Source organism: Gemmatimonas sp. (assembly GCF_031426495.1).
Classification (GTDB): domain Bacteria; phylum Gemmatimonadota; class Gemmatimonadetes; order Gemmatimonadales; family Gemmatimonadaceae; genus Gemmatimonas.
On record NZ_JANPLK010000037.1, the window covers coordinates 1 to 57671 of the forward strand.

The window sequence follows — 57671 nt, forward strand, 5'->3', positions numbered from 1 at the left end:
AACGCCAGCGTTCAACGACTCTGACCCCTTGAACGGACCCCTTGAACGACTTGAACGGCTTGACCCTTCGAAGGAATTCAGCGCCGCAGATTGATGCGCCAATCGTATTCCGTATCCACCCACGTGAAGCGTCCGCTGCGCACCAGCTCCTGTTCTGGACCCGCCGGGAGATACTTCGCCCAGAAGGCGCCGACCCCCTGCAGTGTTCCGCCAAAATCCTCGCGATACCACGTGAAGATCGGAGACCCGTATACGGTGCCGCTCTTCACGACCACGCGATTCTTGGCAGACTGCGCGAGAAACTGGCGCGCCTGATCGTCGAGCTGCGCATCCAGACGCGCCGCCTCGTACGCTTCACTGCGCAGCGGCGGACACCCCATGGCCGCGCACACCAGCGCCACGTGAATGCGTGGATCCTTGAACTGCTTGCGGATGATCTCATGCTCCACGTCGTCGAGTGTGAGCGTGCGTCGGTCGGCTTTCACGATTGGCTCGGCCCACGGGCTCCTGAGCGTGACGCCCAATACCTTGTTGATGTCGCGGATCGAGGTGCGTTCTTTCCGGCTGTTCAGCAACTGGATGGTGTTCGCATTGTACACGTTGATCCAATACGCGAGTTGCTCGTCTCGCGGAAGCGTTGCCACTGATGCCCGACCAAGCTGCGCCAGGTAGGCCGTGAACCGCGCGTCGCGCTGAAAGGCGTTGTAGTCCACCATGCCGTTCGTTACGTAGTCGGCAAGCATGGCGTTCCACGCGCGATGATCGACGACGGACGCCGGTGCACTCGTGACGGCGGCAACCGCCTGCGCGGGTAACACGCGCGGTACGGTGGCGGTGACCAGTGAGAGCAACAATACGCTGATCCATCCGGCGCGCTTCGCCAGCGCCGGCGCATACGACAACGCGAGCAGCAACACGCCGGCGATGGCGACGCGAATGAAGGCCGTCTGACGCGCGCCGTCAGTGCCGGCGAGGAGTGAATCGGCGAAATACGTATACACACTCGTTCCGGGAAGAATGCCGATGGCCGTCGCGGCGACATAGTGCGTGAGGCGCACTCCAGCGAGGCCGGCACCGAAGTTGAGGGCGTTGAACGGGACGACGGGAATCAGTCGCAAGCGCAGCATCGTCAGGAACGCCCCATCACCCAGGATGCGATCAAGTGTGCCGGCGCGAGCGCCAAGCAGCCGCCGTAGCGCATCGCCACCCAAGGCGCGCGCGAGCAGGAAGGCGCCGGTGGCACCGAGTGTCGCCCCAAGCCAGGTCAGAGCGATACCAGCCGCCACGCCGAAGATGGCGCCGCCGGCGAGCGTGAGCGGTAAGGCGGGAAGTCCGATCGTGGTGACCACCACGTAGGCCGCCACGAAGATCGCTGCTGCGAAGGGCACCGCACGCGCATCGCGAATCGTCGTCCCGATCCGCTCCGGACTGATGTAGGAATCGAATCCAAGCGCGCGCGCCAGGTACCACAGTGCAACGAGGATGACACCGAACATCACCAGCCGAATCCATGCCCCGGCTCTCGGGGCAGCTCGTACATCACTCATTGCTCCGCACCGGTCGACGTCAATAGCGACGTGATGATACCCGTCGCAAAAATCAGGGGGATACCATACATCGCCCACGGCCAGGTGTAGCCGCCCGCTTCACCGACCACGAGATAGCAGCCCGTGCCCCACACGACGCCAACCAGCATGCTCGCCCATGCACCAGCGGTGGTGGCCCGCTTCCAATGAAAGCCGGCGAGGAGCGCAAACGACAGTGCTGCTACCGGGATGTTGGCGAGAATAAGCCGGTCGAGAATCTGGTCGACGAGAAAGGTCGCGCCGAGCCAGCTGCTGACGGCGAAGCCGATCAGCAGAAGGCGCTGCGACGACACCGTGGCGAGCTGCGGGCCGCCGAAGTCGGCGGCGATCATGGTGGCCATGGCACTCCATACACCGGCCAGCGTCGTAAGCGCCGCGCCGAACAGCACCGCGTAGGCGAAGCCGCGCAGCCCCACCGGCAACCACACGAGCACCATCGTCGGTACGGCGAGTTGGGCGTCGGCCAACAGCGGTTGCGACGCGCGCAGATGTGCCGCCGCCAGCACGACGGCGCCATACAGCAGGAACACCAGCACGGCGCTGATGCCGACCGCGCGAAATGCCACCGACGTACTGCGTGCCGCGAAGATCTTCTGCCCGTACCACGGCGCGGCGATGTAGGTGAAGCAGGTGATAACCATCAGCGTGGAGACGAACCGCATCGGCAGCGCGGCATTGTTCCACTGCGCTACCGGGTTCAACGACAACTGGCTCGACGGGAACACCGATGAGAGTCCACCAGAGAGGGCGCTCTGCTTCATGCCCAACACCAACAACAAGGGCAACAGGATGATCGTGGCCACAAACGCCACGACATCGGCCCGCACAATCGAAACCAGTCCGCCCGGGAGCACCGCCACCAGCACAACCATGGAAAGCACCGCCGACAAAGCCGGTACCGGCAACCACGCTGGCGCGAGGGGCGTAAAAAGCAGTGTGAGCGACTTGACGTAGGTGGCGGTGAAGCCGGTCATCGCGAGCAACAGCAGCAGCGATGCGGTGCGCCCGACGCCCTTCGAGTAGCGGACGGCGAACAGCTCGGCAACCGACAGGCGGTCGAACCGCTTCCAGGCGCGCGCCACGGTGATGGTATAGAACAGCAACCCCACGAGAAACACCGCGGGCAGGGCGAGCGCCATCGGGCCCGCCCCGTAGCCAGCCGCCGCGAAGGCGAGCAGAGTACTGGTGTTGAACTCGGTCATCACCAGGGTGGCCACCAGCGGGAATAGTGCCAGATCCCGGGAGGCCACCGTGAAGGACGTGGCCGACACAGACCGGCGCCATCCGGCGCCAGCCAGCAGGAGGAGCAAGGCCACAAACGTCGCGATATCGAGCGGACTGACGGCCATTCGTGTTGGTTGGAGAGCAGGAAAGCGGAACGCAGCAGGAGGAATCTGACTTAGTACGCCAGTCGTAACAGGTCAGACCTGAACGCCACCCATGGGAGTTGTGATGAACGGATTATCAGTCGTCGCGCGGACGCGACGGTGGTTGTCGGCCGTGCTGTACTTCACCGTCGTGATGATCGCCCCCCGCACGGCGTGGGGACAGGCGTCCACCGCGACGATCGAGGGGACGGTGCGCAGTCAGCCGGGAGCGCCGCTGGCCGGCGCGGAGGCGACCGGGCAGGGTATTCGCGCCGTCACCGACGCCGAAGGCCGGTTTCGCCTCGTGGTTGTGGGCGGATCACCGATCGTACTGACGGTGGTGGCCCGCGGCTACTCGCCGACGCGTGTCCCGGTAGGACCACTCGTCGCCGGCAGCGTGAAGTCGGTGTCGGTGGTGCTCACGTCGCTCGCGACACTGGATGCCGTGTCGGTCGTGGCCCCCCGTGTGCGGCCGCTCCTGAACACTGGCAATGCCGTCACGGGTGGGTCGATCGAATCGCGCGAACTGACGTCGCTGCCCACCGATGCGCGCGACCCCATCGCGCTGCTGTACAACATTCCCGGTATCGCCCAGGCGACGGGGTTCTTCGGCGACGCACCACGGCTGTCGTTCAATGGTGGCAACTCGCTGTACTCGCAGAACCTGCTCGATGGGCTCGACAACAATGAAGGCTTCCTCGGCGGTCCTCGGGTGGAGGTGCCGCTCGGCGCCATCGCGCGCATCGACGCCTTGGTCAACACCTACTCTACGCCACTCGGTCGCAGTCCTGACGGGATCGTCGACATCACCTCGGCGGCCGGTCGCGCCACGTTGGCCGGCGATCTGTTCCTGTATCAGCGGCCAGGTCGCCCGCTCGACGCCCGCGTCCCGGTCACGTTTGGTGCCGAACCGAATGCGCTGGCCCGCCGGCAAGAGGGCTTTCAGCGCGTGCAGGCTGGTGGATCGTTGCGTGGCGCGATCAACCCGGCGCGCACCTTCTTTGCCACCGCCGCCGAGTATACGCGCGAGCAGGAAGATCGCATCGGGTCCACCGCGCAGGCGCAATTTCTGGGCACGGAAACACGGCAGACGTGGAAGGGATATGGCCGGCTCGATCATGGCTGGTCGCCTACGCAGACCACCACCCTGCGTCTCGCGGCGAGCGCGGTGGATCGCGCTGGTGACGGCAGCGGTGTGCTCACGCCGGAAGCGGATATCACCACGCGCCGCATCGGCTCGTTGTCGGCGCTGATTCACCGTAGTGCGCTGCGCGACGGCCGTGCGTCGAATACGGCGAGTGTGCAGTTCGGTACCTTTCGGTGGTATTTCCCACCGGCACGCAGCGACTTTTCACGACCACAGGTCACCGTGCTCGCGCCCGATCTTTCCACGCAAGCGATTGTCGGCTCCAGCAACTTTGTATTCGATGAGACGGAACGGCAGTGGCAGGTGCGCGACGTCTTCGAGGCCGAGGTCGGCGAAGGTCATACACTGCGCGTGGGTGGTGATGTCATCGCGGGCGCGTTCCGCCTCGCGGCCGCCAGCACGAACCCCAACGGGTCGTATGTCGTGTTCAACGACGGCAACATTTCGCCGCAGGCGGGACGTCCGCTCTCGATCTCCGATATTCCGGCCAATGCGCGCGTGCAGTCGTACACGATCGATGCGCGCCCACAGCAGGTGAACCTGTCGCAGGCACTGTACAGCGCCTTCGTGGAAGACACGTGGCGCCCGACGCCGTCACTCACCGTGGTGGGCGGCCTTCGCTGGGACTACGATGATCTCACGTCGCGCGGCGAAAGCGATCCCGATCTCGACAACGTGCAGCCGCGCGTCTCGTTCAACTGGTCGCGGACGGGGCACGATGTGATTCGCGGTGGCGTGGGTCGCTACGCCGGCAAGCTGCCGTATGCGATCTATTCCGATGCCATACAGCTCGGGGCCTCCGGCAACGCCGTGCTGACGTTCAGTGGGGCGAGTGCGCCCGCGTTCGGTGCCGGCCCGCTGCCAGCGAACATTCCCAACGCGAATGTGCAGTCGGTGCCGCGCGAAATCTTCCGCACCTTTGCCCTCGGTCTCGAACAGCCGATGAGTTGGCAGACCACGCTGGGCTACCAGCGCCAGTTCGGCCGCGCGTGGGCCCTGAGTGCGGATCTGGTGTGGAGCGAGACGCAGAACCTGCCATGGATGGCCGATCTCAATCCGCTGGCGCGTCGACTCACCGTTGCCGACTCCGTACCGCGCACCTGCACGAGCGCGTTCTCGTGTCCCGGTGACGCGTCGCGGCCAAACAACCCGGCGACGTCCGGCTACCGGCGCGTGTCTACCGCGCAAAGTGGTGGATCGGCGCGCTACGTGGCGATGTACGTCGCGGCCCGTCGCGCTTTGACCGAGCACTGGCAACTCGATGCCAACTGGGTCTGGTCACGCGCGCAGAACAACACCGAGGACATCAACTTCTCTGCCACACAGGGCAACTGTTTCGACACGGATCGCATCGATGCCGTGACCGGTGCCGCGTGCACCAGTGATGAATGGGCCGATGCCAACAATGACCGTCGACATCGCGTGACGGTACGTTCCGTGTACGAGTCACCGCGCGGGTTCACAGTGAGCATGATCGGCGACGCGCAAACCGGTGTGCCGCTCAACCGCTTGGCCGGCGCGGTGAGCAGTGGCGGACTCGCACGGTACGACCTGTTGGGCTCGGGGCCGATTCGCGGAAACGGCTTCATTGGCAATGCCGACCGCTTCTTCGGCGTGGCGCGCAATGCCGAACGGTTGCCGGGCTTCGTGACCATCGGTGCCAGCGCCGCCTATCGCCCGCGCCTCAAGGCGTTGCGCGGCGTCGAGCTGCGGGCCGACGTGTTCAACCTGCTCAATACGTTGGCATGGGGCGGGTATGCGAATGGCATCGGTGGCGGCGGAAGTCGCACGCAGTTCGGCCGACCGGGCGACCCGGTGTACCTGTTCTCCGCCGCGCCGCCGCGTCAGTTCCAGTTTTCGGCCCGCTACCTCTTCGGCGATCGTGGCGCGCTCTGACCGACCCGCCGCGTGGCGCGTTAGCTTCGTGGCATGATCGACGAACCGTTTCGGCAATGGCTGGCGCGTCGCTGGAGTGCGCCGGCGGTGGCGCTGCATCGGGCAGGCATCACGGCCAACCAAGTCAGCGTGGTGGCGGCGGTCCTTGGTCTTACCGCCGCAGCGCTGGTGGCCGTGCAGTTGCCGGTGTTCGGCATCGTGCTCTGGCTCGTGAGCCGATTGCTGGACGGCTACGACGGCATGCTCGCGCGACTTGCGGCGAGCGCGTCGCTGTACGGGGGCTATCTCGATATTACGCTCGATATGCTTGCGTATTCCGCGATGGCGATCGCCTTCGCCATCGCGATGCCAGCCGACGTCGTGCTGTGGATGGTGGTGCTATTGGGCTACGTGCTGGCCATTACCACCACGCTCGCGCTGTCATCGCTCGCCGAGCGCGCCAACCGGACGCTCGAGGGAAACCGATCAATCCAATTCACGCGTGCGCTGGCCGAGGGCGGCGAAACCACCGCGGTGTACGTGGTGATTGCACTCGCCCCGTCGGTCAGTCGATACGTGTTGGTAGTCTGGATCGCGTTGCTTTCCATCACGGCCATTCAGCGCACGGCGCTCGCCCGACGGCTGTTGTCGTAGGGCGTCGGCTTCACGCAGCGCGCTCGGGCTACACCCTCAGGCTGCGCCCTCAGGGTGCGCCGTCAGCCTGCTCGCGGAAGTCATTGGCTTCATGGCCGGCCGTGCGGCCGGTGTTCGAGGAACCGGGGCGCGTGAACGGCGTGCCGGTGGCATCCTGCGAGGGCTGGTGCGCGGCATTGGCGCGGGACTGCGGCTGACGGTCGAATCGCATGAACATCGGGTGCTCCTGAAACGACGAAGGCCCCTCCGTGGGAAGGGCCTTGGCAGTGCTGACCAGGTCGCCCATCCCGTGAGAACTCGGGAGGGGCGGCGGTTGCGTCACATGGCGGCGACGACGAGGCCTCTCTCCCGGGTGCGTACAACTAGCACCGACGTAACGAGAATCGTTACGTCGGCGGGAATAAGGCTGATAAGTCGCGAAACTGCCGTGTGGGGCGCGGTCATGTTTGTCAGTATCGGCTCGGCGTGCGAAAACCGCAAGCTATTTCTTCTTGGTCGTCACCTTGATGACACCATTGACTCCGGCGTCGCCATAGAGCGACTTCGCGGCCTCGCCCTTCATGACCTCGACAGTCTCGATCGATTCGGGTGACAGCGAATTGAGCACCGAGGATTCCACCGTTTTGCCGTCTACGATGAGGAGACCGGCGAACGGCTTTTTGGGCGTTGCCGCCATCTCAACCACCCTCGCCGGTGCGCCGTTGACGACGGCCGACGGCAACGCGCCCTTCGTGCTGATGCGGATCTCTTGGGCCGTGCCTCCGCGGACGTTCACGGTCGCGATCTTCTCGGCTGAAAGCGCATTGGCTTCGGCGCGGCTGACCTGCTTGCCGTCCACGACATAGACCACGCTCAAGGTGTCGAGCTTCGTCAATTGCGAGATGCGGCGCTCAACAAGCTTTACGTCCATGTTTTGCATCTCGGCGGCTGTGGGCAGCTGTGATTCACAGGCGGCAAGAAGTGCGACGGTGGCGAGCAGGCCGCTGACGAGGCGACGGGAGCGAATGAACTGCGACGGTCGTGAGGTCATGGTGATCAGTCTCCGTTCGAGATGTGATGCGTGGTAGGAAAAGGCGGGGCTGGTGAGCGCCAGCGGGGAGCGGGCGATGCCGCCGTGCATGAACTGTGGGATGTGCGAAGAGAGTTCGATCAGGAGCTGGCCGTACTGCCGCGGTGAGGCGCCGGTGCCGAGTACGCGACGATCACAATCGAGTTCGATGGCGAGGCGAAGCCGGGCGAGGGCGAACCACGCGACTGGATTCCACGGCATGAGGGCGATGGCACCGCAGGCCGCGAGCAGCAGCGCCGGATCACCGGCGGCGATATGCGACTGCTCATGCGCCACCACCAGCCGCTGCTCGTGTGGCGTGCGTGCGAGCAGCCACGCGGGAACCGCGATACGAGGCGACCGCACACCGATCACGGCGGGACCGAGCGCTTCAGTCACGCTCACGACCACGCCGTCGATGTGGTGCAACGTGGCGCGCTGCAGTTCCGCACGATGACGACGGTAGCTCACACCGAACGCGACGAGCACGAGCGCCGAAGAGAGCGGCCACGCGTACGTGACGGCCTGTTGTGCGGCGGCGGGTGCACGATCGACGGCGCCGCCGATGCTGGTGGTGGCCCACGACACGGGAGCGGAAACCACCTGACTGACGCGACGGGTCATCGCGGCGACGACGGCGCGCGCATCAATGCCATTGGACGCACTGGCCCGGGGCGTCGGCGTTCCGACGGCGGCGAGCGTGCGCGTCTCAGGTGTCGCGCGCGGCATCGTTCGCAACGGGGCCACGAGCACGAGCAACGATGAGGCGAACAAGGCGCCGCCCCAGATCATGCGCACCGGCAACGCGCGACCGGCGAGCCGCTGCAACACCAGCGCCGCCGCGGCGAGGAGCGTGCTGACCACAATCGCCTGCGTCATCCAGCCGATGATCAGCGATGGCGTCATGCGTCGTCTCCGAGGCGCTCATCGAGCAGCGCCCGCATGCGCTCGAGCTCTTCGCGGCCGAGCTGCTTGTCCGACACGAGCTGGGTAAACATGCGCTCGGCCGACCCCTGGAAGATGGCGTCCTTGATGCGGGTCAGGGCACTCCGACCGGCCCGTTCAGCGGCGACCGCCGGGAAGTAGCGGTAGGCGCGCCCCTCGGGCTCGTGGCGCACGTAGCCTTTGTCCTCGAGAGTCTGGAGGGCCGAGAGGACGGAGGTATACGCGAGGTCCTCCTCCATGGCGTCGCGGACATCAGCCACGGTCGCGGAGCCGAGTCGCCAAAGGACACTCATGACGGCAAGCTCGCGAGGGGGGAAATGGACGTCAGTCATTGCGGAGGGGGGCTGCGGGGAAATCAGTACTGGTTAGGCAGTAGTATGAGGAGGGGAGGGGGGATTGTCAACTGGTTTCTCCGTAGGTGGGGCATTGGGGCGGGGGCCGTGGGCTTTGGGATATGGGCTGTGGGCTGTGGGCTGTGGGCTATCGGCTTTGGGCTTTGGGCTATGGGCTATGGGCTGTGGGCTATGGCTATGGGCTATGGGCGGTGAGAAGAGAACGCGCGCGTCGTTCTGGTCACGCGCATTTCTCGGGATGTGCTACACTCGGCGGCATGCAAGACTTCAGAAACCTTCGAGTGTGGCACGAGGCAATCGCCTTCGCCGTCGCGATTGACCGCGCTATCGCCAAAGCGGCGAGAGGGCGCGCGAACCTTAAGCATCAACTCCAGTCGTCGGCGGAGTCGATCCATGCGAACATCGCCGAAGGGTCGGGGCAGAGAACCGATCCGCAGTTCGCGCGGTATCTCTCCGTTGCATTAGGCTCGACGACCGAAGCGACAAGTCATCTGATGCTCGCCCGCGAAATACACGTGATCGCGAGTAGCACGGCCGACGAGCTACTCGCGCAAACCGGACGCATCCGCGGCATGCTGATCAATCTCATCAAACGCTTGGACACCTGAAATCTGACTTTTGCAGAAGCCCACAGCCCACAGCCCACAGCCCACCGCCCACCGCCCACCGCCCACCGCCCAAAGCCCAAAGCCCACCGCCCAAAGCTCAAAGCTCAAAGCCCAAAGCCCAAAGCCCAAAGCCCAAAGCCCATAGCCCATAGCCCCCCATCACACCGTACAAACCTCCACTGCCTCCCGTAACGACTTCATCCCCTCCCGCTTCGGCAAGAACTCATGCGCGAGTACCCCTTCGTATCCCGTGCCCGCAATGAACTCCGCGATCCCGCGATAGTTCAGCTCTTGTCCACCATCAATCTCATTTCTGCCCGGCACCCCTGCCGTGTGGAAATGCGCAATCCAGGGCAGGTTCGCCTTGATCGTGGCGATCACGTCGCCTTCCATCACCTGCATGTGGTAGATGTCGTACAGCAGGCGGAAGCTCAGTGAGTTCACCCCTTTTGCCACTTCGACGGCCCATGCCGTGTGATCGGCATGATAGTCCTTGTGATCGACCTTGCTGTTCAGCATCTCCATGCACAGCACGACCCCATGTTGCTCGGCGGTCGGCATGAGGCGCTTGAGACCCGTGATGCAGTTCGCGATGCCTTCGCCGTCGGACAGGCCGCCGCGGTTACCGCTGAACACCACGATCTTCCGGACCCCTGCCGCCGCGGCCTTCGGGATCATCGCCTCCCCGTCCGCCACCAGCTTGTCGTGCTGATTCAGCCGGTTGAAGCCCACCGGAATCGCGCCGAAGCTGTTGCCCATCGTACACTGCAAGCCGTACTGCTTCGGCACCGCCCACTCGGTATCGCCGAGGAGATCGACGCCCATCAGGCCCATGTTCTTCGCTGACGCGCACAGATCATTGATGGGCGTGCGCGCGAAGCACCAGCGCGCCACGGATTGATTGAGACGACCGGCCCGCACAGCAACGGCGTCCATCCGCCCCGCAGTCGAGACAGGTGATGCGGCACCGAGCGGCGAGGTGGAGACGGTCACGGCGGCGGCGCCGAGGGCCAGCAGGGCGTCGCGGCGCGAGAGATCGGACGGCGTCGGCATTACAGGCTTCTCCGCTTCAGTTCACCGACGGCATGCGCGACGGCGCGCGCCGTGAGCGCCATGTACGTGATCGACGGATTCTGACAGGCGCTGCTCGACATCGCGGCGCCATCGGTGATGAAGAGGTTGGGCACGTCCCACGCCTGATTCCAGCCATTCAGCACGCCCTCCTTGGCGGTCGTGGACATCCGCGCGCCGCCCATCTCATGAATGCAATGGCCGGGTGGATGCATCGTGCGATTCGGGCGCACGTTGATCGCGCCGGCGGCCTCGAGAATCTCGACCGCGCTCGCCGAGACGTCCTTGTTCATGGCGATCTCATTCTCGCGCCAGCGCACGTCGATGCGGGCGGCGGGAATGCCCCACTTGTCCTTCGTGGTCCCGTCGAGCGTGATGCGATTATCGGCGTGCGGCAGGGTTTCGCCCCAACCGCCGATGTTGATGCCCCACGGTCCGAGGTCGTCGATCAGCGACTGCTTGAACGCCGCGCCGTAGCCGGCCATGCCGCTGCCGCGTCCCCATCCGGAACGACTCGAGCCGCCCTGCATGCCGTAGCCGCGCAGGAAGTCCGCACTCTTCGTGTTCACGTTGCGGAAGCGCGCGACGTAGATGCCGTTCGGGCGACGGCCGATCGTGCGCTTGTCGAGATAGCCGGGCATCGTGCCCGCGGCGCCGGAGCCGTAGTGATGATCCATCACGTAGCGTCCGAGCGTGCCGCTGGAGTTGGCCAGACCATCAGGCCAGCGCGTGCTGGTGGAGTTCAGCAACAGTCGCACCGATTCGATGGTGGACGCACAGAGGAACACCACCTTCGCCTCGTACACGGTTTCCTGATTGGTACGCGCATCGATCACGCGCACGCCGCGTGCGCGACCACGCTTGGCGTCGTACAGGACTTCGGCCACGACGCTGTGCGGGCGCAGCGTGAGACGCCCCGTCTTCTGGGCGGCGGGCAACGTGCTACCGATGCTGTTGAAGTACGAGTGCGTCACGCAGCCGCGCTCGCACGGTCCGCAGTAGTGACACGCCGCGCGGCCGTTGTGATTCTGCGTGAGAATCGCCGCGCGACCGATGGTCATGACGCGCTCGCCGTTGAACGCTTTCAAAATGCGTTCACGCGCAACCTGTTCGACGACGGTCATCTGCATCGGCGGCAGGAACTCGCCGTCGGGCAGATGGGCCAATCCTTCCTTGGCGCCCGTCACGCCAATGAAGCGCTCTACGTGCGAGTACCAGGGCGCGATGTCCTTGTAGCGAATGGGCCAGTCGGTACCGTGTCCGTCCTTTGCATTCGCCTCGAAGTCGAGGTCACTCCAGCGATACACCTGACGGCCCCACATGATCGAACGACCACCCACCTGACGTCCGCGGAACCACTTGAACGGCGCATCGTCTGGCGCAACGTACGGATTGTCGTGGTCGTTCACGAAGAACTTGCGGCCCGTCTCGTCGCAGGCGTAGCACTGCCGCTGCACCGGCTGCTCCTTCTCCAGCGCCGTGCGATCGCCCCATCCGCGATACTTCATCGCATACGGCTGGATATGCTCCACGAAGTCCTTGCCGCCGAAGTCCACCGGGCCGCCCGCTTCCAGCACGAGGGTGGCGAGTCCGCGTTCGGTCAGTTCTTTGGCCGCCCATCCGCCGCTGATCCCCGAGCCCACCACGATGGCGTCGAAGACGCGACGCTGCGGTTGGGCATCCATGGTCAGGTCTTCACTCATCACGGCCTCCGTTGCGGGCGGGCATATCCGCGGCACCGTCGAAGCGACCCGGCATGATTTCGGTTTTCAGTACGTCGCGCTGCACGCGCTCGCTCGTGAAATAGCCGTGAATCACCAGCCCCTTCACGCGCGAGTAGCCGCGCGCTGCGGGGGCGTTGCGGTCGTATGGCGTGTCGAGGGCATTCATCACCAGGGTGAGCGTGTCGCCCGTGATCGCGGCAAATGGCTGGCCGGCAATCGCCCGTGCCTGCGCATCGATCGCGTCGAGTCCCGTCGTCAACGCGCGGCGGTCGGCGTCGGTGTAGTAGTCCGCTGCAATGACGACGATCCATGCCATCACACCCACATCGGTCGCACTCGGCGTCTCGGTGCGGGGAATGATCGCGTCGGCGAGCGCGGAAAGGGTGGCTCGCTGCGCGGTGCTGAACAGCGCCGGCTGAGCGGCGGACGGCATGGCCGCCGGTGCCGCGTCGGCGAGGGCTTTGGCCCAGGCCGCGAGGGCCTCGCGGGGCAGCAGCGTGAGGGCGGCCGCAGTCGCGGCGGCTTTCAGGAGTTCACGGCGTTGCATGCGTGATCACAATGACAGTCAGGGAGGCGATCAACCTCCCCGACTGCAGTCCGGCGGCCGCGGGAGGTGCTACTGCACTTGGATGTACAGCGGCGCAGGCCACAGGCGCAAGATGGCTTCGCGCGTCGTCGGCGGTTTGTCGTTCTTCGCCTTCGTAAACTGTTTCCAGCCGGTGAACTGAACCGGCTCACGCTTGATGTCGCGATAGTAGGTGTCGCGCTTCAGCCACGGAGCACCAAAGCCGTCCATGTGCATCACGACCTGCACCTTCGGGTCGAGCTTGACGTTCCGCGCGTTGGTCACGCCCTTCGGCGTGAAGCGATGCACCACCAGAATCTTGGGCGGCAACTTGTGCTTGTCCACCAGGTTCGCGAGAAATCGAATGGCGTAGTTGATGTCGGCCGCGTCGTAAGTGCCGATGCGACGACCCGGCACCGCGCCACTCGCCTTCATCGAAAACTCGGGATCGATGCCGAGGTGCACGTCGGGGCGCATCAAGAACTTCTCGATCCACGGCAGTTCCTGCTGCAGCGTGCTCTGGCCGACCTGCAGATCGACGAACAGCAGCGCGTTCTTCGACTTCGCCCAGCCGTACACCTTCTCGATCAGTGCGCTGTCCATACGCGTGCGATACTTGCCGCTGGGGCCCGGGTCGGGATTGGCGACCATGGCGATGAGGTGCAACGCGGGTTGCACCGGATGCGCCGGATCGAGCCGTGTCCATTCCGCTGCATCCGCCACGAGCTTGGCCAACATCTCGTTGGTTTCGAACTCCCCGAGAATGCCCATGCGCTTCGATAGCGGGTTGCCGTAGTACGCCAGCACGCGCTTGGCCGGCATGATCGATCCCGGCAGCGGGGCCGCTGTTTTTACGGGCCACAGTGAGTCGGCGTCACTGCCGTTGCCCTTGAAGGCAAGGTGACGATCGCCCGACTGCGGACCGAGCGCCCCCTGTGCTTTGGGTTTCGGCTTGGGCGTCGGCTTGGGCGTCGGCGTCGCGGCAGGCTTCGCCACCGTCTGCGCCATCGCCAGGACTGGCGTCAGCGAGCTACCAATGGCGATGGCGGCGACCAGTACGCGCGAGAACGATTGACGGGAGAACATGAATATTGAGCGAGTCGGCACGGAGGCGTGATGATTGGGCACAGGTGGCGTCAAGAGCGGCCACGAGCGCAGTGTAACGGCGATTTCGCAACGAACCAAGGGTACACTCGTCGCGTGCGACACTCAGCGCGACGCGCTGATCTTCTTCTTGACCTTGATGGGACGGTCGACCGCCAGCGCCAGCGTACCGGCGGCTTCGGCCCGCACCACGAGCCAGCGCGGATGGACCAGCACGTCCAGCAGCCTGCCCGTACGCACGGTGCCGGACAACTCGACGCCGCTGGTTAGATCACGATTCAACGCACCCTCCACCTTGGTTCGCGTCTCCTCGAGAATGGTGTCGAGCGGGAAGCGGGCCTGTTTGCGCAGCTGCGCCACCATGTCACCCTTGCGGAGCCACGCGAGGCCCTGCACGAGCGCGTTGCTGGTGGAGACGTCGAAGTCCAGATCGGGAACGATCAGCGCGCGTGTGGCCTGATCGAGTTGCGGCGTGCCAACCAGGTACGCCGTACCGTCAATGTCCCCGCTCACGCGCACCGCGAGCACGACCCGGCCGTCGTCGAGCGGGGAGACCGCAATCGAGTCGAGGCGGACCGAGCGGCCGAAGCGGCGGAACTTCCGGCCGATCAGCTCGCGCGACAACGTCGACGACGCCACGTCGTATGGGAGAAGGCCCTCGATGCGTATGCGGGCGCTGTCGCCGACCTCCTTGAGCGCGGGCGACAACGGCGGCAACGGCGACGTGGGCTCGATCGGCTGAGGACCGGCCACCAGACGCGGATGCGCATAGAGACGGATCGTGGCCACCAGCGCGCTATCCTGCAGCGAGAATTCGCCGAGTCGGAGTTGCTCCGGCGACAATTCGAGCCAGAGGCTGTCGCGCACACGAATGGGCCGTTGCAGCATACCGTACCATTTCTCGACGCGCTTGCGCACGTCGAACGCGGCGATCTTGCGATCGAGGGCGGGCAGCTTCGACGCCAATAGCGGTCGAACGGCGCGAATGACTTGATCAGTGACATCGATCTTGAGGAACGTCACCAGGCATGCGTCGCGCACATCGCTCGACGACGCACGCAGCGACGCGACACGTGAGCGCGACTCGAGGATCCACTCCGGATTGAGTCCGATGTCGGTGGATAGCACGACGTTGAGTCGTGGAGGAGAGCCGTCGGTGCCACACGATGCGCTGAGCGTGGGCCCGATCACGGGTTTGTACCACCCACGGCCAGTGTACGAGACCGTGGTGGTCAACGTGAGCTTCTGGCCGTCGAACTTCACGGCGAACGGCGTGCGCGTGGCCGCGAAGGCCACCTGCTGTCGCTTATTGCCCGGAATTTGCACGCGCTTGTCCAGATCGCCGAAGCGCGTCGGCACCGCTTGCTCGAGCGCCGTGAGTGCGGGCTCGAGTGCGTAGCTGATCGGCGCATCGACAATCGACACCGGCATCGATGGCAATTCCGGAATGTTGCGCATTCCCGGTCGAGAGGTGGGGGCGGATGGCGTGAGTGATTCGCTGCGGCACGCGCTGAGGGCGCACGTCGAGAGCAGGGCCACTCCCCACAGGAGATCAGTTTGCTTCATGTACGAAAGGTACAGGCATGTTTCCTCTTGCACGGCAGAGGCCGCACGATAGTTTGGCGCGCATGCATATCGATCTGACACAGCGTATCGCGGTAGTGACCGGCGGCGCAAACGGCATTGGACGCGCCACGGCGCGCCGTCTCGCACAAAGTGGCGCGCACGTCGCCATCTGGGATCGCGTCGCCGCCGTGGGTGAGGCGGCTGCAGCTGAGCTTGCCGATGAGGGACTGAATATCGTGTTCGTCGAGGCGGACGTGACGCGGCGTGTCAGCGTCGATGCGGCGGTCGCGGCGACGGTGGCACACTTCGGCGGGATTGACATCTTGATCAACAACGCCGGCGTCACGCGCGACGCCCAGTTGGTAAAGATCAAGGACGGTGCCGTGACCGGAGGCATGACGGACGACGAGTTCGATGCCGTCATCGCCGTGAATCTCAAGGGCGTATACACGTGCACGCAGGCCGTGGTCCCCGAACTGCTGAAACGTGGCGGGGGCCGCATTGTGAACGCGTCGTCCGTGGTGGCGCTCAATGGCAACTTCGGGCAGACGAACTACGTCGCGACGAAGGCGGGCGTGATCGGGATGACGCAGGTCTGGGCCCGCGAGCTCGGGAAACGGAACATCACCGTCAACGCGATCGCGCCGGGGTTCATCGCCACCGAGATGACGGCTAGAATGCCGTCGTCGTCGCTCGAGGCCATGCAGGCCCACACGCCAGCGGGTCGCCTCGGCTCACCCGAGGACGTTGCCAACGCCTACTGTTTCCTGGCGTCCGATTTCGCCGCGTTCATCAATGGTGCGGTGCTGACCGTGGATGGCGGACTGGTGATCGGCACCTGACGGTGGATCACGCCCGTCGGGATCAAGCCCGTCGGTTTAGGCCTTACGACGTTTTCTCGCCGGTGCGGGCGGTTCGGTCTTCGGCGCGGCGTACTGCATGCGTACCAGAATCGTGGCCGCGCGCCGGGTAGCGATCGATCCCTTCGGCGACCAGCGCCGCGGGGCCGGGAGGATTGCCGCCAAGCGTGCAGCCTCATCCCGCGTCAGCGAGGCTGCACTTTTGTTGAAATGCAGCCTCGCGGCTGCTTCGGCGCCGAAGGCATTGGGGCCCCATTCGGCGAGATTGAGATACAAATCGAGAATGCGCTCTTTCGACAACAGCAGTTCGAGCAGCAGCGCGACGTAGGCCTCGATGCCTTTGCGCACGAACGAACGTCCGTTCCACAGAAAGAGGTTTTTGGCCACCTGCTGGGTGAGCGTGGAGGCGCCGCGTAGCTTTCCGCCACGGCGTCGACGCTCGAGCGCGTTGTTGAGCTCCACCGTATCGATGCCGAAGTGGAGATAGAAGCGATCATCTTCGGACGCCAGCACCGCCCTCCGGAGATACGGCGAAAGACCGGCGCGCGACACGGTGGTGTGCGCCGGCCAGATCGGCCGCTCACCGCTGGCCGTGCGCGCGACCACGCGCTGCAGCATGACCGACGTCGCCGGTGGTTGCACGACGGCGAACAGCAGAATGAACGGAATCGGGAGCGCCATCAGAACGAGCGCGATCAACGCCAGGCGCCTTACGATGGCACGCCAGCCGGTGACGCGCTTCGCGGCCCTGGGGCGCTTCACCTTCTTGGCGGGGCTCACGGACGACAGCTCACATTCCGGCTCACTGATGACGGCTCATGGCTCGCGTAGATGCGGCGGCGTATCGGGCGGCTGACGACGCCAGCGCCGATGCTGCCAGAAGTATTGCTCGGGGTACTCGCGGACGAGGCGCTCGAGGATCTGCGTATAGCGCAGCACGATCGCATCGATATCGACCTCGCGATCACCCGTGCGTTCGACCTCCACCGGCTCGATGAGGATCGCGTAGCGCCCGCTGGGCTGACGAACGACACCCACGAATACCGTGGGGACATCGAAGCGCAACGAGAACACAGCGGGGCCGCGCGGGGTCTTGGCCGGGCGCCCGAAAAACGGCACGAAGGTGCTCGCCAGCCCCAGGGCATCATGATCGCTCACGAAAGCGATCGCGCGGTTCTCCCGCAGCGATCGCGGCGTGCGGCGCACGGCGTCCTTGTCGTGAATCACTTCCATGCCGATCTCGCGCCGCGTGCGGGTGAGATAGGCATCGAAGATCGGGTTGGCCATGCCGCGGGCCACGACGTCGATGGGAATGCCTCGAGCCGCGAAGTACGCGCCGCCGAACTCCCAGTTCCCCAGATGGCCGGTGACGATGAGCAGCCCTTTCCCTTTCGCCATGGCTGCTTCCACCAGCTCCCATCCCTCGACCCGTTCTACGCGGTCGAGGACGTGTTGCGACGAGGTCCCCGGCAGCACCGCCGTTTCGATGGACGTTCGGCCAAGGCTGTCATAGGAGCGACGGGAGACCTCCAGCACGCGTTCCCGCGAAAACTCCGGAAAAGCGGCGGCGATCTGGCGCTCCACGACGCCGGCCCTGATGCCGATCGGGCTGTAGACGAAGCGTCCGATCAGGCCTCCCACCCAACTCGCGCCGCGCCAGCCGAGGAGCCGGAGCCCGAATACGGCAACTCGCGTCCCGACGTACTCCAGCCGGTGCGACAGCGTAGCCGCTTTCGCGGCCGGCTTGGCGGCCGGCGTCGGCGTTGGAGCAGAGGCGGATGGGGTATGCATGCGTCACACAATCTAACGGAACGACAGTCGAACGCCGCGTCGATCCGAAGATCGACGCGGCGTTCGCGGTACCGGAGAACCAAGGACGCGCCTTAGTTGGTCAGCATCACCAGCACGCGGCGGTTCGTCGCACGGCCGTTGTCGGTCGTGTTCGGAGCAACCGGGTCCTTCTCGCCCTGCGTACGCGCCACCACGCGCGATTCCGCCACGCCCTTCGAGACGAGGTAAGCCTTCGCCTGATCGGCACGGGCCTGGCCCAGCGTTTCGTTGTAGCGCTCCGAGCCGATCGCGTCGGTGTTACCCGTGACGGTGATCGTGCGCGAAGAGTTCGTCGGTTCGACCAACGACGCCGCAATGATGTCGAGGATCGTCTTCGCTTCGTTCGAGATATCGCTCTTGTTGAACGCGAAGTTGATCGCGCCGATCACGATCGGACGGGCCGCCGGCCCGGCGATGCGAACAGTGTCGATGCGATTCACGTACACCGTGTCGCGCTGTGATACGCGAACGGTGTCATACTGCACACGCGGCTTCGGATCGCGCGTGAAGAACGACAGGCTCAGACCAGCCTGAGCGCCGAGGTTGAACGCGGCAGCGCGAGCCACCGGCTTGGCGTCGTCGTCGGCCGGCAGCACGTACGTGCCGGTACCTTCAAAGCGAGCCGAGAGGCGATCGTTGATGATGTACCGCAGGCCAAGCAGACCCTGCGGGCCACCGCCACGCGGTGCCACGATACGCACACGTCCGTACGAGTCGTACGCATAGCCAGCACCCGCCAACAGCTTGACGCGATCGGAGAGCGGGTGGTTGTACGTCAGACGGTAGGCCCACAACGCGTGGGACACCTTGTTGAGCGTGTCGCGAGACACGTCGCCGCTGCGCGGCAGGTTCACGTCCACGTCTGCGTAGCTGAGCTCCATTTCAAGGAGCCAGTTCTTGAACGCGTAGATACCGGCGCGGCCGCCTAGGCCTAGGCCCGTGTCGAGCTTCAGCGTGTCGGCGAACTTCGTAACACGGCCGAACGCGCCGAGTTCGATGGCGCCCTGACGCTGCGCGAAAGCGGACGCCGGAAGTGCCACGCTAAGAGTGGCACCGATGATGAACTTGTGTAGGGTACGCATATCCCTCCCGAATAGGTGAGCCTTGATGAGCGCGGTCACTAACTTCCACCAACGAATTGGGACGAAAGGAGTTAGAACTGTAGTTGCGCTCACCGTTCAGTAACTTACGCCGCGACAGACTCCCGGCAACAGTGACTACATCACACAAATGATGCCACGAGCGTCACAGGGACGACTTCGTTGGGATAGACGACCAAGTATGGTCATCCATCACAGTTTCCCTCTACTTTGTTCTGTATAGATGAGCCCGGAACACCCGTCCCGTCCCCCCGTCCCTCAGTCCCAGCGCCTCGCGCAGCTCGGACTGGTGATCAATGCGGGGTTGGCGGTGATCAAGTTGGTGGCCGGGCTGGTTGGGAACTCCTACGCGCTAGTCGCTGACGCGGTAGAGAGTTCGACCGACATGGTCGGCTCACTCGTGGTCTGGAGTGGGCTCCGGATCGCCAGTCGGGATCCTGACGAGCTGTATCCGTTCGGCTACGGGCGTGCCGAGGCACTCGCAGCGGCCACCGTGTCGGCCATTATGCTCGGCGCCGCGGCGGGCATCGCCATCGAGGCGATTGCGGAGATTCGCACGCCGCACCACGCGCCCGCCTGGTGGACGTTGCTCGTGCTGGCGATGGTGATCGTGGTCAAGGAGTTGCTCGCCAAACGGGTGATGGCGGTCAGCGCCGTGTCGGGCAGTGTCGTCGTGGCGGCCGACGCGTGGCATCATCGCGCTGACGCGATCACGTCGGGTGCGGCCTTCATCGGCATCTCCATGGCGCTGATCGGTGGACCCGGGTGGGAGCCGGCGGATGATTGGGCGGCGCTGGTGGCGGCCGGTGTCATCGTGATCAACGGCAGCCTGCTGCTGCGCACGGCGCTGCGCGACTTGATGGATCGGGCGCCGGAGCCGGCGGTGCTGGCCACCGTGTCCGATGCCGCGCAGAGCACGCCCGGCGTGCTTGCCATCGAGAAGCTCAAAATCCGGAAATCCGGCACCGCATTCTACGTGGACATTCACGTGCAGGCCGACCCTGCGCTTTCGCTCCACGACGCGCACATTCTCTCTGGTATGGTGAAAACCGCGATCCGGCAGCGGGTACCGGCGGCCATGGGAGTGCTCATTCACATGGAGCCGTTCGAGCCGACGGAGGAAGCATGACCAGGCCGCCTGACTTTCACGTACTCGATCGATCGGAATGCGAGGCGCTGCTCACGTCGCAGCACGTCGGCCGTCTCGCCTTCAGTTTTCGCGATCGGGTCGACATCGAGCCGATGCATTACGTGTTCTCGCATGGACACATCTACGGTCGGACGCAGTACGGCACGAAGGTGAACGTGCTTGCGCATCATCCGTGGATCGCCTTCGAAGTGGATGAGATCAAAGCGCTGTTCCAGTGGCGCAGCGTGGTCGTGCACGGACGTATCGAATTCCCCGATCCTGAAGGGTCACCGCAGGACGTCGAACGGTTTGCTCAGGCGGTGGAGCGGTTCCGCACACTCATACCGACCGCCTTTGACGCCGACGATCCCACGCCGGCCCGAGAGCTGGCCTTCGTGATTGCCGTGCAGGAAATGACGGGTCGTGCAGCCACGATCGGCGGGACTGAGTGATGGTCAATGCGCTGACGTCGCTGCAGCTGTTGCCGGTCGATCTCGACGAGAAGATCAAGCTCGGGAGCAAGGCGGCGCGTCTCGAGACGCCGGTCGACAAAGCGGCGCTCGAGGCGGCCACGCAGTCGCTGCTCGCGCGGCTCTCCGACCTGCAGGAGGCGTTCCATGCCGACGGTCGGCACGCGTTGTTGTTGGTCCTCCAGGGCCGCGATGCCTCGGGGAAGGACGGTGTGATCAAGACGGTATACGGCGCCTTCAATCCCACCGGAGTGCACGTGGCGGCCTTCGGTCCGCCGACCCCACTCGAATTGCGTCACGACTTCCTCTGGCGCGCGCATCAGGTCGTGCCGCCACGCGGGATGATCGGCGTCTTCAACCGGTCGCACTACGAAGACGTCCTCGCCGTGCGCGTCCGCGAACTGGTTCCCGAGCCCGTGTGGCGCGCCCGGTACGATCACATCAACACCTTCGAGCGTATGCTCACCGACAGTGGTGTCCTCATTCGGAAGTGCATGCTCCACGTGTCTCGTGAAGAACAGCACGATCGCTTGACGGCGCGACTCGAAGATCCAACCAAGAACTGGAAGTTTCGGCTCGACGATCTGAAAGACCGCGAGCGCTGGGACGACTACACCGACGCGTATCGCGAGATGCTCGAACGTTGCAGCACACCGTGGGCTCCGTGGTATGTGGTGCCCTCAGACGACAAGGCGGTGCGCAACCACCTGATCGCGCGGATGCTGGTGGAGACGCTTGAGTCCACGAAGTCGGCGTACCCGGCGATGGACGAGACCGTGCGCGCCGCGGCCACGGGCTTCGCGTGAACCGTGGCGCCATCGGACCTGCCAAGTCGCTGCTGTTCGCGCTCGCGATGGCGGGGGTAACGCCGAACGCCCGTGCACAGCCATCGCCATCGTTCGCCGCCGTGATTCCGGCCGCCGCCGAGTTGCGCATGATCGCCGAGCGTCGGTTCGATCGCAGCTCGGGTCTGCGTAGTTCGACGGTGTACGCCATGGACGTCGACACCCGTGGCCAACCGTGGCTTGGGGCCGAGGACGGTGTGTACGCGTATGCTGGCGGCACGTGGCGGCGCGAACCCCTGCCACCGGAGTTCGCCGACCAGCAAGTGCGGTCATTGCTCTTCAGTTCCGATCACTCCCGGTGGATGGGAACGCGCCGCGGGATCCTGCGGTCGCGCAGTGGTGTGCCGCTGCAGCGATTCTCTGAAGCCGACGGGCTTCCCGGACCGGTGATCTACAGTCTGGCCGAGACGCGCGCGATTGACGGAACGTCCCGTGTCGTCGCTGGCACGTCGAACGGCGTCGCGTACTTCGACGGGGTGAAGTTCGTCCGCCTGACGCTTCCTGCCGGCATCGCTCCGCTCGGCCTGATGGTGACGGCGACAACCGGCGCGGATAGCATACCCGAACTCTGGGTGGCGTCGTCGCTCGGCGGTGTGGCGCGATACCGCGCCGGCGTATGGACCGCGTTCACGGCGCGCGAAGGTCTCGACAGCCCCGATGCGCAGTACCTGACCGCCGCGCCAGGTGCGCCCGGAGCGCGCGTGTTCGTGGCGGGCGTCGGCGGTGTGTACGCGCTCGACGTAACGGAGCAACGTTTCGTACGACTTGCCGGCTCTCCCAATCGTGCCAATCGCGTCGAAGCAGTGCCCTCGGCGTCTGGTGGGCTGACGCTGTGGGCTGGCACCACCGACGGTCAGCTGTACGAGAGGCGCGGTGACGCCGAGTGGCGCGCGATCCCGTCGAGCATCTCCGAGCGCCGCGGAACGGTCACCCTGCTGCGCGCGGTCCCGCGCCACGCCGGTGGTGCTGCCGTGTACATCTCGGCGCGTGGCGGTCATCTCTCCCGACTGTCCATCGGCGTGGCTGGCACCGTCGATCTGCAAGCCGGTGGCTACGAAGAACAGCTGGTGTCGGTGTTGGCCGTGCCAGGCGCGGGTGGCCGCGATGATGTTTGGATGGGATCGTCGCGCTCGGGCTTGATGCACGTGACATCAAACGGTCGGATCGAGCGGCTGCTGCGACCGAATGGCACCTCGTACGGCACGGTGCGCGAGATTGGGTTCTCGAGCCTCGAACCGGCGCTGCCGCGCGGGGCGACGCCGTCGTTGGTAGCGGAGCGCCTGATCTTCGTGGCCGACGGTCGCGTATTTGCACGGCGCGATCGATCGATTGCAGCTATAGGAGACGGGCTGGACGATCGAATCGTGCATCGCGTGCGACGGCTGACGCTTCCTGATGGTCGCAACGCTCTTGTGGCGGGTACCGACCGGGGACTCTTCGAGTGGAACGGGACGCGCTGGACGCCGTCATCGCTTCCGGTAGTCGGCTCGGTGACTGGACTGGCATCAGGCGACGTGAAGGGGATGCCCGTGGTCTACGCCGGCGGTGCACACGTCGTGTACCGCCTCACGACGTCTGGCCGCGTGGTCGAGCGTATTCCTGATGTCGGTGCGCGCGCGCTCGGCACCGGCGTGGTCAGCGAGATCTGTCGGCTCCCGGTGGGCGCGTCGTCGCATCTGTTCGCCCTCGACAGCGAGCGCGGCGTCTTCTGGCGGCACGAGGACGCAGGCGGGGTGTGGTCACTCTTGCCGTCGCGACTCTTGTCGCTCACCAACTCCCTCGGTCCGACCTCGATGCGTTGCGGTCAGAACGGTCTCCTGCTGATCTCGACGCTCACCGGTTTGATCACGCTCGAGGTGACGAAGCCGGATACGGCGCTGTGGCGCGTTGCCACGCAGGTCTCCGAGTCGGATGGGCTTCCCTCGAGCGAAGTGTCCTCCGTGTCGATCGGTGGGTCGCCCAATGTGGCCTGGGTCGGCACATCCGCCGGACTGGGTGTCGTGGATCTGACGGCGGCGCGCCGGCAGCTTCCTGCCCGACTCGAGTTGCGCGCGACGGCCGGAGCGACCGGACGTGAGCTCTCGGATGACCTCGACCTCGATCCCGACGAGAACGACCTGCACGTCGAGCCGATGCTCTTCACGTATCACCGTGAGGAAGAAACGCGATATCGCGTGCGGCTGCATCGGCGCAGCGCTTTCTTCGGCGCTGGTGGTGACGTTGACGGCGGCGGCGGTGACTCGATCGGCATCGCCGAGAGCGTTGCCGATGCACGGCGCTCGGTGTGGCTCGATGCGCCGAACCGGTACTATCTGGATCTCGAGTCCGGTGACTACGTCCTCGAAGCATGGGCGTACGACTGGGCCGGTCGCGAGTACGGACCCGTGCGGCGCTCGTTCTCCGTGCGTGCGCCGGTCTGGCGGACATGGTACGCAATCGGACTGTACGCCGCGTTGGCCGTCTTGCTAGTGATTGCCGCCTTCCGCTGGCGGGTGAATGTCATCCGCAGCAACGGGTTGCGGCTGCTGGAGAGCGAACGCCGGCTGCGCGACAGCGAGCGGAAGTTTCGCACGATCTTCGATCGAGCGATGGATGCGCAGTTGCTGGTGGATGACGGTCGCGTGGTCACCGGAAATGGCATGGCGGCCACGCTGTTCGGCGTGTCGATGCCGGAGCAGCTGCAGAACCGGCCGCTGGACGAACTGCTGTCGCTGCCGCCGAGCAAAGAGGTGGGTACGCCCCCGCCGCAGGAATTCACGGTGCGGCGCGGCGATGCCGACGTTCCGGTGCAGTGCACCGTCACCGCGGTACCGAACGAAGGCGGCCTGCTGCGCCACCTTGTGATCCGCGATCTCAGCCTGGTGCGTCAGGCCGAAGCGGAAAAGGCCTGGTTCGAGGCGCAGATCCGCGAAGCGCAGAAGCTCGAATCCCTCGGTACGCTCGCCGGCGGCGTCGCGCACGACTTCAATAATCTGCTCGGGGTTATCCGTGGCAACGCCGAACTCGCCAAAAGCGCCTTGCGAAAGGGGCGTAGCAACGAGGAGAATCTCGGGGCGATTCTGGATGCCAGCGATCGCGCGCGCGACGTCGTCCGGCAGATCCTCACCTTCAGCCGACGGTCCACGCCGACGCGCGAATACGTGAATCTGTCGCGACTGGTCCTCGATCTGCAGCCGCTGTTGCGTCGCATGATTCCGCGCACGGTGACGCTGGTGATCGAAGGCGCGGAACACTCGCAGTTGATGATGGGCGATCCCACACAGCTACAGCAGCTGCTGCTCAATCTGGTGTCGAATGCCGAGTACGCGATGCGCGACAAGACCGATGGCGTGCTCACGATTACGCTGTCGTCGCGTATCGTGCCCGAGTCGTCACCAGCGCCACACGGATCGGTCGTGGTGCTGCAGGTTCGCGACACAGGCGACGGCATGTCGGCCGACGTGCGACACCGCATCTTCGAGCCCTTCTTCACCACGAAGCCGACCGGCGAAGGCACCGGGCTGGGCATGGCAGTGCTGCACGGCATCGTGGTGTCACACCTGGGTCGTGCCGATGTAATGAGCGAGATCGGCCAGGGCACCACGTTCGAGCTCCTGTTTCCGCGTGCGATCATCGAGGGGCTGTGGGACGAAGAAGTCGATGAAGCCGAGATGATTACGGAGTTCGACGCCGAGGACGAGATGTCGACGGAGGCATACGGGAGCGCCATGGAAGCGGACGAGAACGATGTGCTCGAACAGAGTCCCTACGCCGGCGCCTGCCTGGTCGTGGTGGATGACGAGCCCGGCGTATCGCGCGTGGTGGAGCGCGCGCTGCAGCACTATGGACATGTCGTGCACGTGTTTTCGCAGCCCGAGGCGGCGCTCACATTCATTCAGGGGCAGCCATCAGCGGTAGACCTGCTGATCACCGATCAGACGATGCCGGTCATGACGGGCGATATGCTGGCCGAGGCCGTGCACACGCTGCGCCCGGACATGCCAGTGTTGATCCTCACGGGCTTCAGCCATCGGCTCACACCGGAGCGGATTGCGGCGTCTCGCGCGCATGCGGTGTTGCTCAAACCCGTGGCACTCGATGACCTGCGGAAGTCGGTGGACGACGCGCTGGCGAGTGTGCGAGGTTAGTTCGCGGGTTAGTTCGCGGGCTAGTTCGCGGGCTAGTTCGCGGGCGGCCACTTCCGCTTGATCAGCTTGTTGATGCCGGTGTTGATGCCGTTCTTGGCCTTTTCCTTCGAACTCTGCGCCGCCCGCTTCTTGATCTCGTCGGCGGTGATTTTTACGAAGGTGCTGTTGGGATACTTCGCGACGACCGGCGCGATCTTGAGCGTGGCCCCGCCGTAATCACCGGCGTCGGCCATGCTCATCGCGTTCGACAGCTTCACGACGGCGTCGAGATCGTCCACGCGATTGGATTCCTGTCGCGCATCGAGCCTGGCCTCATCTTCCGGTGTGAGGGCAATGTCGAGATCCTTCACCAGTTGTCGCGCCAGTTTCTTCTGCAGCTCGAAGAACTTCTCTTCCTTGCCAGTCACATTCGCGGTCTTCACGATGGCGCCGGTTTCCACGCGAATGATGCGCGTGTCAATGCGCAACTGCGGATTCACGGCGGCGATCGAACCGATCACGATGTATTGCGCGCCCGACAGTCGTCCCACTTTCACGGCCGTGGTCGAATCGAAATAGCGCGAGCGCTGCTGATCGATCTCCTTGGTGACGTCGGCGAGACGCTCCCGCTCCAACAGCTGAATGTCATTCACCGCCGCGAGATCGGTCGTCATCATGGCTGCCATGCCCTTGCCAAGGTGATCGTAATCCGACTTGCCGGTGTTGTTGTCGAACGTGAGCACCGCAACGGTCTTGCGGGCAGCCGCAGGCGATGTCGGTATTGACGACGTCGTGCCGGGAGCGAGAGACAGCGGAGCCAGGCCGAAGGCCAACAGCAGGACGCGCAGGGCAGTAGGCATACGTGAAAGGTGCGGTCGGCGGTCTGGATGTCAATTCACGTGGCGTACGAGGGGGCTGTCACGCGTGACTTTTGCACAGAGAGAGCAGCCTCAGCGGCGTCCCCCGAGACGGACGGGAAGCCAGTAGCTGACTTTGACGGCCAGGAAGTTGTCCCCGCTGGCGCGGGTGGTGCGGAACAGATCGCGCGCTCGGGCGGGGTCGCCAAACGCCTCGGCGGTCCGTCGGTTCTGCTGCCAGACCAGAAAGAAGGTGCTGCCCGGCGTCCATTCCCAGCGCATCACCATGTTGGAGCGGAATGACAGAATGTTGAAGTCGCGATTGCCGACGGTGAAGGACTGTGTGCCATCGGTGATCGTGCGTGTTCCCGCGGAGTCCGTAGTTATGGTAGTTCCATCGGTGCCGTACTCGCGGAGCATGCGGCTACGAGGTGCCGACAGTTCGCCCATACGGGAGTAGCGCCCAGTCGCCACGAACGGTTCAGCGTAGGCCTCGAGTGACAGGTTGGGTGAAAACGCGTAGTTGGCGCGCAGTTTCGTGGAGATCGTGGTACGATCGATGAAGGCAAACACATAGCGATTGCCGAACGTGCGCGTACCACCCGCAATGCGCGTGACGTACTGCCGAGGTTCGGTTCCCGATTGCACCGTAGGTTCCATGGACACCGACACTCGCGGCGACGGCCGTAGCGTGACTTGCCCCGACACGTTGCGGCGCCACGCGCCGAATTCGTCGACGCCATAGCCACCGTTCACGCGCCATCCGGTGCGGGCGCCGAACGGGTTGTTGATCCGGAACTCCTGCCGGAACTCACGGGGCAGTCCCATGTAGGGCCCGCCGCGCGTGATCGCGTCGTCGACGGTGGCGAGGGCGATGGTGGAGCGTACGTTGAGATTCCAGAAGTTCTTGAGCGTGGCACTGCTGTTCTGCGACCACGTATTCAGCTGGTGTGTGCGCTCGAAGTTCCACGCGCCTCGCGTTTCGAAGCCGAGTCGCCAGTTCTGCAAGAACCGTCCGGGTGTGGTTTCGCGGATCTGCACGTCGGCGTTGTACTCGATATCATCGGTCGATTGCAGACGACCCAGATCGTTGATCTCGAAGCCGGGCGACTCGATCTTGACTTCGGCGCCTGCCAGAATGTGCTGGCCCGCATCCTTGTCGGCGCGCAGTTGCGCCGAGTATCCCGACAGAGAGGTCTTGAGCGCGTCGTACACGGTCGTGCGGCGATCGGGGCGCTGAAAGAGGCGCGAGTTCGCGACCTGGAGCCGTCGGATTGACGCCGTGTCACCGGCGACATGCGAGCCCGCCACAAACCCGCTGATGGCGTACTTGCCTTGTTGGAAACGGATGCGCCAGTCGGCGCCGCCGAAGTAGCTCTCGCGCGCCAACAGTGCCGCCAGTGCCGACTGACCGCCGACGGAGCGTTGCACGGTGCTGAAGGACGCACCGATCGTCGAGGCCTGCGATCCGATCTCCTGCTGCAGGCGAAGCACGCCGTAGGCTGACCGTGGCTCGACTTGCACGGCATTCGTGACGCCGGAGTCGGCACGGAACACGCGGGCCTGCTCGGCGGCGGTCACGGCCGTCACCGCGCCAATCGACAGACGGCTCGGCAATCGCCCGGTGAGCTTCGCGGCGCCAAGGATGGTGCTGCTGCGGGGCACGTCGACAAAGTCACCGGTCGCGGAGCCATGCGGCGCTGCGCCGATACGTCTCGGATAGAAGTACTGCGCGCCGTTGCCGCGGACCATCTCGCTGCCTTCGGTAAAAAACGGACGGCGTTCGTCAAAGAAGGTCTCGAAGGCGCTGAGGTTCACCTCGGCCGGGTCGGCTTCCACTTGCCCGAAGTCCGGATTGACGGTCGCATCAAGGGTGAGACTGGAGCCCAACGCCGTCTTGGCGTCCAGTCCCATCCGACCAGCGAAGGGCCGATTGAGCGGATTCTCGGTACTCGTGGTCGCGCGCCGCGTGGCGTCGCCGGCCACATACGGCATGAACTCCACGGGGCGCGTCGGCGATACGCCATCAAGGCCTTCGAGCGTACCGAAGCGCGAGACGTAGCCTGTCTCTCTCGGCGAGACCATCGCCCACTGGACGTCTTCATTCTTGTCAGGCATCCAGCGATCGATCTGCATCCCCCATCGCTGCCGCTCGGCCTTGGGGAACCGGAGCTGCGAGAAGGGGATGCGCATTTCCGCGGTCCACCCACTGGCGTCCTCCCGCGTCGCTGCCGTCCAGACCGGGTCGTATTGGCTCTCGCGCCCGCGCATGTCATCGTCCTGCGTGTGCCGGAAGTCCGAGCGGACGCCCGCCACCGACACGCCGAAGCCGACGGCGGTGCGGCGGTCCATCTGCGGATCGAAGGTAATGGTGAACTTTTCCGCGTTGCCGAACCCGTCGCGTCGCGTGACCGCTCGGGCCAAGTCCTTGGGGTCGCGGCGGCGCATGCGCGCACCGACGTACAGTGCTTCGGCGTCGTAGGCGATGAAGACTTCGGTGGCTTCGGTCGGCGCTTGGCCTTCGGCGGGTTGTCGCTGCAGGAAATCGGTGATGGGCTCAATGCGGGACCATGCGGCGTCGTCGAGGCGACCGTCTATCCGTGGGGCCCGTGCGAGGCGCACGGCACGGGCGACTTTGGGCGAAGGCTGGGCGCCGAGGCTGTTGATACACAGGCCGCCGAGCGCTGCGAGGACGACCGCGAGCGTGCGGGGGGAACGGAGACGGGCAGCAACACGGGCCAGACAGATCACTCGGTACTCAGCAGAGGCGGGCAGGTGAACGACACGGAGAGACTACGCAGGCGGGTCGCCGGGCGTTCGGAGAATCGGAAATCGGCCAGCAGGCACTGGCTTGAGGAGGGGGAGGGGATTACGTTCTTCAGTCTGTCCGCGGGCTGGTTGACCGCGACGGGATGTGGCGCAGCCCGGTAGCGCACCTGAATGGGGTTCAGGGGGTCGCAGGTTCGAATCCTGTCATCCCGATGTTTGGAAAGCACAGCCCTGCAACGTCTTACACGTTGTGGGGCTTTTGCTTTGTCGCCTTCGTGGCGACCGCAAGCGCACCGGGCGAGAAAGACGCAGCGACGACTGGTCCCGCTGAACTCTGTTCCGCCGGCGGCGTTTGACGCGCAGTTTTACTTCGCCGCGTACGCCCACACGTCCTTGGGTGCGCGACACTGATCCGGACTTCTGGAGTCCCGGTGCGGTTCACGTCACTTCTGGCAATGAGATGTCTATGATGCAACGAAGCCTCATGTGGCTCCAGCGGCACGTGTGGAATGGCCTCGGCGCAGCGCTTCTCGTGTGTGCAACGGTCGGAACTACCGCGTCCGCTCAACTGTCGCCCGTCCGCGTGCGATTACCGGGGTACAATCAGCCGATTTCGCTCGACTCGGCGGCCACGACGGCGGAAGTGGTTGCGGCGTCCCACGACGCCACGCGTGCGGCAACGGTGGCAGTGTTGGAAGAACTCAAGGTTCCCGTCACGACGAATGATCCCGCGGGGTTGATCGGGAATGGCGGCATGACGCTGCTCCGCCGGTTAGGTAATGAGCGCTTGTCCAAGTACCTGAACTGCGGTGTAGGGTTAAGCGGACCGCAAGCGGATACGTGGCGCGTTACCATGGCGCTGATGGTCTGGATCGAACCTGCGGGAAGTTCGGAAAGTCGCGTGCGCATGGCGCTCGTGGCGGGCGCTCAGGATCTCGACGCTGGAGCACGACGATCTGCCGGGTGTGGCTCAACGGGGGCACTCGAATCGTTGATCGTAGACCGTGTACGCCGGCGCGTCGTTCCGAACTAGCGACAGGCCGCGAGCGCGGCAATGAACGACGACGTGAAGCGTTTACTCAGCCGGAGAGGAATATGAAGACGCGTGCGTGGCACGATCGCTATCTGAACACGCTCGCATCAATGCGCAGGGCCGCTTCACCGTGAAGATTGATTTGCCATTCCCCCCGCCGAGCGAGCAGGTGCTCTGTGCGTTCGGCGCCGCGGGCCAGTCATTCGGTGGCGCGCGAGCGTCGGTGGCGTTTGCAACGCAAGCCGCGAATCGACCAGTGACGGCGGTGTTGCTGCAGGAGGGCGCGTGAAGGCGACGCGCCGAATGCACAGGTCGCGAATTTCCGCGGCCGGCCTCGCGTTGCTGCTGGCCGGCTGTGACATGGCAGATTGCGTCGCGATGCCGTGTCCGTTGCCGACGGCCGTGGAAGCGGTGGTCACGAATGCCGCCGGCGGTCCGCTTCCGGGGCTGTTCGTCGACGTGGTCGCGCCGTTCACGACGCGCGTGTCGTGCGATGCAACGACGGGGCGCTGCGTCGTGCCCGGGAACGGCGGGAACTACACCCTGCGATTCGGTGCCACGGGCCATCAAACGGTTGAGCGCCGCGTGAGTGTCGCGCGGATTCGCGCCACGATGGACTGCGGATGTGACGCCGTGACGACGCAGCAGGTTTCACTGTCTTTGCTGCCACTCTAAAGGGTTCTTCTGCCAACCGGAGCGTCATGTGAACATTCGTGCGAGTCGTCGCCTCCTCGCGTTCGCTGCGCTGTGCGCGGGCTGTCATGCAAACGATGCGACGGCGCCGCGTGCTGGACAGGTCAGTATTCTCGTCCGCTCGGTCAGCGGGCCGACCTCGGCCACCAGTCTCCAACTCGAAATCATCAACGCGAGTGAGGCCGCCGTAGGCTACAATCTCTGCACCAACGGACGTCTCGATCGACTCCTCGCCGGACAATGGGAGCTGGTCGACATGAGTGGAAGGGCCTGCACGCTGGAGCTGAGGGTGCTTGCCGGAAATGCGCGCGCGGATGAGGGATACCGTTTGCCGTCCACGATTGACGCCGGCACATATCGCCTCGTGGTGCGCTTTTCGGTCGAGAGCACGGGCGGCGGCCGCGTCAGTGCATCGACGGATCCGTTTGTGGTGCCGTAGCGGCCAGCAAGCGGTTCTGAGAGCCGGTCACGTCGTGGTCGCTGGCGCGGACTTCGACAGACTGCGCATCGTCAGCGGCAGCCAGTGGTCATTGACGGCGGCCGGAGTGGCTGGGATCGGCGTCGCCGTCCACATCGTACGGTTACGCACGCCGTCGCTAGCCCGTCTCCCCAAGGAACACTCGAGCCGTCCCCGGCCACTCGGTGCAAGAATTGGCCACAGCTGCCGATACTCGCGAGGAGTCGGTAACCGGCCGACGGATTTACAGAACCGCGGCTCGTCCGCTCGGAGGCGCGTCGGTGGTCCTCAGTTCAACCAGTCTCGACTCCATCGCTTCGGCGGGTACCTCGTGCCTCCATGCCGAGGTTCCGCCGGTGAACCCGCTCGATCGGTTTGTGCGCCTCAGCGCCCGGTTCCTTGCGGCGCCAATCTCGCTGGTAACGCTGGTCGAGCCGGATCGGCAGCGGTTTCTTGCGGCCGTCGGGTTGGCCGAGCCCTGGGCGACCCGGGCTGAGACGCCGCTGTCGCACTCGTTCTGCCAGCATGTGGTCAACAGCGGCAAGGCACTGATCGTCGACGATGCCCGAGTACATCCGGTGCTCTTCGACAACCCGTCGATCGTCGAGCTGGGGGTGGTCAGCTACCTCGGCGTGCCCCTCCGCGAACGAGGAGGGACGGTTATCGGCTCCTTCTGCGTGATCGACCACGTTCCTCGTGAGTGGACGCCGGATGACCGGGCGCTGCTGGAGGATCTGGCGCAGGCGGTCGTCGCCGAGCTCGATAGTCGGCGATCGTACCTCGAGCTCGAGTTGGCCACGACCAGTTACCGGGAGCTTCTGGACACCACAACGGAACTCGTCTGCGCGGCAGATGGCAACGGAGTCATCACGTACGTCAACAGCGCCTGGTGCCAGGCGTTCGGCTTCTCCGCTGCTGAGGCCATCGGCCTGCGCGCGGTCGATCTCGTCTCTTCGGAACACAAGGGCCGGTTCGTCGAGACCGCCCGCCAGTTGCTTGACGGAACGCACGTCGAGACGCTTGAGGTCGTGGCACTTGGCGCCGGCGGCCGTCGCGTGGTCTGTCGTGGCAGCGCTACGACGCAGCACGTCACGACCGCCGCGGGCGAGTCTCGGTGCATCGGCACCCGCGCGGTCTATCGCGATGTGACCAACGAGCGGCGACTCGAGGCCGCCCGTGCCCGGCTCGTGGCGACGCTCGAAGCTACGAGCGACTTCGTCGGTATTGCCGCGATGGACGGCACCGTTGACTACATCAACACGTCGGGCCGCAGACTCGTCGGACTCTCGGACAATCTCAATCTCGCGTTGATTTCGGCCAATCATTTTCATCCGGCATCGACGCTGCACTTGCTCGCCCACGAGGCGTTTCCGACGGCACTCCGCGACGGTCTCTGGAGGGGCAACGCCGAGTTGCTGCACCGCGACGGCACGCTCATTCCGGTGTCCATCGTCATGACGGCGCATCCGTCGCTGTCGCCGGAGGAACCGGGCTTCTTCTCCGCGATCATGCGTGATCAGCGAGAGCAGGTGGCCGCGGCAGCCGCGCTGAGTGCCAGTGAGTCTCAGTTGCGGGCGATGTTCGCGAACGCCGCGGTCGGCGTGACGGTCGTCGCGGCGGATGGCACGATCGTGCAAACCAATGCGGCGTTCGATCGTACCCTTGGCTACGCGGCCGGCAGCCTTGTCGGGCGCTATGCGCCGGACCTGTCTCCCGCCGAAGACGCACATATCACGCGTGACGCCGTGCGGTCGTTGCGGGACGGAGAGCTCGACGGCGTGTGCGTTGAGAAGCGGTACTGGACAGCGGATGGACAAAGTCGCGTGCTGTCGCTGTCGCTGTCGCTCGTTCCTGATGCCAACGGTAGCGGCGCCGTGCTCGGTCTCACGACCGATGTGACCGCTCGCGTTCGGGCGGAGGAGCAACTCGTGTCGGAGCGGGCGTTTCTCCAGGCGACGTTGGAAAGTCTCTCTGACGGTGTCGTCGCCTGTGACGCCGCCGGCAAGTTGGTGCTGTTCAACAGTGCCACGCGCATCCTGCACGGCGCCGTGCATCAGCCGCTCGGTCCCGAGCACTGGGCCGATACCTACGACCTGTATCGTGCTGACGGTACGACACCACTGCCAATTTGTGAGATTCCGCTCTTCCGGTCTTTGCAGGGCGAAGAGGTGCGAAACGCCGAGATGGTGATCGCACCGCGGGACGAGCTTCCGCGCACCGTGCTGGCGAGTGGTAAGGCGTTGCGCGCTGCGGACGGTAGCATTCAGGGTGCAGTCGTCGCCATGCGCGACGTGACGGCGGAGCGAAAGGCGGACCTTGCGCTTCGAGAGAGCGAAGATCGGTATCGACGACTACTCGAGCTGTTACCAGATGGCGTGGTGAAGCACGTGTCCGGTCGAATCGAGTTCGCGAACGCCGCGATGGCGCGTCTTGTCGGCGTGCACGATCCTGCCGAGCTGGTAGGACAACCGATTCACACGTTGTTGCACGTGACTGACATTCAGGTAGCGGTTGCGCGCGCAGAAGCCGCGTTGGCGGCGTCGGTGAATGGCGTGTCGATACGCGAGGAGCAGGTACGTCGTTACGATGGCAGCGCGGTCGCGTGCGAAATTGTCGGCACCCGCGTTGACGATCGTGGAGTACCCGGCGTGTTGTCCGTGGTGCGCGATGTGTCCGAGCGCCATCGCCACGAGGCGGCGTTGCGCGAACGCGAGGAGCGTCTCGCTCTCGTGTTTAATCACGTGTCGGATCTCATGTTCCTGATGCGGGTGGAACGAGACGACAAGGGCGCCGTGGCGGCCTACCGATGCGAATCGGTGAACGAGCCGCTGCTCGCCACCACGGGGAAGCCGTTGGACGCATTCGTTGGACGACTGCTGCAAGACATTGTCGATCCCGCACAGCTGAATTCGTTTCGACCGCGCTATGATGACGCGGTCCGCTCCGGTCAGAAGCAGCAATTCGAGGTCAGGTCAGTTGGCGCAAACGGCCCGCTGGTCTTCGAAACCACCCTCACGCCAGTGCGCGATGTGCATGGGCGCTGTACGCACATTCTCGGTGCCAACCGGGACGTCACGGCGCGTCGAATTGCGGAGGCAGGACTGCAAGAAAGTGAGGCCGCGTTCCGGACCATGTTGCAGACCGTGCGCGCGGTCGCGGTAACCCTGGACGAGACCGGTCGGGTCACCTTCGCCAATGAAGCGCTCCTGGCGCTCACCGGTTGGAAACTCGAAGAGGTGGCCAATGCTGATTGGTTTCAGCGATTCACTGTCGATGCCGCCGGAATGCGTCGTCTGTTCGACGGGATGATGGCTGGACGTGACTTTGTGCCGCACTACGAGAGCGAATTGCTCACTCGCACGAAACGCCGTCGGCTGATCGTCTGGGACAACACCGTGCTGCGCGACGGCGATGGCCGGATTATCGGGACGGCGAGTATTGGACAGGATGTGACCGATCAGCGTGCACTCGAGGCGCGACTGGCGGAGCTCTCTGAACACGATGAACTGACTGGCTTGTTGAACCGCCGAGGGTTCGTCGATCGCGTTGAGCAAGGGATGCGTCAGGCTCGGCGTAGCAAGCGCAATGACGCGCTCCTCTATCTTGATCTGGACCGCTTCAAGCCGATCAACGATACGTATGGGCACGCCGCTGGCGATGCCGCGCTGAGGGCCATCAGTGACCTCTTGAAGGCGACCATCCGCGAGACGGACTTTGCGGGCCGCCTGGGAGGAGATGAGTTCGCGATTTACGCCACGGGTCTCGAGTCGGCAGGCGATGAAGCGCTACTCGTGCAACGGTTGCAGACCGCCTTGTCGAAGCACAATGCGAATGCCACCGCCGCGGGCAGACCCTACACGCTGGGGTTCAGCGTCGGCGTTTCCGTGGTACGATCGGACGACAAGCGTGATGCACTGTTTGCGCGCGCCGACGCGGCGCTGTACGAGGTGAAGCACACGCGACGCGCAACGGACCAACGTCTGGAGGGGGGCACTACCGCCGGCTGATCGCCCCGATCCAGCGGCTTGTATTGCCGCGTCCGTCCACCCAGGACACGATCAGCTTGCACTCGGTCGGCCCCGGCGACTGCGCAATGTCGAGGCACACCTCTTTGCCCGGGCCCAACACCCGCGGTCGCGTGCCCTCCAGCCAATCGGTCCGGTCTTCCTTCTCGGCCATCAGCTGAATGCCAAGCTCCAGCGCGACCTCGTCACCGACATTGCGGATGGTGACCTGGCGGGTACGGCCACGTCCGTGGGGCACTGCGGTGAGAATGGCCGAACGCTGCATGCGGTTCCGGAAGTTGAGTGAACCGAAGCCTACTCGGCGGCCGCCGTTGCCGACAAGACCGCCGAGTGGGCTGGCGGGTTCAGGATCGTAGGCCGGCGATGGCCGTCGTCAGATCACTTTCGGTGCTGGTTCCGATCACGGTGCCGCCGCCTTCCGTAAGTAGATCAGAGGCCCGCGCGACATCCGCGTCCGCGACCAGCAACACGAGCATCGAGCTGTCGGGCGCGAGTCCCTCCCCCATCTGCTTGAGCAGGGCGTCGGGGAATCCGCGGTCAATGAAATACGCCGCCAAGGCTCCGCCGGCGGCCAACGTGATCGTGCCGACGCCGGGCAACAAGAGGCCTGCGATAGCGCCCACGAGTGCGCTCTTCCCCATGCCCCAGTCCTGTGATTCCGTAAACGCGACCTCGCCACTGTCGTCGCGGGTCACGACGGCCGTATTGCCGAGTCCGACGGCGGCACCCTTGAGGACGTCGAGCGTGTTCTCGGCGCCTTTGGGCGTGGCGAAACTGGCAATGACAATGCGACGGGCTACTGGTTCGGCCATACGGAACTCCTGCGGGTACGTGAGAGTGGTGCCCGTCGGATTCGACGGCGCGTTGCCGCCTCGTACCCCGCAAATGCCTTGCCGACTCGCCATTCGGCGCCTTCCGGCCGATACTCGTCCCAATGCGCACCCAATTCCTCATCGCCTCGACCGGGCTCCTGCTGATCGTGGCTGCAGCCTCCGCCGTCTGGCCCCCGGCCTGGCTGTCTCTGTTCATCATCTTGCCGCTGATTGGTCGCGGCGTGGCCGACATGCTGCAAACCAAACAGGCCATCAAGCGCAACTTCCCGCTCATCGGACACGCGCGCTATCTGCTGGAGATGATCCGACCCGAGATCAATCAGTATTTCATCGAGTCGAACAGCGACGGCAGGCCGTACAGCCGCAATGACCGCTCCCTCATCTATCAGCGCGCGAAGGGTGAGCTGGATACGCTGCCGTTCGGCACACAGAAGGACGTGTATGCCACCGGCTACGAGTGGATCAACCATTCGCTCGCGCCAGCGCACCCCGATGAGGCGTTCGCGCGTGTTACGGTGGGTGGTCCCGACTGTACCCAGCCGTACTCGGCGTCGGTGTTCAATGTGTCGGGCATGAGCTACGGCTCACTCAGCAAGAATGCGGTGCTCGCGCTCAACACCGGTGCGAAGATGGGAAACTTCGCTCACAACACCGGTGAGGGCGGACTCAGTCCATATCACCTCGAGCCCGGCGGCGACATCATCTGGCAGATCGGCACAGGCTACTTCAGCGCGCGCGATCGGCAGGGGCGATTCAGCGAGGCGGAGTTCGCCAAACGCGCCATCCTACCGAACGTGAAAATGATCGAGATCAAGCTTTCGCAGGGCGCCAAGCCGGGACATGGCGGTATCCTGCCCGCGTCGAAGCTCACGCCGGAGATCGTGGAGATCCGCGGCGTGGAGCCGGGTCACGACGTGGTCTCGCCACCGGCGCATACGGCATTCTCCACGCCCACGGAACTGTTGGAGTTTGTGAAGCGGTTGCGCGAGGCTTCCGGTGGGAAGCCCGTAGGCTTCAAGCTCTGTGTCGGCAAGCGCCACGAATTTCTCGGCATTATCAAGGCCATGATGAGCACGGGCATCACGCCGGACTTCATCACGGTCGATGGCGGTGAAGGCGGTACGGGCGCGGCGCCCCTGGAATTCTCAGATTCGGTGGGCACGCCACTCAACGAAGGGTTGTCGTTCGTGCACAACGCGCTCGTGGCCAGCGAACTGCGCGACCGCATCCGCGTGATCGCATCCGGCAAGGTGAATACCGGCTTCTCGATGGCCACCAAGATTGCCCTCGGCGCCGACATGTGTAACGCGGCCCGTGCCATGATGTTCGCCATCGGATGCATCCAAGCGCTTCGGTGCAACAGCAACCAATGCCCTACCGGTGTGGCCACGCAGGATCCGGCGTTGGTGGGTGGACTGCACGTGGGAGACAAGTCACACCGGGTGGCGCGGTATCATCGCGAGACGGTGAAGAGTTTTTTCGAGGTGCTGGGGGCGGCGGGGTTGCAGCGGCCGCAGGATCTCAAGCCGTGGTTCATCATGAAGCGCGTGAGTGCCATGGAGATTCGCAGCTACGCCGACATCTACCCGCAGCTGACGCACGGGCAGCTGCTTACCGATCCGGCCACCACTGGCATGTCGCGTGCCTGGGAGAATGCGAGCGCTACTCACTTCTAGCGCACTGCGCACCGGCGAGCCTCGATCACCGCGAGGATCGATCGGACGATCCTGATCTGCGCTCGTGCGCGTCTCACCGTCGAGAGGCGACGTCGACGACTACTGTATGAATCGCGCCGTCATCCACCAAAGGAATGGTGCTAGTTCTGAACACGGTCCCATCGAGTGTGACGCGTGACCCACGCTGGCGGAGCAGAGCCGGGTTCCGCACCGTGATCTCGTACGTCGTACGACCGAACCGGTACTGTATCTGAAACTCCGGCCACTCGCGCGGCGCGCACGGTTCGATTCGCAGCGTGTCACCGATCTTGGTGAATCCGAGAATGTTCTCGACGCCGACGCGATAGAGCCAGCTGGCTGATCCGGTATACCAGGTCCATCCGCCACGTCCAAGTAACGATGGCGCGGTGTACACGTCCGCCGCCACGACGTAGGGTTCCACCTTGTACTTCGCGACGCCCTCCGCTGATGACGCGTGCGTCAGCGGATTGATCATCTGGAACAGTTCGTAGGCGCGGTCGCCGTTGCCATGCAGCGCCGTGGCCAACACGGCCCACAGCGCGGCGTGCGTGTATTGTGCCCCGTTCTCTCGCACGCCCGGGACGTATCCGGCGATGTAGCCGGGGTCGTGCGTGCCCTCAGTAAAGGGCGGCGTGAGCAGCATGATCAGCCGGGCATCCTCGAGCACGAGCTGCTCGTTGAGGGCTTCCATGGCCATCCGTTGGCGAGCCGGATTGCCGGCACCGGAAATCACGCTCCAACTTTGGGCGATCGAATCGATCTGGCACTCGGCGTTGGCCGACGAGCCCATCGGAGTACCATCGTCATAGTACGCACGACGGTACCAGCCGCCATCCCAGCCGTGGGCTTCCACCGCCAGGACGTAGGCGTCCGCCTTCCGCCGCATGTCCTGCGCTTCGCCATGGTCGCCCCGCGCGTCGCAATGTACGGCGAAGGTCCGCAAGGTGGTCACGAGGAACCACGCCAGCCACACACTTTCCCCCTTGCCGTCGGAGCCCACGCGACTCATCCCGTCGTTCCAGTCGCCCGTCCCGATCAGCGGGAGTCCGTGCAGACCGACGGTGCATGCCCGACGAAGCGCCCGACGACAATGTTCGTACACGCTGCCGAAGTCTTCGGTCACCGTGGGGAGATCATAGATCTCGTGCTCGTGCGGCAGCAACTCGCGCATCGACAGGAAGGGCACGTACTCCTCGAGCACCGTCGCATCGCCGGTCACCCGGATATACTGATCGACGACGTAGGGCAGCCAGACGAGGTCGTCGGAGAATCGCGTGCGCACACCACGCCCGCTGTGGGGATGCCACCAATGTTGCACGTCCCCCTCGACGAACTGCCGGCCGGCCGCCCGCAGAATGTGTTCGCGCGCGACTCCCGGCTCGGCGTACAGAAATGCCATCACATCCTGCAGTTGATCACGGAACCCGTACGCGCCGCTGCTCTGGTACAGCCCCATTCGCGCCCACATGCGGCACGAAAGCGCCTGGTAGAGCGACCACTTGTTGATCAGGATATCGAAAGAGGGGTCCGGCGTGCGAACGGTGATCGCACTCAGTCGCGTCTCCCACGCCTCGACCGTGCGCAGGGCGGCATTCGTCGCACCGGGCACGGTCCGGAGCCGATCGGCGAGGCGACGCGCCTCAGCCTCGGTTCGCGCGGCACCTAGCACGACGACGATCTCCCGCGACGCACCTGGCGGCAGCACCAGGTCGAACTGCAGCGCCGCGCAGGGATCGAGCGCAACACCCGTCATCCCGTCCAATCCCTCCAGGCGGAGCGCCGCCGGATCCGTCATCGTGCCGTTGCGCCCAAGAAAGCTGCGTCGATTGGCGGAATAGCTGGATACCGGCTCACTGACGGCGAGAAAGGCCGTCCACTCGGCGAACTGGGCATCGAAGGTGTTCTGAGCGAGGATCGCCTGCTGCTCGGGTGCGAACCGCGTGCGGACCTGATGCTGCGTATCCTCTCGTCGAGAGCCGAGCGTCCACTCCACGAAGGCCGTGAGGGAAAGCCGCCGCAACTCGGCTGACGTGTTGGTGATGCGCAGGCGCGAGAGCTTGGCGGCGGCGTCATCGGGCATGCCGAGATGCAACACGGTGTGAATGCCGTCGTGCTCGTGCTCGAAGGTGGACGCGCCGGCAGCATGTCGCACCAGATAGCGACCGTCGTCGATCGGCGCCGGAGTTGCACTCCAGAGCGCGCCAGTGTCGACATCCTTGAGAAAGAGGACGTCGCTCGTCGGATCGGTGACCGGGTCGTTGTGCCAGGGCGTGACGCGGTAGAAGAATGCATTCTCCGCCCACATACAGCCGGCTCCGCGTTCGGTAACGAGAAATCCGCCGTGCGGATTACCGATCACGTTCGACCATGGCGCGGGGGGCAGCTGTTGGTCGTCAACGCGAATCAGGTAGTCGCCACGATCATTGAAGCTACCGATGCCATTGTCGAACCGCGCACTGGCCGGCAGCGCCAGCATGTTCTCCGGTTCGGCGCGCGCGCGCAGGTTCCGTGGCATCAACGGTTTGACCAGCGGTCGAAGCGCCGACACCAGCGATGCGATCGCGCCGGGTCGATCGGCCGGCACGATGCCCATGGACGCACTGCTAGGCGTACTACGCTCGAGCGTGCGTGTGGCCAGACTCTGCGCATTGCGCTGACGGTCGCTGGCCTGCAGGGCCACGCTCTCGAGAATGCGCGTCAACGAGCGCCCGTCGCACGTGAGCTGCACGCGTGATGTGGCCGACAGCATGAGATAGTCGACTGTTGAGAACGCGTCGAGTCGGCGCACGAACACACCGCCGGGCTTGTCGATGAGGGCGGCGTCGTTGGTCGAGATGACGGCCTCGGTGATCGCGTCGCGAAGCTCCTGCAGATAGTCATGCCCTGACGCGTTGATGATCACCAGATCAACCGTGAGCGCGCGCCGTCGCCAGAACCGATGGGCCACGAGCAGCTCGCGCAGCGTGGGCAGGCCGTCCATGGAATCGATGGTCGCCAGCACGATGGGTCGATCGCCGGAAATCCCATACATCCACAGCTGGGGCTGTGAGCCGCGGTTGCGCCGAATCTCATCGGGCGGGGGCGCCAGAGATCCGTCGCGGAAGAGCAGTTGCGCGGCGATCTCCTGGAACGTCGCCGCGCTGGCCGGTGTGATGCCGAGCTCGCGCAGTTCGAGCTGCGTCGACGTCCACGCGAAGTCGAGGGCACGCTGTGCGGCGTGATCATCGTGATACCGACCAGCCAACTCGAACGCCGCTTTGCGGCTGGCGGCCACTAATGTGGTAAACGCGACGCTGACCGCGCGCCCCGGCGTGACGCGAACGCGAGTGCGCAAGGCGAAGATCGGATCGAGCACCGGTCCGGAGGTGCAGCTCAAGGCACCATCCGTCTGCAGTGCCGCCGGGTGCCGCACGCTACGACCGCGACCAAGGAATGTCGAGCGGTCGGTTTCGCAGCTCACGTCGCCGATGCGATCGGGACCGGCGTCCACCACGTGCACGCACCAGAGCTCCGGATCGTCCGGGGAGCGCGGCCGACGCGTGGCCGTGATCGCTGTACACCAGGCATGCCACTCGGTCTCGACGAAGAGATTGGAGAATGCCGGATGTGCCCGATCGGCGTCGGGCGGCGCCATGACGATCTCGCCGTAGCTGGTCAGCTCGATGTCGCGGGGTTCGCTGCCCAGATTGATCAGCGTCACCCGACGAACCTCGGCGCAGTCGGCCGCGACGACGGTGATATCCGTGCGCGTCTCGATATCGCCATCTACGCGATGCATGGTCACGCGATCGGATGCCAGCCATACCTTGCTGTGCTCGGTCGGCGCGCACACGGGCTGATGCGACGTAGACCAGGTGCGGCCGCTATCGACATCCTTCACGTAGCAGTACTGCCCGAGATCGTCGCGTGTACTGTCGGCTCGCCAACGCGTGACGGCCAGCGTTTCGTAGCGACTGTAGCCGCTGCCGTTGTGGTTCAGCATAACGGTGTACGGCAGCGCGCCAAGCATGGCCACGCGCGGTTTCGTGCGGGTGGTCGTGTCTACTTCACGCACGACCGGTTGATCGCTCGTGTTTACCGCGCGTTCGGCAGGGACGCGCGGCATCTGCGCCTGACGCAGCAGCAGGCGGCGCGGAATACGCTCATGCAACAGCAGTTGAGCCGACTGCACGAGTGGCGCGGCATGAAAGCGATTCTGCCAGATATCGCTGTCGAGCAAGTTCGTGAGTGCGACGACTGTCATGCCGACATGGTGTGCCATGCTGGTGTTCACGATCGCGTAGCGTTGATTCGGGGCGGCACGCGTGTAGTCGAGCGCGTCGGCGAATCCGAACTCGCCAAGCGTCCCGAGCGCCTCCAGCCGACGCAGATTCTCGAAGGCTCGTGCCGGCTCCACCATGGCCGCCAGCGCCGTCGCGTAGGGGGCAATGACGAGATCGCGCTCGAGGCCGCGTTTGAGGGCCAGGTCGGCGATGCCGAATGCGCGGTACTGGTAGGTCAGATGCAGATCACGCACATTATATGCACTCTCGCTCACGCCCCACGGCACATTGTGCGTGCGTCCGTGCGCCGCGTGACGCTCGATGACTCCGTGGTACGTCTGATCGAGAATCGTAAACGGCAGGGAGCGCATGACCAGCAGCGGCATGAGATACTCGAACATGCTGCCGCTCCACGACACGAGCGCGGTGGCCGACGAGGAGCGATTGAGCGGGCGGGAGAGGCGGAACCAGTGTTCAACCGGCACGTCGTTCTTGGCGATGGCCACAAAGCTCGCCAAGCGCGCTTCGGACGCCAGGAGATCGTAGAACGATTCGTCGGCCGTGAGCGACTCGGTGTGGTAGCCGATCGTGAACAGCTTGCGCTTCGCATCGTACAGGAAGCCGAAGTCCATGTCCGTCACGTACGCGTCAGCCTGCTCGGCGAGCGCCAGCGCACGCGCCTCGAGCGCGGGCTCACGCGCTGCCAACTCCAGACACGCTTGACGCAGGGCGATGAGGTGTCCGGCAATATTGCCACTGTCCACGGTACTGATGTACGCCGGCTCGAGCACATGCAAATCGTGCAGGTCGTACCAGTTGAAGAAATGTCCTTTGTGACGACGCAGCTGCTGCAGCGTGCCGAAGGTTTTCTCGAGCCGCTCCGTGAGGTCGGCCGACGTGATCAGCCCGAGGTCGTGGGCGCTGATCGTGGACAGTAGCTGAAGACCGATATTGGTCGGTGACGTTCGCATGGCGACGACCGACTCGGGGTCAAACTGCACGTTGTCGGGGGCCAGCCAATGCGTCGACGCGTTGACGAACCGATCGAAGAAGCGCCAGTGCAATCCCGCGTAGCGGCGGGCCGTCTCACGGTCGGACGGGGAGAGGGCAGGGCGGGTCTCGATGCGTTGCTCGCTCAGATAGGCCGCCAGGCGCGGTGCCATGATCCAGAGCAACACGATGCCGCCCAGCAGCAGCCCAGTCGGCAGGAGCGCGCTGAGTGATGCACCGAGTGCGCCCTGCGATTTGATGTGCTGGTACGAGACCGCGGCCGCAATGGCGAATGCCGCCAGTACGGACATGCGCATGGCGTACCACGTCTCTTGGCCGACGTCGCCCACGCTGCGCTCAACTGTCGACGCCGTGCGCCACTCGAGCAGGTGCTTGCGGGAGACGTAGAGTCGATAGAGCGTGCGCACGATGGCGTCGATTGAAATCAGCGCCTGATGCAGCAGGAATGTGAGCGTGAGGCCCGCCTGTTGGACCGACACAATGGCATCCTGTCCGACGGCGGCGTAGTAGGTACGCCATGACTTGTCGCGTGGCGGTCGCACCAGCGCCAGCGCGAGCGACGTCGCCCAGGGCGCGATGATGGCACCGAGCGCGAGCAGCGTCCAGCGAACGATGGAGCCGGGCAGCACGGTCCAGGCCGCCAGCAGAAAGGCGAGCTGGGCCAGCTCCACCGTGCTGCGGCGCATGTTGTCGAGCAGCTTCCACCGCGAAAGCAACGAGAGTCGGTTGGGTTCCGTGCCCCCCGCGCTCGGGACGCGCGGCCCGAGCCACGGCATGAGTTGCCAGTCGCCGCGAATCCCGCGGTGCTTGCGGCGCGTGAACGCCACATAAGACGACGGGTAGTCATCGTACACGATCACATCGGTGGCCAAGCCGGCCCGCGCGTAGTTGCCTTCGATCAGGTCATGCGAGAGGAGCGTATTCTCGGGAAAGCGTCCGTGCGTGGCGAGTTCAAACGCGTCGACGTCGTAGATGCCCTTGCCGGTATAGCTGCCCTCGCCGTACAGGTCCTGGTACACGTCGGACACGGCCGTGGAGTACGGGTCCACGCCCGGATGTCCAGACGAGATCGCGGCGAAGTGCGAACGGTGCGCACTCGGCAGCGACACACCAACCCGCGGCTGAAGAATGCCGTAGCCGCGCACGATCCGCCGGCGGACGGGGTCGTGGACGGCGCGGTTGAGCGGATGCGCGAGCGCGCCGATCAGTGACGGCGCGGCGTCCGGCGGGAGGACGGTATCGGCGTCGAGCGTGATGACATACTTCACCCCACGCAATGCGTCGGGATCACCGACGATGGTGGAGAAGGCACTGGTTGTATCGATCGTAGGGTCGATCGGCGGGGCCGTTGTCCGTCCATCAGCGCGAAGGACGCGATTGAATTCCGCGAGCTTGCCGCGCTTGCGCTCCCACCCCATCCAGACGCCCTGCTGCGCATTCCAGCGCCGCGGACGATGGAGGAGATGGAAGGGCGTGATGTCATCGTGCGCGTAACGCGCATTCAACTGGGTGACGCCGTCGACGGCTTGAGCGAGCAGCGCCGCATCGGTCGGAGCGGTCTCCGTAGCGGAGTCGGTAAAGTCGCTGAGTATGGCGAAATGCAGATGCGTCTCGCGATTGGCGAGGAACTGTACTTCAATCGTTTCAAGGGCATCGTCGACGTCCGCAGTCGTTCCGAACAACGTCGGGATCACGACCGCGGTGCGGTACTGGGAGGGCACACCCAACGCATGCAGGTCGAGTCGCGGCAGGACATTCGGCGGCAACCACGTGGTCACCAGCTGGTTGAGCACCGTCACCGAGATGTCTAGCGCAGGGAGGAACGCGAAGAGCAGGATGAGCCACAGCGAGGCACGAGCGTCCGGCTCGACGATCAGGATGACGGCCAGCGTGGCGAGAATCGTGCAGGTGACGAGTCCGCCGACGAACACAACGTTGGGATGTGTTCGCACGGCGCGCTCGATTCGCTCGCTCAGCGTTGGGCTATATCCGGCTGTGCGTTCGAGTTCACGCACGCCGTCGTCCACGAGGAAATACCCGACGTGCGTGTGGCGCGCATGGCTGCCGTTTTCGGTCTCGCCGTTAGCGCGATGGCAGAGATCCACCGCCCATTGGGCGACGCTTGCCTCCCGGTGGCCGGTGCCCTTGGCGATGCGTTCGACGACGTGTCGGTACGAGTCACGCGTGGCAAAGGTCATCTGCGGATAGAACCCTGAGGGGTCTTCGCGCAGCGTCGCCTCCATGATGCTTTGATGCTCGACGAAGGTGCGCCAGTCACGGCGCCCTACGTCGCGTAGGCTCGTGATGCCGTTCGCCATCATCAACTGCGTCAACGTGAGACGCTGGGCAGAGAGCGCGACGGCGTTTTCCGGAGCGAGCCCTGCATCGCGCAACCACTGTTCCAGCCAAGCCAGGGCCGGTGTGGCACCTTCCGCATGACGGAGTGTCTGCAGGAACTGCGAGACGAAGTGCGGTGTGAGCGCGAGCTCCGCGTCGGCGAACTCGCGCAGTGCCGCCCTGAGGTCGGATCCGCCCTTGGTGTTCGCGTCAAGAATGTGCGCTGCCCATCGCTGTGCGGCCTCGAGCTCGTCGAGTCGCTGAACGGTTCGCAGGGCCATGCGCCGGATGCTTTCGATCAGGCCGAGCCGTAGCATGGCGGGCATGGCCCAGAGTTCGCCGATCGCCAGCGGTGTCACACTCTGAAAGGCCTCGACGAACAGATCCACGTTCTCGAGGTTGATGCGGGCTTCGCTGTGCGAGATCAGCGTGATGGCGATCTCGTAGACGCGCGGATAGCCCGTGAGCGGACCGGCCGCCAGCTCGGGGAGCTCGCGGTAGTAGCTCCCGGGCAGGCTTTCGCGCACCTCGAGCAGATGCTCCTGCACCACGTGGTAATTGTCGAGCAGCCACTCGGCGGCCGGGCCGGCGTCGACGCCGTCTTCACCAGCGCGCAGCAGGCGTGCGTGTGCGTCGGCGAGAATGCTGCGCGTATTCGCCAGTCGGGCAAGCAGTCGCGCGGGACGGAGGGCGCGCCGCTGATCGGCCAATCGTTGACCACGGGCTACGGCGCGGGCGCGCGCCGCCAAATGCTCCGTGCCAAGCAGATCACCATGAATCGGACCGGCAAGCAATTCGTCCGACGCGTCAATGCGATCCCGTTCCAACCACGAGAGGTTCATGCGAGACACCTCGCGGCGATCCGATCAGCCGTCGCGCGGTCGGCGCATGAGCGATCGGAACAGTGAGGAGGGCAGCGGCGGTGCAAAGAACGTGTCAACGGGCAGATCCGTGTGCGAAAGGGAGACACGGATCACATACGTCGCTCTGATCCGTAACTCCCCTTGTGCACAACTCGGGCCCGCCGTATTGCCGAGCTGGGCGATACGGTGGCGGGGGCAAGCGTTGGCACAGACAACGCTTAACTCATCCGTGGGAAAGTCGCGCCCGGTAGATTTCGAAAGGCGGTGCAGCCTTGCGGCGTCAAGCGAGCGCGGATCCCCACGATGCACCGCCGGTACGCGTGCTGGCGGTGCCTCCGAATTACCGGAGAATCGCACTCCAGATCAGCGGCCACGTTGCGTTCGTTTGCGCGCGGTACTGCGGACGAAAGCCGTAGAGGTACACATGTCCTGTACCCACCGACGCATCGACCATGGCGGCGCGGCCGTTCAGGCGCGCGCCACCGAGCAGCCAGCCGGAGAGCAGAGGATCACCGGCCGATTGATAGCGCAGCACGGCGCTCGCCTTGGTCGTGTCGGTAATCGCGAACGTAGGACTGTCTTCGAACCACACGGCGGGTGTCGGTGCGCGATAGGTCGCTGCGACCGGATGCGAGCGATTCACGTCGACCGCGAAGATCGAGCCAGGTGCGTAGAAGTCGGTATTGCGCACATTCGCCAGGACATTGGTGACGGGCAGCGCCAGCGCGCTGATCGCGTACTCCGTCGCCTCGTTGAATGCGAGCAGTGCGCCACCTTCCTCCACAAAGGCCCTCAGGCTGGCCGCGCCGGAATCGCCCAGACCTCCGCGCAAGGAATCGGGATAGGGTGCTCCGAGTCCGCGACGCAATTGCGTGGCAGGCTGATCCGGCAGCAGGATCGCATCGAACTTCGCCCGCAGGCCACCGGAGCGGATGTCGCGATCATGCACGGTCGTGAACGGAATGCGGTTCGCATCGAACACCCAGCGCGTCCACCCTTCGTCCATCGACGCGCTGTAGCTCTGGTAGATGGCGATACGCTTGCGACTGGTGCCACTTAACCCTGGTACGTTGTACGTCGGCTCCGCCACCGGCGTCACGACGGCACCGAGCTGTATCGTGGGCGTCGTTACCGCCTGCACATCCACGCCGAACAGCAACGGCAGCGTGTGCGCCGTGACGTCGTACGGACGCTTTGGCGGACCGCCCGGATACTCCTGCAGATTCGGGTAGGCCTGTCGCTCCAGCAATGCCTTCGCATACGAGCCGAATGGCTGCCTGGTCGGCACGAGGTAACTGCCGGCCGGCTGGCTTTCGTGGACCACCACCTGCCCGTGCTGCAGGGTCCAGAGCAATCGCGTCAGTGCCGCCGGGTCACTCTGCTGCTTCGACATGACATACATTGCGGGCACGTCCGTTGTCGTCCACGGATGATCGGCCGCCAGCGCCCGCTCGCCAAGCGTGGCATAGCTCTCGAGCCATGCGCCGCGGTCACGCGCCGCCTGTACCAGCAGCGCCCACGTCGCGCTCACCTGATACGACACGATGTCACCGATGCCCCAGCGACCGCCCGGCCACACCGCGGGGAAATTCCACGACGCGATCTTGGCGTCGTAGCCACGCCCCGTGCCGAGCTTGTCGAATGGCAGATCAATCGACGACGCCAGCCGCGCGCTCGCCGTTTCCGTGAGGATGCGCGCCCCGCGATGGTTCAGCGAGTACTGTCGGGCCGGTGACCATTGATCGTACGAGGCGTTGGTGGCAATGCCGGTTTTGCCGTCGGCGGTCATGCGCCACGACATCGCCATACCCAGCGCATTGGTGCTCGCGGTCAGAATCGGATCGATGTTCGGCTCGAGCGGATCCATGTAGGGCGGAATGAAGATGCGTCCGGCGTTGGCGCCTTGCTGATGCACATCGTTCACGATCTGCGGCGTCCACGGCGTGTACAGCGAGTCCACCGTGTAACGCGTTTCCTTTTGCGTGAAGGCGTACCAGTCACGGTTGTTGTCGTGACCAGTGTAAAAATGGTAGAGTGCCGGCGGATTCGTGCCTTCGGCTGGCGTGTCGAGTGTGCTGCGATACCAGTTGCCCACGATGTCGACGCCGTCAGGGTTTTGGCTTGGCACCAACATGATGATCGTGTTGGCGAGAATAGCCTTCGCTTCCGGCGTGTCGGCACGCGCGAGTCGATCGGCCACCACCAGCGGCGTGAGGAATCCACCCACTTCGTTGGAGTGAATACTCGAGGTGATCAGAATGACGTTCTTGCCCTGCGCGATCAACGACGCTCGCGCGTTGGCGGTACGCTGTCGTGGATCCATCAGTTGCTGCTGGATCTTCTGATAGCGCGGCAGGTTCGCGAGCGTGGCCGAGTCGCTGATGAACGCCACGATGAATGGCCGACCCAGCGTGGTCTTGCCGAGCGTACGCACCGAGATACGCGGGCTCGCCTTGTCGACGGCCGCGAAATAGTCCGTCACCTGCTTCCACGATGGAAGCTTTCGATCGGTGCCGGGCTCCCATCCGAGAATGCTCGCCGGTGCGGGGATCGCGGCCGTCCGCGGTCGTTGCGCGCCGGCGGTGGGAGCCGACGACACGAAGCACAGCGCCGCCAGCGTACACGAGACGAAAGCACGGATCATCGGAGCACCATTCAGGTTTCGGGTGAGCTGCTCCGGACAATCTGCGGCGCCATGTGCCGATTGGGAAACGAACGAGAGGTCGACGGGGGTCGACGGCGGTCCTCAGGCGAGGAGGTCAGCGGTGACCTCGGCCGGCGTGCACCGGCGGTCTAACGAGCACCGCCTGGGGCTAGCGCTGGAACCAGCGTGGGCCCGCCGTCGCGGCGCGCACCGCTTCGATCGTCCGGTTGGACAACGTCGACAGGATCATGCCCGCGCCGGTCGTATCAGCCGCCTGTGCGGTGGCCACCTCCCCGTCGGCCTGCGCGAGCTGCTGGAACGCCATCGGGGCCACGAACACGGGCCAATCGAGAGTGTGCCCGAGAATTTCGGAGCGCTGTGAGCGTTCGGACACGTCGCGCAGCACCCGAGAGCGCAAGGCGATGTCATTCCAGTCCGTGCGTGCCGCGCCCAGCGCCACTTCATCATTTGCGCCACCCGCGTAGTAGTCGGAGACCATGCGCGGCCGCACGCTCGCGGCAGAGGACTCGTACCCGTGCAGATTGATGAGTGGCGTCGGAGTGGACATGCTGGAAGATTGCACGTGTCCGTCTGTTGCGCACGTGTCTTCCCACCAGGTCAACGCGCGGTCCATGATTCACGCCCAGCACGATCCGGCACTCGTTGTCCACATTGTTCGACAGCTGCCGCTGCACTACGCAGATGGCGCGGACGTCACCGTCGATCGCCCCGCGCACGTGCGGGCCGGCTCCGGCTTGGCGTGGGTTGGCGAGCGGCTCGCCATCGTGCAGGACGACGCCAACTTCATCGCCCTGGTTGATCCCACGTCGGGGCAGGCCACCGCTGTGGTGCTGCCGGCCGGTGAAGGCGGGGTGCGCCAGTTCGACACCGGTCGTGGCAACAAGAAGCAGAAGTTCGATCTCGAGGCACTGGTCAGCATCGAGTCCCCCGACGGCCCGTTGTTGTTGGCGATCGGCTCAGGCTCGTCGAAGCGCCGCGAGCGCATGGTCACTGTGCATCGCGCCGGAGAACCCGATGAAGCGCTGGCGCTGATTACGGCACCAGGGCTGTACGAGGTGCTGCGTGCGACGACCGACTTCGCAGGGAGCGACATGAACATCGAGGGGGCCGTGTGCATCGGTGATGTGCTCCGACTCTACGGGCGCGGCAACGGCGAGGCGAGCAAACACCATGCGCCGCTCGACGCCACCTGCGATCTGCACTGGCCCTCGGTACGGGCGTATCTCACCGCGCCAGACACCGTCGAGCCGCCCACGCCCCGGCGGCTGCGGCAGTATGCGCTCGGCGAGGCCGACGGCGTGCGCCTGAGTTTCACCGACGCCACGCTCGCCTGGGGGGATCGATCGGCGCAGCCGGTGGTGCTCTACACGGCCGCCGCCGAAGGCTCTCCCGACTCCCGCCGCGACGGTGACGTGGCCGGCAGCGCGATCGGTTTCCTCGACCCGCGCGGCGACGAAACAGTGATGTGCTACGCATTGCTGCGCGACGCGCAGGGGGCGCTGCTGCCGCTCAAAGTCGAAGGGATTGCCTGCGGTCGCGCCGACCAGCGCCAGGTGTTCGTGGTGCTCGATGTCGACAACCCCGACGCGCCGTCGATGCTGTGCGAACTGCGGCTGGACGGACCATGGCCGTCGCTGGATCGGCCAGGATAGCGCGCAACGCCATTTGCTGATACAACAGGGTAGCTCCATCTCATCTCCTCGCCTGCCACCGACCATGCCTCGATTCCGACTCGCTCTGCTGCTGGCCTGTTGTCCCGCCATTCTTCAGGCGCAGGCGCAGCCCGTACCGGTCACGTCCGCTAAACCGGGATGGAAATGGACCATGGACAGCGTGAACAGTGTCGTCAACGAGGTCCGCGCCGGCCGATCGCTGCAGCCAGCGGCTTGGCCAAATGGGTCGCGCGTGGCGGTGCTGCTTTCCTTCGACGTCGACAACGAAACGATCGCCATCCGCTACGGCGAGCCCACGGTGGGATCATTGGCCGAGATGCAGTACGGCGCCCGCGTTGGTCTGCCGCGCATCATGCGGTTGCTCGACAAGCACAAGATACCGGCATCGTTCTTCATTCCCTCGGTGAGTCTGGCGATTACGCCGTCGATGGCCGAACTGATCAAGAAAAGCGGGCGCCATGAGTTCGCGGTACACGGCTGGATTCACGAGCTGAACATGACGCTCCCCGACTCGGCCGAACGAGCCTTGTTGACGAAGGCCGTCGCGGAGCTCACGGCGCTCACCGGGCAGAAGCCAACGGGCTACCGTGCGCCGAGCTGGAACTTCAGTCCGAACACGTTGTCGATTCTTCGGGATATGGGCTTCCGCTACGAGAGCTCACTCATGGCCGACGACGCGCCGTACGAACTGCTACAGCGCGGGAAACCCACTGGCCTGGTGGAGTTACCGGTCCAGTGGATTCTCGACGACGCGCCGCTGTTCGACCCGCGCGGTGAGCGCTACATGAATCCGCGCGATGTGGCGCGGGTGTGGATGGACGAGTTCGACAAGGCATACGAGGAGGGCACAATGTTCGTGCTGACGCTGCATCCGCATGTGTCGGGTCACCGTTCGCGCATCGTGGCGCTGGAGTTGCTCATTGCGCACATCCAGGCGAAGGGCGCGGGCAAGGTGTGGTGGAGCACGCATGCGGAAGCCGCCGAGTATGTGCGCAAGGCGGCGAAGCTCGGCGAACCGAGGGCCCGCTAGTGCGCGCCGTGTGTCGCTCGGCGATCCTGTCGCTCCTGATCAGCGCCACGCCGGCCTTCGCGCAGCGTGTGGATTGGGCGAACACGAGCGGTGATCCCGGCGCCATGCGCTACGCACCGCTCTCCGACATCGACCGCAACAATGTGGGCCGACTCGCGGTGGCGTGGCGCTGGAACACGGGCGAGCGCAGCGTGCGCGCCGGAGCGAACCAGAAGGCCGCGCGCCCCGGACTATTCCAGGCCTCTCCGATCGTGCTCGGCGATACCATGTACGTGTCAACACCGTACGCGGCGGTGGCCGCTTTGGACGCGCGCACGGGTCGCGAACTCTGGAAGTTCGATCCGGAGATGTGGCGCACCGGGCAGCCGTCGAACGGAACCGGGTTTGTGCATCGGGGCGTCGCCACCTGGGCATCGCCGACGGAGCGACGGATCTTCATCAATGCGCGCTGGAAGTTGATCGCCCTCGATGCCGCCACGGGCAAACCCATCCCGTCGTTCGGCGTCAACGGTGAAGTCGATCTCACCAAGGAGCTGCGCCGCGCCGTGAACCAGTTGCAATACACGAACACCTCGCCGCCGGTGGTCTACGGCGATCTGGTGATCGTGGGGAACGGTGTGGGGGATCGCATCCGCTATCGCAACGATCCACCTGGCGATGTGCAGGCGTTCGATGTGCACACCGGCAAGCGCGTGTGGAGCTTTCACACGGTGCCCGATTCCGGCGAAGTTGGATGGGACACGTGGGAGGACGGCTCGTACAAGTACATGGGACACACGAACGTGTGGGCTCCGATGAGCCTCGGCGCGGCGCGGGGGCTGTTGTTCCTACCGGTTTCGACGCCTACGAACGACTGGTATGGTGGCGATCGCAAGGGGGATAACCTCTTCGCCGAGTCGGTCGTCGCGCTGAACGCCAAGACCGGCGCCCGTGTGTGGCACTATCAGATCGTCCATCACGGTTTGTGGGACTACGACCTGCCGGCCCCGCCGGTACTGGCTACGATCACGTGGAACGGCAAGCCGCGCGATGTCGTCGCCGTGCCCTCGAAGACGGCGTGGATCTACGTCTTTGATCGTGAGACCGGGGCCCCCATCTGGCCGATCGTGGAGCGACCGGTGCCCAAGAGTGACGTGCCGGGGGAACGCGCCGCGCGTACGCAGCCGATGCCGACCAATCCGGCGCCGTTTACGCGTCAATCGGTCAGCGAAAAGGATCTCATCGATTTCACGCCAGAGCTCAAGCGTCGCGCGCTAGAGGTCTTTTCCAAGTACCGGAGCGGCCCGATCTTCACACCACCATCGCTCGAGGGAACGATCGTGATGCCGGGCTCGATCGGTGGAGCGGGTTGGGGCAGCACCTCATATGATCCTGAAACGCACACGCTGTTCGTGAAGGGCACGGACAACCCGGTCGTCTATCGGGTGCAGAAGGGCGTACCAAACGACACCATCGGATTCGAGTACACCGTCGATCTGGTGCGCAGTGGCCTCGGGGTCACGGCCGATCCCGACTCGGGCAAGGCGGATCATGCGCCGCCCGAACAGTTGCCGCTGATCAAGCCGCCGTATGGCACCATGACCGCGATCGATCTCGACACCGGCAAGCGCCGCTGGCAGGTCACCCTCGGTGACACGCCGGCGATCCGCAATCACCCCCTGCTCAAGAACGTGAAGCTGCCGCCGCTGGGAGTGGCCGGTGCCGTGGGGGGTACCGTCACGAAGGGAGGACTGATCTTCGCGACTGGCGGGGGCTCCGTGCTGTATGCCCTCGATACGCGCGACGGCTCCATTAAGTGGCAGTTCGACCTCCCGGCGGGACGGGGCTACGCGAACCCGATCGCCTATCGCGGAGCGAACGGGGTGCAGTACATCGTTCTGGCGACCGGCGGCGGCGACAACGCCGAGTTGGTGGCCTTCTCACTCGACGGCAAACACTGATGCCGGCTGCGTTCCCACATCCCACGTGTGGAGTACACATGCGTCGTTTCTGCGTGCCCCTGTTCGGCCTCGGCGCATCCTTGGCCGCCTCATCGACGGTCGCGGCGCAATCGCGCGCGCTGATTTTCAATCCGGCTGCTCTCACGGCCCAGCAGCAGCTGTCTCGCGAGATCTACAAGGAGCTCGTCGAGATCAATACCGGCGTGGAAACCGGCAACATCACAACCGCCGCGGTTGCGATGGCCGCGCGCTTCAAGGCGGCAGGCATCCCGGACGCCGATATCTTCGTGGGCGGACCGCGTCCGGAGAAGCACAACGTGGTCGCGCGCATCCGTGGCAAGGGTGGCCCGAATGCGCCCAAGCCGCTGCTGCTGCTCGCGCACATCGATGTCGTGGAGGCGCTCAAAGCCGATTGGTCGCCTGACCTCGATCCGTTTGTGTTCACGGAACGCGACGGATACTACTACGGCCGGGGAACGGCCGACGACAAGGCGATGGCGTCGATCTTCGTGGCCAACGTCTACCGCATGAAGCGCGAAGGCTTCGTTCCCGATCGCGACATCATCATCGCGCTCACGGCCGACGAAGAGAGCGGCCCGGCCAACGGCGTCGACTGGCTTCTCAAGAATCACAAAGCGCTGGTGGATGCCGCGCTGGTCATCAACGAGGGTGGTGGCGGTACGCTGCGCGATGGCAAGCCGTTGTTCAACAGCGTGCAGGCGACCGAGAAGATCACGACCAACTTCACGCTGCGCGTGACGAACAAGGGTGGCCACTCCTCGGTGCCGCGTGATGACAACGCCATCACCTCGCTGTCCGACGCGCTCTCGAAGGTCGGCCGCTACAAGTTCGCCATTCAGCTGAACGAGGTGACGCGCGCCTTCTTCTCGCAGACGGCGGCGCTCGAGGAGCCGGCCATGGGCAAGGCCATGAAAGCGCTGGTGGCGAATCCTGCCGATAAGGCCGCGATCGCCGTTGTCACCGACGATCCCAAGTACAACTCGATGCTGCGCACGACGTGCGTGGCCACAGAACTCAAGGGCGGTCACGCCACGAACGCGCTGCCGCAGCTGGCCGAGGCGAACGTGAACTGTCGCGTGTATCCCACGCAGACGGCGCCGCAGGTGCAGGCCGAGCTGGCGAAGGCGATCGGCGACACGACGGTGCAGGTGATCATCCGCTCACAGCGGCCCGCTTCGCCGCCCTCGACACTGCTCCCCGAGCTGATGCAGAATGTCGCGCGTATCACCAAAGAGCTGTGGGGCGAGATGCCCATCATCCCCACGATGAGCACGGGCGCAACGGACTCTCGCTTCTTCCGCGCCCTCGGTGTGCCGGCCTTCGGCGTCTCTGGACTTTTCGCCGATCCCACCGTCGATGCGCGCGCGCATGGTCGCGATGAGCGCATGGGTATCAAGAGCTACTACGAAGGGCAGGAGTTCCTCTATCGCCTCACGAAGGCGCTGAGCACCAACGTGGTCGCGCAGTAGAGGCATCGGTCATGATCCGTCTCGACGCATTGAGCGCACGTTTCCGCGCGGACACCGGGCTGGGTGGCGGTGGTGCGGCTCTCGTACTGACGCGCGGCCTCGAGCGGATCGGGTGGCGCTCGGTTCGTGAGCCTACGCCCGAAGTCCTTGCCAGTTACCTGGTGATGCTGCTCGACGCCTGCGTGCATGAGCATCGCGATCTCGCGGCGCTCACGCATGGCATCGCGGCCGTGTTTCGGGATGCAGGCCCGAATCTCGATGGCGGATTGCCGCCCATCGAGGCGTATCTGCCGGCCGCCGAAGAACTGTTGCAGCATTACATGAACAACGACCTCTCCGAACGCCCAACGCCGATCCCATAAAGGATCGGCGTTGGTACATCTGGATTATCGGACGTTCAGAACGCGGTGATCGCCTCGAGCACGAAGCCTTTGAACCGGCCACCGTTGCGGATGTCCGTACGGGCGAAGCCCGTGTAGCGCTGATCGACGAGTTCACCCTTGAGCTCGAGGCTCTGGGTAATGAACCAGCCCGCGGCGACGTTGTTACGGCGCACGGTGACATCCTTGTTCAGGCCGCCAAGATCGCCTTCGACCGAATTCCAACGGGCGCCGACATACACCTTCTCGCCCGGCAGGAACCGATACACTGCTTCGGCCATGTACTGCTTCACTTCACGCTCGGGAGTGTTGTCCGGCGCCGAGCGACCCTTCGCCGACTCGTACATGCCGAAGAGCTCGAGGCCGTGGAACTTCACGAACGGGTTGATCATGTACGAGTTGCCCTTGTCGCTAAAGCCCGGATTGATGTTGCCTGACGTGAAGTTCGCCGACTCCGTCGCCTTGTCGTTTTCGAGCACGTAGTAGTAGCGCGAACCCGCCCGGTCACCTGAGTACAGGGTGTTGCTGATGGCGCTCTTCTGCGAGCGCACTGAACCAGTCAGGCGAACACGAAGGTCGCTGTTCAGCTGGCGGTCAAATCCAAGCTTGGCCATCAGCGCCGGCGCGCGATCGGCCGGGCGCGCCGTGTTACCGCGAATTTCACCGTTGGTGATCGCCACGACGCCCAACAGGCCTTTGTGGCGGAGCTGCGCCTCGGCACCGACTTCCGTCGTGAAGGCATCCATGATCGCGTTGCCGACGAACGGATTGTAGAGCGCCTGACCATTGTCCGTGCGACGGAAGTGGAAGTCGCCGTAGTTGACTTCAAAGTGACCGATCTTGAGCGTCGCGTACTTCATGAGTGTGTTCAGCGCCGGCAGATCGATGGGCGTGTCGTCGATCTGAATGAAGCCGTCCTTCACCCACGTTTCGTTGTGGTGACGCGCCGAGAGGTACGACGTGAGCTGCACACGGATACCCTTGGCGAGCTGCGCGTGCATGTACAGGTTGGCCGTGGCGTTGTTGAAGCCGTTGCCCATGGTCATCAGGCGGTTGCGGTTCGTGTTCGCCACACTGCCGGCATTGCCCGGCGACGGGTTTACCGCGCCGACGAACACGGAATCCGCGGTGTTCTCGTGGGTCAGTCCCTGGAACTGCTGTGTGAAGGCTGCGCCCCACGCCAGCTTGAATCCGGTGTACGCCACGCCTGCTTCTTTCGGGGCTTCAAACACGTTGATGCCGCGAGCATCGGTCGCTCGAAGGTACTGGATCGACACCGGCGCTTGCGTCGGGATCTTCGAACTGTCGGTGTTCACCGCCGGCTGGGCGCCGATCGGGGCGATTGCCGCACTAAGCAGCGAGAGCGCCAGTAGAACTTGAGTCTTCATCATATAGAGATCTCGGGAGGGGAGCGATGGTGGCCGGACTACCGGTCAGTGTTGAAGCAGGAGGTCGAACTGCACGGTGACGACTTCGCCAACTTTGATGGTGCCCATCATCAGCTTGGGCGGCTTGACGCCCCATTCGGTCATCTTGACGGGCACCTTGCCGGTCACGCGCAGAGCGCCGTCGGCGCGAACGAACTGCACGGGCACCGCAATCAGATGCGACTGTCCGTTCATCGTCAGCGAACCCTGGACGGTCGCGCCCGGCGGCGTTCCTTTCGTGAGGTCATAGCCCGACAAGTTGAACGTGATTTTCGG

41 protein-coding genes and 1 tRNA gene (1 of these 42 running past the window's edge) are annotated in these 57671 nt (G+C 64.7%); 20 read left to right on the top strand and 22 right to left on the bottom strand.

Features of this window, described 5'->3' with window-relative positions; all coding sequences use genetic code 11:
* Window positions 1-77: 77 nt before the first annotated feature.
* Both RMP10_RS08860 and RMP10_RS08865 read right to left on the bottom strand, forming a co-directional pair.
* Window positions 78-1547, bottom strand: coding sequence for a DUF547 domain-containing protein (locus tag RMP10_RS08860; RefSeq protein WP_310569980.1), 1470 nt, complete (start codon window positions 1545-1547; stop codon window positions 78-80).
* Window positions 1544-2935 (bottom strand): hypothetical protein, encoded by a 1392-nt coding sequence (locus tag RMP10_RS08865; protein WP_310569981.1) that lies wholly within the window; start codon window positions 2933-2935, stop codon window positions 1544-1546. Before RMP10_RS08865 ends, RMP10_RS08860 begins: the two co-directional genes overlap by 4 nt.
* Window positions 2936-3038: 103 nt before the next feature.
* Between RMP10_RS08865 and RMP10_RS08870 the strand changes: the two genes are divergently transcribed.
* A complete protein-coding gene (locus tag RMP10_RS08870) occupies window positions 3039-5996 on the top strand; it encodes a hypothetical protein (protein ID WP_310569982.1) in 2958 nt (985 codons plus the stop codon).
* Between the two features lie 33 nt (window positions 5997-6029).
* On the top strand, window positions 6030-6629 hold the full coding sequence (locus RMP10_RS08875; RefSeq protein WP_309672805.1) for a CDP-alcohol phosphatidyltransferase family protein: 600 nt from the start codon (window positions 6030-6032) through the stop codon (window positions 6627-6629).
* Between the two features lie 49 nt (window positions 6630-6678).
* On the opposite strand, the gene RMP10_RS08880 is transcribed toward RMP10_RS08875, so the two are convergent.
* The 3 genes from RMP10_RS08880 to RMP10_RS08890 form a co-directional block, all read right to left on the bottom strand.
* Entirely contained in the window at window positions 6679-6915 is a 237-nt protein-coding gene (locus tag RMP10_RS08880) for a hypothetical protein (protein ID WP_310569983.1), read from the bottom strand.
* 195 nt (window positions 6916-7110) lie between these two features.
* On the bottom strand, window positions 7111-8583 hold the full coding sequence (locus RMP10_RS08885; protein ID WP_310569984.1) for a M56 family metallopeptidase: 1473 nt from the start codon (window positions 8581-8583) through the stop codon (window positions 7111-7113).
* Window positions 8580-8954 (bottom strand): BlaI/MecI/CopY family transcriptional regulator, encoded by a 375-nt coding sequence (locus RMP10_RS08890; RefSeq protein WP_171224114.1) that lies wholly within the window; start codon window positions 8952-8954, stop codon window positions 8580-8582. Before RMP10_RS08890 ends, RMP10_RS08885 begins: the two co-directional genes overlap by 4 nt.
* A 278-nt stretch (window positions 8955-9232) precedes the next feature.
* On the opposite strand from RMP10_RS08890, the gene RMP10_RS08895 reads away from it, so the two are divergent.
* Window positions 9233-9583 carry a four helix bundle protein gene (locus RMP10_RS08895; RefSeq protein ID WP_310569985.1) on the top strand — a complete coding sequence of 117 codons (351 nt, stop codon included), beginning with the start codon at window positions 9233-9235 and terminating at the stop codon, window positions 9581-9583.
* Window positions 9584-9742: 159 nt separating this feature from the next.
* On the opposite strand, the gene RMP10_RS08900 is transcribed toward RMP10_RS08895, so the two are convergent.
* The 5 genes from RMP10_RS08900 to RMP10_RS08920 all read right to left on the bottom strand — a co-directional run bounded on the left by RMP10_RS08900 (window position 9743) and on the right by RMP10_RS08920 (window position 15613).
* Window positions 9743-10636, bottom strand: coding sequence for a TIM barrel protein (locus tag RMP10_RS08900; protein ID WP_310569986.1), 894 nt, complete (start codon window positions 10634-10636; stop codon window positions 9743-9745).
* On the bottom strand, window positions 10636-12357 hold the full coding sequence (locus RMP10_RS08905) for a GMC family oxidoreductase (protein WP_310569987.1): 1722 nt from the start codon (window positions 12355-12357) through the stop codon (window positions 10636-10638). The genes RMP10_RS08900 and RMP10_RS08905 overlap by 1 nt, the downstream gene beginning before the upstream one ends.
* The gene (locus RMP10_RS08910; protein ID WP_310569988.1) at window positions 12350-12925 is read right to left on the bottom strand and encodes a gluconate 2-dehydrogenase subunit 3 family protein; all 576 of its coding nucleotides are present in this window, start codon (window positions 12923-12925) and stop codon (window positions 12350-12352) included. Before RMP10_RS08910 ends, RMP10_RS08905 begins: the two co-directional genes overlap by 8 nt.
* Window positions 12926-12994: 69 nt before the next feature.
* Window positions 12995-14029, bottom strand: coding sequence for a hypothetical protein (locus RMP10_RS08915; RefSeq protein ID WP_310569989.1), 1035 nt, complete (start codon window positions 14027-14029; stop codon window positions 12995-12997).
* Between the two features lie 123 nt (window positions 14030-14152).
* Window positions 14153-15613 (bottom strand): DUF4403 family protein, encoded by a 1461-nt coding sequence (locus RMP10_RS08920; protein WP_310569990.1) that lies wholly within the window; start codon window positions 15611-15613, stop codon window positions 14153-14155.
* A 62-nt stretch (window positions 15614-15675) separates the two neighbouring features.
* Here RMP10_RS08920 and fabG point away from each other — a divergent pair, with 62 nt between their 5' ends.
* A complete protein-coding gene (fabG, locus tag RMP10_RS08925) occupies window positions 15676-16455 on the top strand; it encodes a 3-oxoacyl-ACP reductase FabG (protein ID WP_310569991.1) in 780 nt (259 codons plus the stop codon).
* A 36-nt stretch (window positions 16456-16491) separates the two neighbouring features.
* Here fabG and mtgA read toward each other — a convergent pair whose 3' ends face one another.
* The 3 genes from mtgA to RMP10_RS08940 all read right to left on the bottom strand — a co-directional run bounded on the left by mtgA (window position 16492) and on the right by RMP10_RS08940 (window position 19385).
* Window positions 16492-17253, bottom strand: coding sequence for a monofunctional biosynthetic peptidoglycan transglycosylase (mtgA, locus tag RMP10_RS08930; protein WP_310569992.1), 762 nt, complete (start codon window positions 17251-17253; stop codon window positions 16492-16494).
* A 36-nt stretch (window positions 17254-17289) separates the two neighbouring features.
* Window positions 17290-18264 (bottom strand): lysophospholipid acyltransferase family protein, encoded by a 975-nt coding sequence (locus RMP10_RS08935; RefSeq protein ID WP_310569993.1) that lies wholly within the window; start codon window positions 18262-18264, stop codon window positions 17290-17292.
* Window positions 18265-18356: 92 nt separating this feature from the next.
* Window positions 18357-19385, bottom strand: a complete 1029-nt coding sequence (locus RMP10_RS08940) for an OmpA family protein (RefSeq protein ID WP_310569994.1) — start codon at window positions 19383-19385, stop codon at window positions 18357-18359.
* 241 nt (window positions 19386-19626) lie between these two features.
* Between RMP10_RS08940 and RMP10_RS08945 the strand changes: the two genes are divergently transcribed.
* From RMP10_RS08945 to RMP10_RS08960, 4 genes are read left to right on the top strand one after another with little or no spacing between them, the layout of a single operon-like run.
* Entirely contained in the window at window positions 19627-20532 is a 906-nt protein-coding gene (locus tag RMP10_RS08945) for a cation diffusion facilitator family transporter (protein WP_310569995.1), read from the top strand.
* Window positions 20529-20984 (top strand): pyridoxamine 5'-phosphate oxidase family protein, encoded by a 456-nt coding sequence (locus RMP10_RS08950; RefSeq protein WP_309673178.1) that lies wholly within the window; start codon window positions 20529-20531, stop codon window positions 20982-20984. Before RMP10_RS08945 ends, RMP10_RS08950 begins: the two co-directional genes overlap by 4 nt.
* The gene (locus RMP10_RS08955; protein ID WP_309673177.1) at window positions 20984-21808 is read left to right on the top strand and encodes a PPK2 family polyphosphate kinase; all 825 of its coding nucleotides are present in this window, start codon (window positions 20984-20986) and stop codon (window positions 21806-21808) included. Before RMP10_RS08950 ends, RMP10_RS08955 begins: the two co-directional genes overlap by 1 nt.
* Window positions 21805-25974 carry an ATP-binding protein gene (locus RMP10_RS08960; RefSeq protein WP_310569996.1) on the top strand — a complete coding sequence of 1390 codons (4170 nt, stop codon included), beginning with the start codon at window positions 21805-21807 and terminating at the stop codon, window positions 25972-25974. Before RMP10_RS08955 ends, RMP10_RS08960 begins: the two co-directional genes overlap by 4 nt.
* A 32-nt stretch (window positions 25975-26006) precedes the next feature.
* Here the strand turns inward: RMP10_RS08960 and RMP10_RS08965 are convergent, their stop codons facing one another.
* Together RMP10_RS08965 and RMP10_RS08970 are read right to left on the bottom strand one after the other, a co-directional pair.
* Window positions 26007-26813, bottom strand: coding sequence for a CsgG/HfaB family protein (locus RMP10_RS08965; protein ID WP_310569997.1), 807 nt, complete (start codon window positions 26811-26813; stop codon window positions 26007-26009).
* 90 nt (window positions 26814-26903) lie between these two features.
* The gene (locus tag RMP10_RS08970; RefSeq protein ID WP_310569998.1) at window positions 26904-29561 is read right to left on the bottom strand and encodes a DUF5916 domain-containing protein; all 2658 of its coding nucleotides are present in this window, start codon (window positions 29559-29561) and stop codon (window positions 26904-26906) included.
* Window positions 29562-29718: 157 nt separating this feature from the next.
* Between RMP10_RS08970 and RMP10_RS08975 the strand changes: the two genes are divergently transcribed.
* From RMP10_RS08975 to RMP10_RS09000, 6 genes are all read left to right on the top strand, one after another.
* Window positions 29719-29792: transfer RNA gene (locus RMP10_RS08975), tRNA-Pro, on the top strand.
* Window positions 29793-30045: 253 nt separating this feature from the next.
* Complete coding sequence (locus tag RMP10_RS08980) at window positions 30046-30612, top strand: hypothetical protein (RefSeq protein WP_310569999.1); 567 nt, start codon at window positions 30046-30048, stop codon at window positions 30610-30612.
* Window positions 30613-30688: 76 nt separating this feature from the next.
* Window positions 30689-30901 carry a hypothetical protein gene (locus RMP10_RS08985; protein ID WP_310570000.1) on the top strand — a complete coding sequence of 71 codons (213 nt, stop codon included), beginning with the start codon at window positions 30689-30691 and terminating at the stop codon, window positions 30899-30901.
* A gap of 14 nt (window positions 30902-30915) precedes the next feature.
* Window positions 30916-31287, top strand: coding sequence for a hypothetical protein (locus RMP10_RS08990; RefSeq protein ID WP_310570001.1), 372 nt, complete (start codon window positions 30916-30918; stop codon window positions 31285-31287).
* Between the two features lie 28 nt (window positions 31288-31315).
* Complete coding sequence (locus RMP10_RS08995; RefSeq protein ID WP_310570002.1) at window positions 31316-31744, top strand: hypothetical protein; 429 nt, start codon at window positions 31316-31318, stop codon at window positions 31742-31744.
* A gap of 299 nt (window positions 31745-32043) precedes the next feature.
* Window positions 32044-35769, top strand: coding sequence for a PAS domain S-box protein (locus tag RMP10_RS09000; RefSeq protein WP_310570003.1), 3726 nt, complete (start codon window positions 32044-32046; stop codon window positions 35767-35769).
* On the opposite strand, the gene RMP10_RS09005 is transcribed toward RMP10_RS09000, so the two are convergent.
* Complete coding sequence (locus RMP10_RS09005; protein WP_309671957.1) at window positions 35756-36052, bottom strand: hypothetical protein; 297 nt, start codon at window positions 36050-36052, stop codon at window positions 35756-35758. The two genes, RMP10_RS09000 and RMP10_RS09005, sit on opposite strands and share 14 nt — an antisense overlap.
* A 79-nt stretch (window positions 36053-36131) precedes the next feature.
* Window positions 36132-36599, bottom strand: coding sequence for a DUF1269 domain-containing protein (locus RMP10_RS09010; protein ID WP_310570004.1), 468 nt, complete (start codon window positions 36597-36599; stop codon window positions 36132-36134).
* 122 nt (window positions 36600-36721) lie between these two features.
* On the opposite strand from RMP10_RS09010, the gene RMP10_RS09015 reads away from it, so the two are divergent.
* On the top strand, window positions 36722-38296 hold the full coding sequence (locus RMP10_RS09015) for an FMN-binding glutamate synthase family protein (RefSeq protein WP_310570005.1): 1575 nt from the start codon (window positions 36722-36724) through the stop codon (window positions 38294-38296).
* 73 nt (window positions 38297-38369) lie between these two features.
* Here the strand turns inward: RMP10_RS09015 and RMP10_RS09020 are convergent, their stop codons facing one another.
* From RMP10_RS09020 to RMP10_RS09030, 3 genes are all read right to left on the bottom strand, one after another.
* Complete coding sequence (locus RMP10_RS09020; RefSeq protein WP_310570006.1) at window positions 38370-46769, bottom strand: glucoamylase family protein; 8400 nt, start codon at window positions 46767-46769, stop codon at window positions 38370-38372.
* Window positions 46770-47130: 361 nt separating this feature from the next.
* Window positions 47131-49434, bottom strand: coding sequence for a M14 family zinc carboxypeptidase (locus RMP10_RS09025; RefSeq protein ID WP_310570007.1), 2304 nt, complete (start codon window positions 49432-49434; stop codon window positions 47131-47133).
* 169 nt (window positions 49435-49603) lie between these two features.
* The gene (locus tag RMP10_RS09030; protein ID WP_310570008.1) at window positions 49604-50002 is read right to left on the bottom strand and encodes an alpha-hydroxy-acid oxidizing protein; all 399 of its coding nucleotides are present in this window, start codon (window positions 50000-50002) and stop codon (window positions 49604-49606) included.
* A 64-nt stretch (window positions 50003-50066) separates the two neighbouring features.
* On the opposite strand from RMP10_RS09030, the gene RMP10_RS09035 reads away from it, so the two are divergent.
* From RMP10_RS09035 to RMP10_RS09055, 5 genes are all read left to right on the top strand, one after another.
* Window positions 50067-51107 carry a hypothetical protein gene (locus RMP10_RS09035; protein WP_310570009.1) on the top strand — a complete coding sequence of 347 codons (1041 nt, stop codon included), beginning with the start codon at window positions 50067-50069 and terminating at the stop codon, window positions 51105-51107.
* Between the two features lie 64 nt (window positions 51108-51171).
* A complete protein-coding gene (locus tag RMP10_RS09040) occupies window positions 51172-52158 on the top strand; it encodes a polysaccharide deacetylase (protein ID WP_310570010.1) in 987 nt (328 codons plus the stop codon).
* An 8-nt stretch (window positions 52159-52166) separates the two neighbouring features.
* Entirely contained in the window at window positions 52167-54098 is a 1932-nt protein-coding gene (locus tag RMP10_RS09045) for a pyrroloquinoline quinone-dependent dehydrogenase (RefSeq protein ID WP_310570011.1), read from the top strand.
* Window positions 54099-54136: 38 nt separating this feature from the next.
* Window positions 54137-55588, top strand: coding sequence for a M20/M25/M40 family metallo-hydrolase (locus tag RMP10_RS09050; RefSeq protein ID WP_310570012.1), 1452 nt, complete (start codon window positions 54137-54139; stop codon window positions 55586-55588).
* 11 nt (window positions 55589-55599) lie between these two features.
* On the top strand, window positions 55600-55950 hold the full coding sequence (locus RMP10_RS09055; protein ID WP_309672531.1) for a hypothetical protein: 351 nt from the start codon (window positions 55600-55602) through the stop codon (window positions 55948-55950).
* A gap of 35 nt (window positions 55951-55985) precedes the next feature.
* Here RMP10_RS09055 and RMP10_RS09060 read toward each other — a convergent pair whose 3' ends face one another.
* The gene (locus tag RMP10_RS09060) at window positions 55986-57359 is read right to left on the bottom strand and encodes a hypothetical protein (RefSeq protein WP_310570013.1); all 1374 of its coding nucleotides are present in this window, start codon (window positions 57357-57359) and stop codon (window positions 55986-55988) included.
* 42 nt (window positions 57360-57401) lie between these two features.
* Window positions 57402-57671: the end of a YceI family protein gene (locus RMP10_RS09065; RefSeq protein ID WP_310570014.1), read on the bottom strand. The gene runs 324 nt beyond the window's last position; 270 of the gene's 594 nt are visible here — the last part of the coding sequence; the start codon falls outside the window, past its right edge; it ends in the stop codon at window positions 57402-57404.

Excerpts from the sequence above, each read along its gene's own strand:
- RMP10_RS08870 (WP_310569982.1), top strand. The coding sequence starts at position 3,039 with ATGAACGGATTATCAGTCGTCGCGCGGACGCGACGGTGGTTGTCGGCC.
- RMP10_RS09010 (WP_310570004.1), bottom strand. The coding sequence starts at position 36,599 with ATGGCCGAACCAGTAGCCCGTCGCATTGTCATTGCCAGTTTCGCCACG.
- RMP10_RS09015 (WP_310570005.1), top strand. The coding sequence starts at position 36,722 with ATGCGCACCCAATTCCTCATCGCCTCGACCGGGCTCCTGCTGATCGTG.
- RMP10_RS08880 (WP_310569983.1), bottom strand. The coding sequence starts at position 6,915 with ATGGGCGACCTGGTCAGCACTGCCAAGGCCCTTCCCACGGAGGGGCCT.
- RMP10_RS08920 (WP_310569990.1), bottom strand. The coding sequence starts at position 15,613 with ATGAAGCAAACTGATCTCCTGTGGGGAGTGGCCCTGCTCTCGACGTGC.
- RMP10_RS08980 (WP_310569999.1), top strand. The coding sequence starts at position 30,046 with ATGATGCAACGAAGCCTCATGTGGCTCCAGCGGCACGTGTGGAATGGC.
- RMP10_RS09060 (WP_310570013.1), bottom strand. The coding sequence starts at position 57,359 with ATGATGAAGACTCAAGTTCTACTGGCGCTCTCGCTGCTTAGTGCGGCA.
- RMP10_RS08915 (WP_310569989.1), bottom strand. The coding sequence starts at position 14,029 with ATGTTCTCCCGTCAATCGTTCTCGCGCGTACTGGTCGCCGCCATCGCC.
- RMP10_RS08940 (WP_310569994.1), bottom strand. The coding sequence starts at position 19,385 with ATGCGTACCCTACACAAGTTCATCATCGGTGCCACTCTTAGCGTGGCA.
- RMP10_RS08900 (WP_310569986.1), bottom strand. The coding sequence starts at position 10,636 with ATGCCGACGCCGTCCGATCTCTCGCGCCGCGACGCCCTGCTGGCCCTC.
- RMP10_RS09050 (WP_310570012.1), top strand. The coding sequence starts at position 54,137 with ATGCGTCGTTTCTGCGTGCCCCTGTTCGGCCTCGGCGCATCCTTGGCC.
- RMP10_RS08910 (WP_310569988.1), bottom strand. The coding sequence starts at position 12,925 with ATGCAACGCCGTGAACTCCTGAAAGCCGCCGCGACTGCGGCCGCCCTC.
- RMP10_RS08935 (WP_310569993.1), bottom strand. The coding sequence starts at position 18,264 with ATGCATACCCCATCCGCCTCTGCTCCAACGCCGACGCCGGCCGCCAAG.
- RMP10_RS08860 (WP_310569980.1), bottom strand. The coding sequence starts at position 1,547 with ATGAGTGATGTACGAGCTGCCCCGAGAGCCGGGGCATGGATTCGGCTG.
- RMP10_RS08890 (WP_171224114.1), bottom strand. The coding sequence starts at position 8,954 with ATGACTGACGTCCATTTCCCCCCTCGCGAGCTTGCCGTCATGAGTGTC.
- RMP10_RS08990 (WP_310570001.1), top strand. The coding sequence starts at position 30,916 with ATGCACAGGTCGCGAATTTCCGCGGCCGGCCTCGCGTTGCTGCTGGCC.
- RMP10_RS08875 (WP_309672805.1), top strand. The coding sequence starts at position 6,030 with ATGATCGACGAACCGTTTCGGCAATGGCTGGCGCGTCGCTGGAGTGCG.
- RMP10_RS08950 (WP_309673178.1), top strand. The coding sequence starts at position 20,529 with ATGACCAGGCCGCCTGACTTTCACGTACTCGATCGATCGGAATGCGAG.
- fabG (WP_310569991.1), top strand. The coding sequence starts at position 15,676 with ATGCATATCGATCTGACACAGCGTATCGCGGTAGTGACCGGCGGCGCA.
- RMP10_RS08895 (WP_310569985.1), top strand. The coding sequence starts at position 9,233 with ATGCAAGACTTCAGAAACCTTCGAGTGTGGCACGAGGCAATCGCCTTC.
- RMP10_RS09030 (WP_310570008.1), bottom strand. The coding sequence starts at position 50,002 with ATGTCCACTCCGACGCCACTCATCAATCTGCACGGGTACGAGTCCTCT.
- RMP10_RS09055 (WP_309672531.1), top strand. The coding sequence starts at position 55,600 with ATGATCCGTCTCGACGCATTGAGCGCACGTTTCCGCGCGGACACCGGG.
- RMP10_RS09020 (WP_310570006.1), bottom strand. The coding sequence starts at position 46,769 with ATGAACCTCTCGTGGTTGGAACGGGATCGCATTGACGCGTCGGACGAA.
- RMP10_RS09025 (WP_310570007.1), bottom strand. The coding sequence starts at position 49,434 with ATGATCCGTGCTTTCGTCTCGTGTACGCTGGCGGCGCTGTGCTTCGTG.
- RMP10_RS08955 (WP_309673177.1), top strand. The coding sequence starts at position 20,984 with ATGGTCAATGCGCTGACGTCGCTGCAGCTGTTGCCGGTCGATCTCGAC.
- RMP10_RS09040 (WP_310570010.1), top strand. The coding sequence starts at position 51,172 with ATGCCTCGATTCCGACTCGCTCTGCTGCTGGCCTGTTGTCCCGCCATT.
- RMP10_RS08945 (WP_310569995.1), top strand. The coding sequence starts at position 19,627 with ATGAGCCCGGAACACCCGTCCCGTCCCCCCGTCCCTCAGTCCCAGCGC.
- RMP10_RS08965 (WP_310569997.1), bottom strand. The coding sequence starts at position 26,813 with ATGCCTACTGCCCTGCGCGTCCTGCTGTTGGCCTTCGGCCTGGCTCCG.
- RMP10_RS08885 (WP_310569984.1), bottom strand. The coding sequence starts at position 8,583 with ATGACGCCATCGCTGATCATCGGCTGGATGACGCAGGCGATTGTGGTC.
- RMP10_RS08905 (WP_310569987.1), bottom strand. The coding sequence starts at position 12,357 with ATGAGTGAAGACCTGACCATGGATGCCCAACCGCAGCGTCGCGTCTTC.
- RMP10_RS09005 (WP_309671957.1), bottom strand. The coding sequence starts at position 36,052 with ATGCAGCGTTCGGCCATTCTCACCGCAGTGCCCCACGGACGTGGCCGT.
- RMP10_RS09035 (WP_310570009.1), top strand. The coding sequence starts at position 50,067 with ATGATTCACGCCCAGCACGATCCGGCACTCGTTGTCCACATTGTTCGA.
- RMP10_RS08865 (WP_310569981.1), bottom strand. The coding sequence starts at position 2,935 with ATGGCCGTCAGTCCGCTCGATATCGCGACGTTTGTGGCCTTGCTCCTC.